51 protein-coding genes, 4 tRNA genes and 1 riboswitch (1 of these 56 running past the window's edge) are annotated in these 57671 nt (G+C 41.1%); of the genes, 38 read left to right on the forward strand and 17 right to left on the reverse strand.

Annotation, left to right across the window (positions count from 1 at the left end; all coding sequences use genetic code 11):
- Positions 1–260: 260 nt before the first annotated feature.
- The 7 genes from gyrA to dnaA all read right to left on the reverse strand — a co-directional run bounded on the left by gyrA (position 261) and on the right by dnaA (position 9392).
- Entirely contained in the window at positions 261–2783 is a 2523-nt protein-coding gene (gene gyrA, locus ACFPA1_RS23585; protein ID WP_213147826.1) for a DNA gyrase subunit A, read from the reverse strand.
- Between the two features lie 191 nt (positions 2784–2974).
- The gene (gene gyrB / locus ACFPA1_RS23590; protein ID WP_213147827.1) at positions 2975–4897 is read right to left on the reverse strand and encodes a DNA topoisomerase (ATP-hydrolyzing) subunit B; all 1923 of its coding nucleotides are present in this window, start codon (positions 4895–4897) and stop codon (positions 2975–2977) included.
- Positions 4898–4963: 66 nt separating this feature from the next.
- Positions 4964–5212, reverse strand: a complete 249-nt coding sequence (gene remB, locus ACFPA1_RS23595; RefSeq protein WP_213116948.1) for an extracellular matrix regulator RemB — start codon at positions 5210–5212, stop codon at positions 4964–4966.
- Between the two features lie 8 nt (positions 5213–5220).
- Positions 5221–6339, reverse strand: coding sequence for a DNA replication/repair protein RecF (gene recF, locus ACFPA1_RS23600; RefSeq protein ID WP_213147828.1), 1119 nt, complete (start codon positions 6337–6339; stop codon positions 5221–5223).
- Positions 6340–6358: 19 nt separating this feature from the next.
- Positions 6359–6574 (reverse strand): S4 domain-containing protein YaaA, encoded by a 216-nt coding sequence (gene yaaA / locus ACFPA1_RS23605; protein ID WP_378586290.1) that lies wholly within the window; start codon positions 6572–6574, stop codon positions 6359–6361.
- Between the two features lie 150 nt (positions 6575–6724).
- Positions 6725–7861 (reverse strand): DNA polymerase III subunit beta, encoded by a 1137-nt coding sequence (gene dnaN, locus ACFPA1_RS23610; RefSeq protein WP_213147830.1) that lies wholly within the window; start codon positions 7859–7861, stop codon positions 6725–6727.
- Positions 7862–8045: 184 nt separating this feature from the next.
- Complete coding sequence (gene dnaA, locus ACFPA1_RS23615) at positions 8046–9392, reverse strand: chromosomal replication initiator protein DnaA (protein WP_213147831.1); 1347 nt, start codon at positions 9390–9392, stop codon at positions 8046–8048.
- A 669-nt stretch (positions 9393–10061) separates the two neighbouring features.
- Here dnaA and rpmH point away from each other — a divergent pair.
- The 11 genes from rpmH (at position 10062) to ACFPA1_RS23670 (ending at position 20661) form a co-directional block, all read left to right on the forward strand.
- Positions 10062–10196 (forward strand): 50S ribosomal protein L34, encoded by a 135-nt coding sequence (rpmH, locus tag ACFPA1_RS23620; protein WP_066059809.1) that lies wholly within the window; start codon positions 10062–10064, stop codon positions 10194–10196.
- Between the two features lie 327 nt (positions 10197–10523).
- A complete protein-coding gene (rnpA, locus tag ACFPA1_RS23625) occupies positions 10524–10871 on the forward strand; it encodes a ribonuclease P protein component (protein ID WP_213116953.1) in 348 nt (115 codons plus the stop codon).
- Between the two features lie 159 nt (positions 10872–11030).
- A complete protein-coding gene (spoIIIJ, locus tag ACFPA1_RS23630) occupies positions 11031–11804 on the forward strand; it encodes a YidC family membrane integrase SpoIIIJ (protein WP_213147832.1) in 774 nt (257 codons plus the stop codon).
- Entirely contained in the window at positions 11801–12427 is a 627-nt protein-coding gene (jag, locus tag ACFPA1_RS23635; protein WP_378586297.1) for an RNA-binding cell elongation regulator Jag/EloR, read from the forward strand. Before spoIIIJ ends, jag begins: the two co-directional genes overlap by 4 nt.
- 301 nt (positions 12428–12728) lie before the next feature.
- Positions 12729–14114 carry a tRNA uridine-5-carboxymethylaminomethyl(34) synthesis GTPase MnmE gene (gene mnmE / locus ACFPA1_RS23640; RefSeq protein WP_378586300.1) on the forward strand — a complete coding sequence of 462 codons (1386 nt, stop codon included), beginning with the start codon at positions 12729–12731 and terminating at the stop codon, positions 14112–14114.
- Positions 14115–14371: 257 nt separating this feature from the next.
- Positions 14372–16261: a tRNA uridine-5-carboxymethylaminomethyl(34) synthesis enzyme MnmG gene (mnmG, locus tag ACFPA1_RS23645; protein ID WP_213147835.1), complete on the forward strand. Its 1890-nt coding sequence runs from the start codon at positions 14372–14374 to the stop codon at positions 16259–16261.
- A 21-nt stretch (positions 16262–16282) separates the two neighbouring features.
- The gene (gene rsmG, locus ACFPA1_RS23650; RefSeq protein ID WP_213147836.1) at positions 16283–16999 is read left to right on the forward strand and encodes a 16S rRNA (guanine(527)-N(7))-methyltransferase RsmG; all 717 of its coding nucleotides are present in this window, start codon (positions 16283–16285) and stop codon (positions 16997–16999) included.
- 138 nt (positions 17000–17137) lie between these two features.
- Positions 17138–18001, forward strand: a complete 864-nt coding sequence (noc, locus tag ACFPA1_RS23655; RefSeq protein WP_378586305.1) for a nucleoid occlusion protein — start codon at positions 17138–17140, stop codon at positions 17999–18001.
- Between the two features lie 272 nt (positions 18002–18273).
- The gene (locus ACFPA1_RS23660) at positions 18274–19035 is read left to right on the forward strand and encodes a ParA family protein (RefSeq protein WP_213116960.1); all 762 of its coding nucleotides are present in this window, start codon (positions 18274–18276) and stop codon (positions 19033–19035) included.
- Positions 19028–19879 (forward strand): ParB/RepB/Spo0J family partition protein, encoded by an 852-nt coding sequence (locus ACFPA1_RS23665; RefSeq protein ID WP_378586309.1) that lies wholly within the window; start codon positions 19028–19030, stop codon positions 19877–19879. Before ACFPA1_RS23660 ends, ACFPA1_RS23665 begins: the two co-directional genes overlap by 8 nt.
- A gap of 68 nt (positions 19880–19947) precedes the next feature.
- Positions 19948–20661: a DUF554 domain-containing protein gene (locus tag ACFPA1_RS23670; RefSeq protein ID WP_378586312.1), complete on the forward strand. Its 714-nt coding sequence runs from the start codon at positions 19948–19950 to the stop codon at positions 20659–20661.
- A 127-nt stretch (positions 20662–20788) separates the two neighbouring features.
- On the opposite strand, the gene yyaC is transcribed toward ACFPA1_RS23670, so the two are convergent.
- Positions 20789–21403, reverse strand: coding sequence for a spore protease YyaC (gene yyaC, locus ACFPA1_RS23675; protein ID WP_213147840.1), 615 nt, complete (start codon positions 21401–21403; stop codon positions 20789–20791).
- A 168-nt stretch (positions 21404–21571) separates the two neighbouring features.
- Between yyaC and ACFPA1_RS23680 the strand changes: the two genes are divergently transcribed.
- From ACFPA1_RS23680 to ACFPA1_RS23690, 3 genes are all read left to right on the forward strand, one after another.
- Positions 21572–22444, forward strand: coding sequence for a mechanosensitive ion channel family protein (locus ACFPA1_RS23680; RefSeq protein ID WP_378586316.1), 873 nt, complete (start codon positions 21572–21574; stop codon positions 22442–22444).
- A 15-nt stretch (positions 22445–22459) separates the two neighbouring features.
- On the forward strand, positions 22460–22657 hold the full coding sequence (locus ACFPA1_RS23685) for a DUF951 domain-containing protein (RefSeq protein ID WP_213147842.1): 198 nt from the start codon (positions 22460–22462) through the stop codon (positions 22655–22657).
- 86 nt (positions 22658–22743) lie between these two features.
- Entirely contained in the window at positions 22744–24750 is a 2007-nt protein-coding gene (locus tag ACFPA1_RS23690; protein WP_378586319.1) for a molybdopterin-dependent oxidoreductase, read from the forward strand.
- Positions 24751–24800: 50 nt separating this feature from the next.
- Here the strand turns inward: ACFPA1_RS23690 and ACFPA1_RS23695 are convergent, their stop codons facing one another.
- Entirely contained in the window at positions 24801–27080 is a 2280-nt protein-coding gene (locus ACFPA1_RS23695; protein ID WP_378586322.1) for an SH3 domain-containing protein, read from the reverse strand.
- 299 nt (positions 27081–27379) lie between these two features.
- Here ACFPA1_RS23695 and ychF point away from each other — a divergent pair, with 299 nt between their 5' ends.
- The 22 genes from ychF (at position 27380) to rlmH (ending at position 46686) form a co-directional block, all read left to right on the forward strand.
- Positions 27380–28480 carry a redox-regulated ATPase YchF gene (ychF, locus tag ACFPA1_RS23700; RefSeq protein WP_213147845.1) on the forward strand — a complete coding sequence of 367 codons (1101 nt, stop codon included), beginning with the start codon at positions 27380–27382 and terminating at the stop codon, positions 28478–28480.
- A gap of 173 nt (positions 28481–28653) precedes the next feature.
- Positions 28654–28941, forward strand: a complete 288-nt coding sequence (gene rpsF, locus ACFPA1_RS23705; protein ID WP_213147846.1) for a 30S ribosomal protein S6 — start codon at positions 28654–28656, stop codon at positions 28939–28941.
- 69 nt (positions 28942–29010) lie between these two features.
- On the forward strand, positions 29011–29526 hold the full coding sequence (ssb, locus tag ACFPA1_RS23710) for a single-stranded DNA-binding protein (RefSeq protein ID WP_213147847.1): 516 nt from the start codon (positions 29011–29013) through the stop codon (positions 29524–29526).
- A gap of 52 nt (positions 29527–29578) precedes the next feature.
- Positions 29579–29818: a 30S ribosomal protein S18 gene (gene rpsR, locus ACFPA1_RS23715; RefSeq protein ID WP_173062335.1), complete on the forward strand. Its 240-nt coding sequence runs from the start codon at positions 29579–29581 to the stop codon at positions 29816–29818.
- 199 nt (positions 29819–30017) lie between these two features.
- A complete protein-coding gene (locus ACFPA1_RS23720; protein ID WP_378586329.1) occupies positions 30018–30962 on the forward strand; it encodes a YybS family protein in 945 nt (314 codons plus the stop codon).
- A gap of 25 nt (positions 30963–30987) precedes the next feature.
- A complete protein-coding gene (locus ACFPA1_RS23725; RefSeq protein ID WP_213147849.1) occupies positions 30988–32961 on the forward strand; it encodes a DHH family phosphoesterase in 1974 nt (657 codons plus the stop codon).
- Positions 32958–33407 (forward strand): 50S ribosomal protein L9, encoded by a 450-nt coding sequence (gene rplI / locus ACFPA1_RS23730; RefSeq protein WP_213147850.1) that lies wholly within the window; start codon positions 32958–32960, stop codon positions 33405–33407. The genes ACFPA1_RS23725 and rplI overlap by 4 nt, the downstream gene beginning before the upstream one ends.
- A gap of 172 nt (positions 33408–33579) precedes the next feature.
- Entirely contained in the window at positions 33580–34932 is a 1353-nt protein-coding gene (gene dnaB, locus ACFPA1_RS23735; protein ID WP_213147851.1) for a replicative DNA helicase, read from the forward strand.
- Positions 34933–35131: 199 nt separating this feature from the next.
- The gene (locus tag ACFPA1_RS23740; protein ID WP_213147852.1) at positions 35132–36424 is read left to right on the forward strand and encodes an adenylosuccinate synthase; all 1293 of its coding nucleotides are present in this window, start codon (positions 35132–35134) and stop codon (positions 36422–36424) included.
- Between the two features lie 134 nt (positions 36425–36558).
- Positions 36559–36634: transfer RNA gene (locus ACFPA1_RS23745), tRNA-Lys, on the forward strand.
- Positions 36635–36646: 12 nt separating this feature from the next.
- Positions 36647–36718: transfer RNA gene (locus ACFPA1_RS23750), tRNA-Glu, on the forward strand.
- Positions 36719–36786: 68 nt separating this feature from the next.
- Positions 36787–36863, forward strand: a tRNA-Asp gene (locus ACFPA1_RS23755).
- A gap of 13 nt (positions 36864–36876) precedes the next feature.
- Positions 36877–36949: transfer RNA gene (locus tag ACFPA1_RS23760), tRNA-Phe, on the forward strand.
- 357 nt (positions 36950–37306) lie between these two features.
- Entirely contained in the window at positions 37307–38761 is a 1455-nt protein-coding gene (locus ACFPA1_RS23765) for a peptidoglycan DD-metalloendopeptidase family protein (RefSeq protein ID WP_241114111.1), read from the forward strand.
- 177 nt (positions 38762–38938) lie between these two features.
- Positions 38939–39649 (forward strand): response regulator YycF, encoded by a 711-nt coding sequence (yycF, locus tag ACFPA1_RS23770; protein WP_213116976.1) that lies wholly within the window; start codon positions 38939–38941, stop codon positions 39647–39649.
- Between the two features lie 6 nt (positions 39650–39655).
- Complete coding sequence (walK, locus tag ACFPA1_RS23775) at positions 39656–41485, forward strand: cell wall metabolism sensor histidine kinase WalK (protein ID WP_213147853.1); 1830 nt, start codon at positions 39656–39658, stop codon at positions 41483–41485.
- Positions 41482–42804, forward strand: a complete 1323-nt coding sequence (locus tag ACFPA1_RS23780) for a YycH family regulatory protein (RefSeq protein WP_213147854.1) — start codon at positions 41482–41484, stop codon at positions 42802–42804. The genes walK and ACFPA1_RS23780 overlap by 4 nt, the downstream gene beginning before the upstream one ends.
- Positions 42791–43588 (forward strand): two-component system regulatory protein YycI, encoded by a 798-nt coding sequence (locus ACFPA1_RS23785; RefSeq protein ID WP_213147855.1) that lies wholly within the window; start codon positions 42791–42793, stop codon positions 43586–43588. The genes ACFPA1_RS23780 and ACFPA1_RS23785 overlap by 14 nt, the downstream gene beginning before the upstream one ends.
- A gap of 5 nt (positions 43589–43593) precedes the next feature.
- Entirely contained in the window at positions 43594–44391 is a 798-nt protein-coding gene (locus ACFPA1_RS23790; RefSeq protein WP_213147856.1) for an MBL fold metallo-hydrolase, read from the forward strand.
- Positions 44392–44571: 180 nt separating this feature from the next.
- Positions 44572–45807: a S1C family serine protease gene (locus tag ACFPA1_RS23795; RefSeq protein ID WP_378586341.1), complete on the forward strand. Its 1236-nt coding sequence runs from the start codon at positions 44572–44574 to the stop codon at positions 45805–45807.
- A gap of 139 nt (positions 45808–45946) precedes the next feature.
- The gene (locus ACFPA1_RS23800; RefSeq protein WP_213116982.1) at positions 45947–46105 is read left to right on the forward strand and encodes a CxxH/CxxC protein; all 159 of its coding nucleotides are present in this window, start codon (positions 45947–45949) and stop codon (positions 46103–46105) included.
- Between the two features lie 101 nt (positions 46106–46206).
- Positions 46207–46686: a 23S rRNA (pseudouridine(1915)-N(3))-methyltransferase RlmH gene (rlmH, locus tag ACFPA1_RS23805; protein WP_378586345.1), complete on the forward strand. Its 480-nt coding sequence runs from the start codon at positions 46207–46209 to the stop codon at positions 46684–46686.
- A gap of 99 nt (positions 46687–46785) precedes the next feature.
- On the opposite strand, the gene ACFPA1_RS23810 is transcribed toward rlmH, so the two are convergent.
- The 3 genes from ACFPA1_RS23810 to ACFPA1_RS23820 all read right to left on the reverse strand — a co-directional run bounded on the left by ACFPA1_RS23810 (position 46786) and on the right by ACFPA1_RS23820 (position 49076).
- Positions 46786–46944: a hypothetical protein gene (locus tag ACFPA1_RS23810; protein WP_213147859.1), complete on the reverse strand. Its 159-nt coding sequence runs from the start codon at positions 46942–46944 to the stop codon at positions 46786–46788.
- A gap of 353 nt (positions 46945–47297) precedes the next feature.
- The gene (locus ACFPA1_RS23815; protein WP_378586349.1) at positions 47298–48005 is read right to left on the reverse strand and encodes an ABC transporter ATP-binding protein; all 708 of its coding nucleotides are present in this window, start codon (positions 48003–48005) and stop codon (positions 47298–47300) included.
- Between the two features lie 3 nt (positions 48006–48008).
- Positions 48009–49076, reverse strand: a complete 1068-nt coding sequence (locus tag ACFPA1_RS23820) for an ABC transporter permease (protein ID WP_378586352.1) — start codon at positions 49074–49076, stop codon at positions 48009–48011.
- Between the two features lie 260 nt (positions 49077–49336).
- Here ACFPA1_RS23820 and ACFPA1_RS23825 point away from each other — a divergent pair, with 260 nt between their 5' ends.
- Entirely contained in the window at positions 49337–50236 is a 900-nt protein-coding gene (locus tag ACFPA1_RS23825; RefSeq protein WP_378586354.1) for a MerR family transcriptional regulator, read from the forward strand.
- A 74-nt stretch (positions 50237–50310) separates the two neighbouring features.
- On the opposite strand, the gene ACFPA1_RS23830 is transcribed toward ACFPA1_RS23825, so the two are convergent.
- The 4 genes from ACFPA1_RS23830 to pruA form a co-directional block, all read right to left on the reverse strand.
- Positions 50311–50823, reverse strand: coding sequence for a hemerythrin domain-containing protein (locus ACFPA1_RS23830; RefSeq protein ID WP_213147863.1), 513 nt, complete (start codon positions 50821–50823; stop codon positions 50311–50313).
- A gap of 200 nt (positions 50824–51023) precedes the next feature.
- Positions 51024–52568: a glycine betaine uptake BCCT transporter gene (locus ACFPA1_RS23835; protein WP_378586358.1), complete on the reverse strand. Its 1545-nt coding sequence runs from the start codon at positions 52566–52568 to the stop codon at positions 51024–51026.
- 50 nt (positions 52569–52618) lie between these two features.
- Positions 52619–53284, reverse strand: a complete 666-nt coding sequence (locus tag ACFPA1_RS23840; protein ID WP_378586361.1) for a hypothetical protein — start codon at positions 53282–53284, stop codon at positions 52619–52621.
- Between the two features lie 372 nt (positions 53285–53656).
- Positions 53657–55288, reverse strand: coding sequence for an L-glutamate gamma-semialdehyde dehydrogenase (pruA, locus tag ACFPA1_RS23845; RefSeq protein WP_213147866.1), 1632 nt, complete (start codon positions 55286–55288; stop codon positions 53657–53659).
- 298 nt (positions 55289–55586) lie between these two features.
- Positions 55587–55665, forward strand: a riboswitch (glycine riboswitch).
- A gap of 129 nt (positions 55666–55794) precedes the next feature.
- On the opposite strand from pruA, the gene ACFPA1_RS23850 reads away from it, so the two are divergent.
- On the forward strand, positions 55795–57159 hold the full coding sequence (locus tag ACFPA1_RS23850; RefSeq protein ID WP_378586364.1) for an amino acid permease: 1365 nt from the start codon (positions 55795–55797) through the stop codon (positions 57157–57159).
- A gap of 74 nt (positions 57160–57233) precedes the next feature.
- On the opposite strand, the gene ACFPA1_RS23855 is transcribed toward ACFPA1_RS23850, so the two are convergent.
- Positions 57234–57671, reverse strand: the 3' end of a protein-coding gene (locus ACFPA1_RS23855; RefSeq protein WP_378586366.1) for a phosphoglycerate dehydrogenase. 762 nt of this gene lie beyond the right edge of the window; only the last 438 of its 1200 coding nucleotides appear in the window; its start codon lies beyond the right edge, outside the window; its stop codon occupies positions 57234–57236.

Below are 57671 nucleotides of genomic sequence, written 5' to 3' on the forward strand. Positions count from 1 at the left end.
ATAAAGTTGAGTTGATTAGCTCAAAAATGTTACGTTGGCTTCGTTTCAAATGAAACGAATATTATTGTTTGTTGACGTTTTTGCTTGTTTAGTTTTCAAAGGTCAATTTCTCTATCGCTCAGAAGCGACTTTATAAATATACCACCGGTCCAAGTTAAAGTCAACAAGTTTTAATCATTTTTTTACTATATAAATATAATAAATTCAAAAGTACTGTTAAATATAGCAAACGGAGCACCTATTACAGTGCTCCGTTTATGTTATTCTTCATCAGAATTGATATTCACATCTGAGTTTTCACCTGATGCGTCTTCTTCTGTTTCCTCTGTATTATCATTTTCCTGGACTTCTTCTTTTTCTACTTTAGCTACAGTTGCCACATATTCATTCTTTTCATCGCCAAGGCTGATTAGTTTTACACCCTGTGTATTCCGGCCCATTTTGGAAATGCCGGCTACATCGATACGAATCAAGACCCCGCCTGTTGTAATCAGCATCAAGTCCTCTTCGCCGGTTACCGCTCTCATCGAGACAAGCTCACCGTTCTTATCTGTAATATGGCACGTCTTAATACCTTTCCCGCCGCGGCCTTGAATGCGGTACTCAGAAGCAGCAGTCCGCTTCCCGTAGCCATTTTTCGTTACGATCAGCACTTCATTATCTTCCTCAAGCACTTCCATGCCGACAACCTCATCATCACTGTCCAAGGTAATGCCTTTTACCCCTGTAGCGGTGCGGCCCATCGAACGGACATCTGTTTCTGGGAAGCGGATCAGCATACCTTTTTTTGTACCGATAATAATATGCTTGCTGCCATCAGTCATACGGGCAGAGATAAGCTCATCGCCCTCACGCAGACTTATGGCGATAAGTCCATTATTCCGGATATGGGCAAACGATGACAGCGGTGACCGCTTGGAGACACCTTCTTTTGTGGTAAAGAACAGGAACCAATCGTCCACAAATTCTTCAACAGGGATAATTGCGTTTACCCATTCACCTTTTTCAATACCCAGCAGATTGATAATCGGAATGCCTTTCGCCGTGCGGCCGTACTCCGGAATTTCGTAACCTTTGGAACGATAGACCTTCCCCTTATTCGTAAAGAAAAGAATCGTATCATGGGTTGAAGTCGTGATCAAATGCTCGACAAAATCATCCTCATTGGTGCCCATACCTTGGATTCCGCGGCCGCCGCGTTTTTGTGCGCGGTACGTGGAGACAGGGAGACGCTTAATATAACCGTTATGGGTTAATGAGATGACGATGTTTTCGCGTGGAATCAAATCCTCATCCTCAATGTTTTCAATTCCGCCTGCTGCGATCTCAGTGCGGCGTTTATCATTGAAACGTTCTTTTATTTCAAGAAGTTCTTCGCGGATAATTTCAAGGACCTTTTCCTCGTCCGCTAAAATGGCTTTTAACTCTGCAATGAGTTTTACAAGCTCCTGATATTCATCTTCAATCTTTTCTCTTTCCAAGCCTGTTAAACGCTGCAAGCGCATATCAAGGATGGCCTGGGCTTGTTTTTCTGAAAGATTAAATTGGGTCATTAACCCTTCACGGGCGATATCTGTCGTTTGCGAGTTGCGGATTAACGTAATGATAGCGTCAATATGGTCAAGTGCGATCCGCAGACCTTCTAAAATATGTGCCCTTGCTTCGGCCTTACGCAATTCAAATGCAGTACGGCGGCGAATGACTACCTTTTGATGCTCTAAATAATAGACTAAACATTGCTTTAGGCTTAGCACCTTTGGCTGTCCATTCACAAGTGCTAGGGTGTTAATTCCAAAGCTGGTTTGCAGGGCCGTCTGCTTGTATAAATTATTCAGCAGAACATTGGCGTTGGCATCCTTACGAACTTCAATGACAATCCGCATTCCGCGGCGGTCTGATTCATCGCGCAAGTCAGTGATGCCATCAATCTTTTTATCACGGACCAACTCTGCTATTTTTTCAATCAGTTTTGCCTTATTTACCTGGTAGGGAAGCTCATTAACAATAATGACCTCTTTACCATTAGACTTCTGCTCAATTTCCACTTTAGCCCTTATTGTAATGGAGCCCCGTCCGGTTTCATAAGCCTTGCGGATGCCGCTGCGGCCTAAGATGATCCCTCCAGTAGGGAAATCAGGCCCCGGGATGATCTCCATCAGCTCCTGAGTGGTAATGTCAGGGTCATGGCTGACAGCCAAGACCGCATCGATCGTCTCACCAAGCTGATGAGGCGGGATGTTGGTTGCCATCCCAACGGCAATTCCGGTTGTACCGTTCACTAATAGGTTAGGGAACCGCGCTGGCAAGACAACCGGTTCTCTTTCCTCACCATCATAGTTATCTTGATAATCAATCGTGTCTTTGTTAATATCTCTTAATAATTCCATTGAGATTTTCGACATTCTTGATTCAGTGTAACGCATCGCCGCAGCTGCATCACCGTCAACTGACCCGAAGTTCCCGTGGCCATCGACAAGCATGTAGCGATAGTTGAAATCCTGCGCCATCCGGACCATTGTTTCATAAACGGCGGAGTCACCATGCGGGTGATACTTACCAATAACATCCCCGACAATACGGGCTGACTTTTTATATGGTTTGTCCGCATGAATTCCTAGATCGTGCATAGCATAAAGAATACGGCGGTGAACCGGCTTCAGGCCATCACGAACATCCGGAAGGGCACGTGAAACGATAACACTCATTGCATAGTCAAGAAACGAAGATTTCATTTCTTGGCTAATATTAATTTCTTTTACCTGAGAATTTGGTGTTTCAGCCATAATTGGTACCTCCTATTAGGGTGTCACCTAAAATAAAAAAGGAGGATAGTGGACACCTCTACCCTTTTTCCCTTTTTTTAGCTAATAGGAAATTATAAATTTCCACAAATTATAATTTCCTAACGCATAAATACAACTACATCTCTATCTTCGTCCTATCGGACTCGCCAATCGGCGAGTTTTCATTTATGTTATATATCTAAGTTTTTCACGTATTGAGCGTTTTCTTCGATAAAGTTCCGGCGTGGTTCAACCTTTTCCCCCATCAGCATATCGAAGGTGTCATCCGCTTCGATCGCATCTTCAAGACTTACCTGAAGCATCGTTCTCGAACCTGGATCCATGGTTGTTTCCCATAACTGTTCAGGATTCATTTCTCCCAAACCTTTATAGCGCTGAATATTAGGCTTAGGCTGGCTTGGCAGCTCGGCAAAAACCTTGTCAAGTTCCTTGTCATTATAGGCATATTCTATACGTTTCCCCTGCTGCACTTTGTAAAGAGGGGGCTGGGCGATATATACATAACCCGCTTCAATAATTTTCCTCATATAGCGGTAAAAGAAGGTCAGCAGCAGCGTACGAATATGGGCGCCATCGACGTCCGCATCTGTCATGATGATGACTTTATGATAGCGGGCTTTTCCAATATCAAAATCCTCACCAATCCCAGTGCCAATGGCTGTAATCATTGCCCGGACTTCATTATTGGAAAGAATCCGATCAAGACGAGCCTTTTCAACGTTCAGAATCTTACCGCGAAGCGGCAGGATTGCTTGGAAATGACGGTCGCGTCCTTGTTTCGCCGATCCACCCGCTGAGTCACCCTCAACGATATACAATTCGCTTTCCGATGGGTCTTTAGAAGAGCAGTCCGCCAATTTCCCGGGTAAACTAGATACTTCTAGTGCACTCTTGCGGCGGGTCAATTCCCTTGCCTTTTTGGCAGCGAGCCTTGCTCTTGCCGCCATTAGACCTTTATCGACAATCTTTTTAGCAACCATCGGATTTTCTAACAAGAACTTTTCAAAATGCTGAGCAAAAACGGTATCTGTTATCGCCCTGACTTCAGAATTTCCGAGTTTCGTTTTCGTTTGCCCCTCAAATTGCGGGTCCGGATGCTTAATCGAAACAATCGCTGTCAGGCCTTCGCGAACATCCTCACCGGAAAGGTTTGCATCGCTTTCTTTAATCAGATTGTTTTTCCTAGCATAATCGTTAATAACCCTCGTTAATGCCGTTTTAAAACCAGATTCGTGGGTTCCGCCTTCGTACGTATGAATATTATTAGCGAATGAGTAGATGTTATCTGTATAGCCTTCATTGTATTGCAGGGCAACCTCAACGCTGATTCCATCCTTTTCACCCTCCATGTAGATAGGCTCTTCAAGAATGACCTCTTTTGTCCGGTTTAAATGCTCCACATAGGATTTAATTCCGCCCTCATAATGATACTCATTGCGTTTATTTTCGACACGCTTATCTTCTATGGTGATTTTGATTCCTCGGTTAAGGAATGCAAGTTCACGAAGGCGTGTTGCCAGAATGTCAAATTCATACTCAAGTGTTTCTGTAAAAATTTCTCCGTCCGGCCTAAAATGGGTGATGGTTCCGGTTTTGTCGGTTGTTCCGACCACCTTTAGTTCAGAAGCGACATTGCCGCGTTCAAATTTTATTTCGTGAATTTTGCCGTCGCGATGTACATAGACTTCAAGCTCAGTAGATAGGGCATTAACAACCGATGCACCAACACCGTGCAGTCCGCCTGAAACCTTATAACCTCCGCCGCCAAACTTTCCTCCGGCATGGAGAACTGTCATAATGACCTCAACGGCAGGTCTGCCCATTTTTTCTTGGATGTCGACTGGAATACCGCGCCCGTTATCCGTTACCGTAATGCTGTTATCTTCTTCAATCGTGACATTGATTTCGTCACAGTAACCTGCAAGTGCCTCGTCAATACTATTATCAACGATTTCCCAAACAAGATGGTGAAGCCCTTTGCCGCTTGTTGAACCGATGTACATACCCGGTCTTTTCCTTACAGCCTCTAGGCCCTCCAACACTTGTATCTGATTGGCATCATATGCCTGCTCCTGAACTGCTTTTTGATCCATTGTCACTTGATTCACCTGCACTTTCTGCCAAATAAATCCTTATTTTTTTGAAAAATTATTATACTATTAAAATTCTTGTAAATGCATTTGGCTGGAACGTCTTTTTAACGTTCCGGAGGCTATCGGGGACAAATACACTTTGTCAAATGTAATCACAACTGATTTAAAAGGATTTTTTGAGAGGTTGATGACCTTATCCTGATGCCGCTGCAGGAATTCCCCAGCCAACTCAGAATTTTTCACACTATCTTTGTCCAATATGGAGATAATATCCTTTGCCCTAATATTGAGATCTTCCCCGATATGAATATACATGTTCCACCTCAATCTACTTTCTGAATAATACCGGACGAAACCTGGAAGGTTGAGGCTTCCTTTAATGTCTGGTGGTCTATGCCATCAACACTGGTTGTGGTAACAAAGGTTTGAACTTTACCCTGAATGGTATTTAATAAATGCGATTGCCGATAATCATCTAATTCCGACAACACATCATCCAACAGTAAAATAGGATACTCACCAATTTCCGCCTGAATTAATTCAATTTCAGCGAGCTTTACCGACAGTGCAGTCGTCCGCTGCTGTCCTTGTGATCCGAACGTTTGCACATCTCTTCCGTTTACGAAAAACAATAAATCGTCCCGATGTGGGCCAAATAGGGTAGTACCGCGTTCGATTTCTTTTGTCTTCACCTTTCCGAACTTTTCTTCAAAGCATGTTACCATTTTCGACAACTCTTGTTCTTCTAATACCTCTACGGAAGGTTTATAGTTGATTTCAAGTGTTTCCAGGCCTCTTGATATCCCTTTATGAATCGGACCAGCCCATTTTGCAAGCAAGTGAAGGAATTCAAATCTCTTCGCAATAATCTTTACAGCAACTTGAATAAACTGCTCTGTTAAGATCTCGAGCATTGTTTGGTCCGTTTGTTTTTTTATCTGAAGCATTTTCAGATAATGATTGCGCTGTTGAAGTATTTTTTGATATTGGCTCATATCATGTAAGTAAATAGGGGATATCTGGCCAATTTCCATATCAATAAATCGCCTGCGCACCTGCGGACTTCCTTTTACCAAATTAAGATCCTCAGGAGCAAACATGACAACATTCATATTCCCGACATACTGGCTTAACTTCTGCTGCTCAATATGATTAAGTCGTGCTTTTTTTCCCTTTTTTGAAATAACTAATTGTAAAGGCAATGAGCTGTACTGTTTTTGAACCCTACCCTCTATTTTAGCATACTCCTCGTCCCAGCGAATAAGTTCTTTATCATTAGAGGTCCGGTGGGACTTAGCCATGGCCAAAACATAAATGGATTCCATCACATTGGTTTTGCCTTGAGCATTTTCACCTAATATGACATTTACTTTATTTTCAAATTCAATAAATAACTCTTCATAATTGCGATAGTTTTTTAACGATAATGCTTCAATATACATAAGACTTCTCGTCCTTTAGCTATTCGGTAATCACAAATTCTCCAATACCAGGAATTTGGACTTTGTCACCGGCGCGAAGTTTCCTTCCTCTTCTTTGATCCTGTTCGCCATTTATAAACACTTCATGCTCACTTAAGAACCACTTGGACATTCCGCCAGTAGAAATAACATCGGCAATCTGCAAGAACTGTCCCAATGTTATAAATTCCGCTTCGAGCTTTATTTTTTCAGGCATCCGCATCACCTTATTCTTAAAAAGTCTCAATACTTTATTTTACTAAAAAAACGGAACAGTTACAAAGGAAACCAAAAATAAACTTATGTTTGTCAAAAAGAAGGCCGCCAGTGGAAAAAAGGCGGCCTATGAATAATAGCTTATATATGTTTAGTACGTTCTTACCGGCAAGATAAGCTGTAAAATCGTTTCATCATGAAGCGGGCGGATCAGGAATGGACGCATCGCCCCAGTAAAGCTCACTCTAATGTCCGTTCCTTCAAGAGCCTTCAACGCATCCATCATGTATTTAGCACTGAAAGAAATTTTTAAATCTTCTCCCTCAATCGATTCACTTTGGATTTCTTCGACAACCTTCCCGATTTCTGGGGTATTGGAGGAGATTTCAATGATTCCTCCCTCAATGGTAGAAAGCTTAACCACATTATTTCTGCCTTCGCGTGCTAAAAGGGAAGCACGATCAATAGCATGTAAAAATTCCTTTGTGTTGACAGTGACATCCGTTTTGCTTTCATTCGGAATCAATCTTGATGTATCAGGATAGTTTCCTTCCAACAATCTTGAGAAAAATAAAAGGTGCTTTGCTTTAAACAAAATTTGATTCTCGGTAATGACAATATCAATTTGCTCATTCGAGTCATCAATAATTTTGCTAAGTTCATTCAGGCTTTTTCCTGGAATGACAACGTTGTAGCTATCACTCGTCTCCATTTCTACTTTAGCTTTGCGGAGTGCAAGGCGATGGCTATCTGTTGCAATACAGGTTAATTCGCCATTCTCAATTCGCCAGTTTACACCTGTCAAGATTGGCCGTGTTTCAGATGTGGACACCGCAAAATGAGTTTGTCTGATCATTGCCTTCAATAGGTCAGTGGCAATATGGAATTTATTATTTTCTTCAATCTGTGGCAGGTGTGGATATTCCTCTGCATCCAAACCAATCAGGTTAAATTCTGATTTACCGGAACGAATAACGGTTTGCAGGTGGTTTAATACCTCAATTTCGACAGAATCTGTTGGCAGCTTTTTCACGATTTCGCTAAAGAACTTCGCCTGCAAAACAATGGAGCCTGTTTGTTTAATTTCGACAATCTCATCGCCGGCGTCTTCTTTAGGAATAAAGGATTCAATGGAAATATCAGAATCACTTCCAGTTAAGGTTACTCCCTCGTCCGTTGTGGTGATTTTAATCCCCGTTAAGATTGGAATGGTTGTTCTCGATGTGACAGCCTTCATTACATCCTGGACACTTTGAACTAAGCGGTCGCGTTGGATTATAAATTTCATGTTTAAATCCTCCGTTTTAGGAATATTTTTTAATGCAATTACATATAATATTTTATTAAAAAAATTAGTAGAAGTACTAGTAGGGCTTGTTAACATGTGGATAACTAACTTTTTCAAAGGAAAGACAGCCTATCCACATGTGGACAGACTGTGTATACATTCTCGTAAGTTATTCACAATAGGTCTAAATTTTCAACAGGTCATTTAGTTCTTTAATTTGCCGTTGCAGTTGAGAATCAGTTAGCAGCAGCTTTGAAATTTTTTCATGAGCATGAATAACAGTGGTGTGGTCACGGCCGCCGAATTCTTCTCCTATTTTCGGCAAAGAATAATCGGTTAATTCACGAGATAAGTACATGGCAATCTGCCTAGGAAAGGCAATTGACTTTGTCCGCTTTTTCGCCTTAAAGTCTTCAAGCTTAATGCTAAAATGTTCGCCAACAATCTTTTGAATATCATGAATGGTAATTACCTTTGGCTTAGAGGAAGGAATAATATCCTTCAATGCCTCCGCTGCCAGATCAGCATTGATATCCTTATTGATTAACGAAGAATAAGCGACAACTCGGATCAGTGCCCCTTCAAGCTCACGAATGTTGGAATCAATTTGATTCGCAATATACAGCATCACTTCATTAGGAATATCGAGGCCCTCTGCCTTCGCTTTCTTTCGCAAAATGGCAATTCTCGTTTCCAAATCTGGAGGGGTGATATCTGTGATTAAGCCCCACTCAAAGCGTGAACGCAAGCGGTCCTCCAAGGTTGGAATTTCTCTTGGCGGCCGGTCACTGGAAATGACGATTTGTTTACTTTCTTCATGAAGGCTGTTAAAGGTATGGAAAAATTCCTCCTGGGTTGATTCTTTTCCAGCCAAAAACTGAATATCATCTATAAGGAGGACATCCACGTTTCGATATTTATTGCGGAAATTCTCAGCCTTGTTGTCACGAATCGAGTTAATAAATTCATTTGTAAATTTTTCTGATGATAAATAAACTACTTTAGCTGAAGGATTATGGTCTAAAACATAATGGCCGATCGCATGCATTAAGTGCGTTTTTCCTAATCCGACGCCTCCGTAAATAAATAAGGGATTGTATGCTTTGGCCGGGGCTTCCGCAACGGCAAGCGAAGCAGCATGGGCAAAGCGGTTTCCGGATCCAATTACAAAAGTATCAAATGTATATTTTGAATTTAAAATATTGGAAGGAAAATCGTTATGCTCATCATCCTTTTTCGCCTTTTTTGGCGGTGTCGGGATTTCAAGCTCCTCTTCCTTCTGATTTTGCGGAATGATAAACTTTACAGCTAATTCTTCCCCTGTAATATCGTAAAGAATTCCAGAAATCAACTGAGAATAGCGTTCCTCCAGCCAATCGCGGGCAAACTCATTTGGCGCTGTGATGACAAGCAAATCGCCCTGAAGGGAATGAGCCTTTGTTGATTTTAGCCAAGTATCAAAGCTTGGTTTGCTGATTTTTTTCTCTATATTGGCAAGGGCCGCATGCCAAAGATCCGCAATATTTTCCACTAGTTTCCCTCCTTTTTAATTAAATACTCCGATGACGTTAAACTCCTAAGAAACGTTATCTATTTGAATTATTCATCTCTCATTCGGTGCAATATTTGGTATGAAAATTTTTTTCATCCGTGAGTACAACCTATTAATTTATTAAAATATGAACAGTGCTTGTGGAAAACATATAATAAGGAAATAATGTGGAGTTTCGACAATATCCACCTCTTGTGGACAAGTTTTTACAGAACCGTTGAATAAACTATCCACATGTTATCCACAGTTTGTGGATAAAGATTAAGGGTGACAAAGTTATTCAGAGTGAAAACACAAATATAATAACAAATAATATCAAGGTTTGCAATGGTTTTTCGAGATTTATCCACAACCCTGGCAGACTGTGTATGAAAATTGTCCACAGGTTGATAATTTGTGAAAATCCTGTCAATATCTTGTGTGGATAGTCCGAAATTTGTCGATTTTTTATCCACAGAGGATTGAGAGAAGCCTTCAGGCTATTTTTTATCTAAACGGGCAAAATAATTCTTACCGAACCGAATCAAAGGGATCTGGGAAAAGGTAACAATATTAGGACAGTAGTTGACAATTTAAAGTTAACATCTTTATAATAAGTAAGACTGTCGTTTTAAATTTATAGGCTTATCCTCTGGGAGGTGTAATATAATGAAAAGAACGTATCAACCAAATAAGCGTAAGCACAGCAAAGTTCACGGTTTCCGCAGCCGCATGAGTTCAGCAAACGGACGTAAAGTTCTTGCTCGCCGTCGCCGTAAAGGAAGAAAAGTATTATCAGCTTAGACCACTGAAACGTCTCAGTGGTCTTTTTTTAAATCACTTTATAAATGGAAACTCGCCGATTGGCAAGTCCGCTAGGACGGTTCATGAGGCGTAGTTGAATTTATACTTTCTTATTAGCTAAAAAAACGCTTTTTGATTCAGAACAACGTTGATTGGAGCGGAAGGCGCGAAGACTCCTGCGGGAGTTATGGGATAGGGGAGACCCCAAGGTGCAAACCGACAAGGAGGGCTCCCTGACAACCCTACCCTCGAACTGCTTGCGCCTGGAGCGGAAATCAACAGACCTGTTTAACAGGGCCTTTAGAATAAGGAGGACTGTTCGATTTTATGAAAAAGGAGCTCCGAATTAAAAAGAATCAGGACTTTCAAGTGGTTTTTCAAAAGGGTCGTTCTTTTGCCAACCGGCAATTTGTTGTCTATTCATTAGAAAAAGAAGGACAGAGCCATTTTCGAATTGGATTGTCTGTCAGCAAAAAGCTAGGCAATGCCGTAACAAGAAATCAAATTAAAAGATATGTCAGGCAAGCAATTTTCGAGCTGAAAGAACAATTAACGCCAGGAAATGATTATGTGATTATCGCCAGGAAGCCTGCCAGCGAAATGGACTTTTTTGAGATCAAAAGCAGTCTAACCCATGTATTAAAAGTTGGTAAGGTTTTAAGAAAAAATGATTAGGTGATAATTGTTAAGGAACTAGCCAAATTCAGCACAAATTGAACACACATAACCTGTAAAAAAATGATAAAATATCCTTTGAAACATAGCATCGGGGGAAATACATAAAAAAGAGGACAAGCAATTATCTATTATAAAGGAACAAGGAGGAAAAACTGGTTGAACAAACGAATATTATTGTTATTCGGACTGCTTTCTGTATTCCTGCTGCTGACTGGCTGCAGTGAATTCAATAAACCGATTACAGAAGAGAGCACAGGTTTTTGGAATGAATATATTGTTTATCCATTATCATGGCTGATTAAAGAAATGGCTTATTTACTTGGTGGAAACTTTGGATTATCGATTATCGTTGTTACTATTCTAATCCGCCTGGTGATCCTGCCGCTGATGATTAAACAGACAAAAAGCTCAAAAGCAATGCAGGCTTTGCAGCCGGAAATGAAAAAGCTTCGTGAGAAATACAGTTCAAAAGATGCAAAAACACAGCAAAAGCTCCAGCAGGAGACGATGGCTCTTTTCCAAAAACATGGGGTTAACCCAATGGCGGGCTGTTTTCCGTTAATCGTTCAAATGCCGATTTTAATTGGGTTTTATCATGCGATTTCGAGAACAAGAGAAATTGCTCAGGATAGCTTCCTTTGGTTTGACCTTGGTGAAAAGGATCCATATTATATCCTGCCAATCGTTGCGGGGATCACTACATTTATTCAGCAAAAAATCATGATGGCGGGTCAGGAGCAGAATCCGCAAATGGCGATGATGCTTTGGATGATGCCAATTATGATTGTAATTTTTGCTTTCAACTTCCCAGCAGCTCTTTCCTTGTATTGGGTTGTCGGAAATATTTTCATGATTGTGCAAACCTATTTTATTAAAGGACCGGATTTAAAGGCGCAGACATCCGGTAATGCGGGAGGAGCAAAAAAGTGAAACAGGTAACTGCTACAGGACAAACCGTCGAAGAAGCAGTAGAATCAGCTTTAGCTCAATTAAAGACTTCAAAGGACCGCACTGAAATAAACATCATTGATGAAGGTAAGAAAGGGATTTTTGGCATTTTCGGATCACGGCCGGCGGTAGTAAAGGTGACCGTAATCCATGACCCGATTGAAGAAGCTAAGAAATTTCTGATGCAAGTCGGCGAACAAATGGGTGCACCTGTAAGTATTGATGTGAAGCGCGATGGTAAGCAGGTGCTGTTTGTTATGACAGGCGAGAAAATTGCGCTGCTTATTGGGAAGCGGGGACAAACACTCAACTCTCTTCAATATTTGACGCAATTAGTGATAAACCGCCATTCGGAGCAATACTTTACCGTGATTCTGGATGCTGAGGATTATCGAAACAGACGAAATGAAACACTCATCCAGCTGGCCAACCGCCTGGCGCAAAAAGCCGTTCAAACAGGAAAAGACGTCGCTCTTGAACCAATGCCATCCTACGAGCGTAAAGTTATTCATACTGCCTTATCCGAAAATAAACGGGTCAAAACCTCTTCCGATGGAACAGAACCCCATCGCCATATTGTAATTTCACCAGTGAGAACAAGATAACATCCTGCCAAAAGGCAGGGTGTTTTTTTATTATGAAAAGAAAAATATAAAACCCTTGGAGCGGAAATCAACAGCCTTTTTGGCAGTTTTTTTAAAAAAATCGCTGTGAATAACTTTTTCTTTGTGAAAATGTGTTTTATTGTTATTCACATGTGGATAAGTTAAAATAATACAAGGTATTATCAAGTGTGGATAATTCCAGCCAGTTAACTGCAAAGGCTGGCTTTTTTGTGGTATTCTATTATTTTGTATCGAAATCGAAACTTTATATAAATATTGTAATGCTTGCGAGGTGAAAAAAATGGAGTTTGATACAATTGCGGCCATATCGACACCGATAGGGGAGGGAGCCATTGCGATTGTACGATTGAGCGGAAATGAAGCCATTCCAATTGCAGATAAGCTATTTAGAAGTGTCAGCGGAAAGAAATTGGCGGAAATGTCCTCCCATACAATTCATTATGGTCATATCATTGATCCGAAAAGCGGCCAAGTGGCTGAAGAGGTTATGATCTCCTTGATGAAGGGCCCGAAGACTTTTACAAAAGAGGATGTAGTGGAAATTAACTGTCACGGTGGACTCGTCTCCGTCAATCGGGTGCTGCAGCTTGTCTTAAATAGCGGCGCAAGACTTGCCGAGCCAGGGGAATTTACGAAACGTGCTTTTCTAAATGGACGGATTGATTTATCACAGGCGGAAGCAGTCATTGATTTAATCCGGGCAAAAACTGACCGGGCGATGAATGTCGCCTTAGGACAAATGGAAGGTCGTCTTTCCAAGCTGATTCGCAGGTTAAGACAGGAGATTCTTGAAATTCTTGCCCACATTGAAGTGAATATTGACTACCCGGAATATGATGACGTAGAAGAGATGACACATACAATGCTTTTGCCGAAGGCTCATTATGTAAGGGAAGAATTAAATAAACTGTTGCAAACCTCCCAGCAGGGAAAGATTTTACGTGAAGGGTTGTCGACAGTAATTGTCGGCCGGCCTAATGTTGGAAAATCCTCTTTATTGAATAGTCTTGTTCAGGAGAATAAAGCGATTGTCACAGATATTCCAGGGACAACACGGGACGTTATCGAAGAGTATGTAAATGTCCGCGGTGTGCCGCTAAGGTTATTGGATACAGCTGGTATCAGGGAAACGGAAGATATCGTTGAACGGATCGGCGTCGAGCGTTCCCGCCAGGTTTTAAAAGAGGCGGACCTTATATTGCTGGTGTTAAACTATTCCGATCAACTGACAAAAGAGGATGAAAATCTTTTTGAAGCAGTTAACGGAATGGATGTAATTGTGATTGTCAACAAAACTGACCTGCCACAACAAATTGATATGAACCGGGTTAAGGAATTGGCAAAAGACCATAGGATTGTCACGACATCTCTATTGGAAGACCGCGGCGTTGATGAACTGGAGGAAGCAATCGCTGCTTTATTCTTTGCCGGTTCAATTGAAGCGAAGGATGCCACTTACGTTTCTAACACTCGCCATATTGCGCTGTTGAATCAAAGTTCACGGGCCATAGAGGAAGCGATTGAAGGTGTGGAAATTGGGACGCCTATCGATATTGTGCAAATTGATTTAACAAGAACATGGGAGCTGCTCGGGGAAATTATCGGTGACAGCGTCCATGAAAGTCTAATTGACCAGTTATTTTCGCAGTTCTGCTTAGGAAAGTAAGACCGCAGTGCGGCGATGCGGCCTGCCAGGGGTAAGATGAGGCTTCAGCTATCATTGTTTATAGCGGTTTGGCGGATAAAATAGTGAACTCGGCGGATATCCATTGAAGTTTGGCGGATTAAAACTAAAATTCGGCGGATATACGATGGAATTCCGCGGATATTTAACAGTATTTGGCGGATATAAAAACGTCGATTAATATGGATATACAATATAGAGTAATTTTTCCGTTTGAAAAACGGAAAAGGAGGAAAACCATGCAATACGAAGCAGGAAATTACGACGTCATTGTCGTTGGGGCCGGTCACGCCGGTTGTGAGGCGGGCCTCGCGGCGGCAAGACTGGGTGCGAAAACCTTAATGATTACCATCAATCTGGATATGGTGGCATTCATGCCATGTAACCCTTCAGTCGGAGGGCCGGCAAAAGGTATCGTGGTCCGGGAAATTGATGCACTTGGCGGGGAAATGGCCAAAAATATCGATAAAACCCTTATTCAAATCAGAATGCTGAACACAGGTAAAGGTCCAGCCGTCCGTGCACTTAGGGCCCAGGCCGATAAATTTGCCTACCAGCATGAAATGAAAAAGACCTTGGAAGAGGAAACCAACTTAACGTTAATTCAAGGTATGGTTGAGCAATTGATTGTCGAAGACGGAATTTGCACAGGTGTAGTTACCAAAACGGGTGCAGTATACCGTTCGAAAACCGTTGTTATTACAACAGGGACATTCCTTCGCGGTGAGATTATCATTGGCGAATTAAAATATTCCAGCGGCCCGAACAACCAGCAGCCATCCATCAAGCTGTCAGAGCATTTAGAACAGCTTGGCTTTGAGCTGGTCCGCTTTAAAACAGGAACACCACCAAGGGTAAACAGTAACACCATTGATTACAGCAAAACGGAGATTCAGCCTGGCGATGAAGAGCCGAGGGCATTCTCTTATGAAACAACAAAATACATTACCGATCAGCTTCCATGCTGGTTAACCTATACAAATGATCAAACACATTCCATCATTGACCAAAACCTTCATCGTTCACCGATGTTCTCAGGGATGATCAAAGGAACAGGTCCGCGTTATTGCCCATCCATCGAGGATAAAGTGGTTCGCTTTAATGACAAGCCGCGCCATCAAATTTTCCTGGAGCCGGAAGGAAGAAATACAAAGGAAGTGTATGTCCAGGGATTATCGACAAGTCTTCCTGAAGATGTACAGCAGCAAATCATTAAAACCGTCCCAGGACTTGAAAACGCCCAAATGATGCGGGCTGGTTACGCAATTGAGTACGATGCCATCGTTCCAACACAGCTGTGGCCGACTTTAGAGACAAAAGTGGTTAAAAATCTTTATACTGCCGGGCAAATTAATGGAACATCAGGCTATGAGGAAGCAGCAGGACAAGGTTTAATGGCGGGAATTAATGCCGGCTTAAATGCACTTGGCCGCGAAGAGCTTGTACTAAGCAGATCCGAAGCATATATTGGTGTACTGATTGATGATTTAATTACAAAGGGTACGAATGAACCATACCGCCTGTTAACTTCACGGGCAGAATATCGCCTCTTACTTCGTCATGATAATGCCGATTTGAGATTAACCGAAATAGGGCACAAAATTGGCATGATTCGCGATGAACGGTATCAAGCATTTTTAGCTAAAAAGGCAGCTGTTGAAGCGGAAAAGGAAAGATTGCGTTCTGTTATTTTAAAACCTTCTGCGGAAGTCCAAGAATTAATCAGAAACACAGGCGGCAGCGAATTAAAAGATGGAATCAGAGCCTCCGATTTATTGAAAAGACCGGAAATGACGTATGAACTGCTTGAGACATTGACGAAGTCAGAAGTTCCTATAGATGATGAAGTCAAGGAACAGGTGGAAATCCAAATTAAGTACGAAGGCTATATTGAAAAATCATTGCAGCAGGTTGAGCGGTTAAAGAAAATGGAAGATAAGAAGATACCAGAAAATATCGACTACGATGCCATTAGTGGGTTAGCAACAGAAGCAAAGCAAAAGCTGAAGAAAATCAGGCCGTTAACACTCGCTCAGGCTTCCAGAATTTCAGGGGTAAATCCGGCGGATATTTCTATTTTGCTTGTTTATTTGGAACAAGGACGGATTGCCAGAATCGCCAATGAATAATGGAGTGAGGAAGGAACTTTTATGAATATCGAACAATTCGAAACAAGTTTAAAGGAAAAAGGAATTGCCCTAAACAGCACCCAGCTTGGCCAGTTTGAAAAGTATTATGAAACGCTGGTTGAGTGGAATGAAAAAATGAACTTAACGGCAATAACGGAAAAAAGCGAAGTCTATTTAAAGCATTTTTATGATTCCATTTCAGCAGCGTTTTATTTCGACTTTACCAAACCATTTCGCCTTTGTGATGTTGGGGCAGGCGCTGGATTTCCGAGCATTCCGTTAAAAATTGCCTTTCCTCATATTGATGTAACGATTGTTGACTCGCTAAATAAGCGGATCACATTTTTAAATCACCTAGCAGCTACATTAAATTTAGAAAAGGTTCAATTCGTCCATGACCGTGCGGAAACGTTTGGTGTCAATCCAAACTATCGGGAAAGCTTTGATGTGGTGACAGCGAGAGCGGTTGCCAGAATGTCTGTGTTAAGTGAGCTTTGCCTTCCGCTTGTCAAAGTCGGCGGTCACTTCCTGGCATTAAAAGCAGTTAATGCGGAGGAAGAATTAAAAACGGGCCAAAAGGCAATTGCAGCACTTGGCGGCAAACTCATCAACTCTCATACCTTTAACCTGCCGATTGAGGAATTCGACAGAACGATCATCATCATTAAAAAAGAAAAACAAACGCCCAAAAAATACCCGCGTAAGCCGGGTGTTCCTGGAAAAACCCCAATTGAATAGGTGAATTTGAAAGTTCGGATGGGATTGGATATTTCTTAGGGCTGACAATTTTGCGATAAAAATGATATCCTAGGCAGGAAGAATATATCGACATAGAGAATAAGTAAAAGGGAGTTTTTCGTAAAGGTGGTGTCGGGGATGAAAAATTCATTTACACGCTTTTTTGGCTTTGCTGATAAGGGAGAACAAACTGTTGAGCTTGAAGAAGAGCTGAATATAGAGAGAAACGAAGAAATTAAGAAAATACCGATAGACCAAATTGTTCCTAACCGATTTCAGCCGCGAACAGTTTTTGATGAAGAGAAAATTGAGGAATTATCCAGAACCATTCATACACATGGTATTATACAGCCAATTGTTGTAAGAGAGTTTGCTTCAGGCCAATATGAAATTATCGCTGGGGAACGCCGCTGGCGGGCGATGAAGAAATTAGGTTGGGATGAAGCTCCGGCTATTGTAAAAAATTTAAACGATTCGCAAACCGCTTCCGTTGCTCTTATTGAAAACCTTCAGCGGGAAGAGCTATCGCCGATTGAAGAGGCGATTGCTTATAGCAAGCTGCTTGAGCTTCACAACCTCACACAGGAGGCTTTGGCTCAACGCCTTGGCAAGGGGCAGTCAACCGTTGCCAACAAGCTGCGTCTTCTTAAATTATCTCAGCCTATTCAGGATGCTTTATTAAATAAGACGATTACCGAGCGCCATGCCCGCGCCCTTATTCCGCTTAAGGATCCAGAAAAGCAAGTGGCTTTGCTTACAGAAATAATCGAGAGAAACTTGAACGTTAAACAGACGGAAGACCGGGTATTCAAACTGCTAGAGGAAAAAAATGAAAAGCCGAAAGCAAAGCGGAAGGCTTTCAGCAAAGATATGCGAATTGCTGTCAATACCATCCGCCAATCGTTATCAATGGTTTCTGACAGCGGAATTAACCTGAATTCTGAAGAAGAGGAATTTGAGGATTTCTATCAATTTACAATTCGCATTCCCAAGAAAAAATAATATAAACTAAAATGGTAAGAACCAGACAATTTTTTGTTTGGTTCTTTTTGTTTTTACAATAATCCCCAGTAACCCCGGTAATATCCAGTTAAGGGAAAAATATGTATTCGCCCTGGCTGTATTATTTTTTGAAAAAAAACAAAATCTGCCGAATTTCATGATAAAATAAAGGAATGGACTTTCCATATCATTTGGTGGATAATGTCAAAATAAGGGCATTTTAATAGAATATGAGATTTAAATTTTGGGAGAATTAAAGGGTAGGTGACATCGTGGGTAAAATCCTTGCAATCGCGAATCAGAAAGGCGGAGTCGGTAAAACGACTACTTCTGTCAACCTGGGCGCCTGCTTAGCACATATAGGAAAACGGGTCTTATTAGTAGATATTGACCCTCAAGGAAATGCAACTAGCGGAATTGGTATTGAAAAAGCAGAAGTCGACCAGTGTATATACGATGTTTTAGTAGATGATGTGGAAGCGAAGGAAGTCATTAAGCCGACAGCCGTGGAAAATTTATACGCTATCCCGGCCACGATCCAGCTGGCAGGGGCTGAAATTGAGTTGGTGCCGACCATTTCCAGAGAGGTTCGTTTAAAACGAGCTTTGGAAGAGGTGAAAGATCAATTTGATTATGTAATCATCGATTGTCCGCCATCATTAGGTTTATTGACGATTAATGCTTTAACAGCATCTGATGCCGTGCTAATCCCTGTACAGTGTGAATATTATGCCTTGGAGGGATTAAGTCAATTATTGAACACGGTAAGGCTGGTGCAAAAGCACTTGAATCAAGATCTAAAAATCGAAGGCGTATTATTAACAATGCTAGATGCAAGAACTAATCTTGGGATCCAGGTCATTGAGGAAGTGAAGAAGTACTTCCAGGATAAAGTGTATAAAACCATTATTCCAAGAAACGTTCGTCTAAGTGAGGCTCCAAGCCATGGGGAACCAATCATTAATTATGATGCCAGGTCCCGGGGCGCTGAAGTATATTTAGATTTAGCAAAGGAAGTGGTCTCGCATGGCTAAAGGCTTAGGAAAAGGCCTGAATGCATTTTTTACAATGGAAGCTGGCAAAGAGGAGACAATCCAAGAAATTAAACTAAAGGATTTACGTCCAAACCCCTACCAGCCTCGCAAGCATTTCCAACCAGAAGCCATTGAAGAATTGAAAGCTTCCATTTTAGAACATGGAATCCTGCAGCCGATTATTGTAAGAAAAAGTATAAAGGGCTTTGAAATTGTTGTAGGGGAACGCAGGTTTAGGGCTGCAAAAGAAGCAAAGCTTGAAACCGTCCCAGCTGTAGTGCGAGAGCTTTCTGAGCAGCAAATGATGGAATTAGCCGTCCTTGAAAACCTTCAGCGGGAGGATTTAAATCCAATTGAAGAAGGACAAGCCTACAACAACCTGATGGATAAGCTGAAATTGACCCAGGAAGAAGTAGCCAAACGTCTTGGAAAAAGCCGGCCGCATGTAGCTAACCATATCCGTCTATTGTCCCTGCCAGCAAACATTCAAGCGTTGATTTCTGAAGGGAAAATAACGATGGGACATGGCCGTGCCTTGCTTGGTCTTCGCCAAAAGGCAAAGCTTTCGGCAGTAGTCGAAAAGGTGGTTAAGGAATCATTAAACGTAAGGCAGCTTGAAAAACTAATTCAGCAGCTAAATGAAAATGTTCCACGTGAAACAAAAAATCCGGATAAGAAAAAGGATGTCTTTATTAAAGAACGGGAGCATTCATTAAGGGAACGGTTTGGAACATCAGTGCACATTAAACAAAACAAGAATAAAGGGAAAATTGAAATTGAATTTTTCTCCCAGGACGATTTGGAACGAATTCTATCGCTTTTGGGACCGGATGATACAGATTAAGCCATCTTCGGGATGGTTTATTTTTTTAGAGATCCCTTTTCATAATAGAGAAAAAAGGTGAGGACAGCATGTTTTTGTTAGGCACACTAGTAAATGGATTGTTAATTGTTGTTGGTACCCTTCTGGGTAAGTTGTTAAACCGCATTCCGGAAAGCATGAAAACAACCGTCATGTATGCAATTGGCTTATCGGTCATGGTTTTAGGCTTACAGATGGGTTTAAAAAGTGAAAATTTCCTAATTGTGATTATCAGTCTTGTTGTAGGGGCGGTGTTTGGCGAGCTTCTAAAGCTTGAAGAAAAATTAAATGACCTTGGCGGCTGGCTGGAAAATAAGGTTGGTTCAAACGGAAAGGGCAGTATTGCTGAAGGCTTTGTCACAGCTACGTTAATTTTTGTAATTGGCGCCATGGCCATTATCGGGGCACTTGACAGCGGGATCCGCGGCGACCATGATGTTCTTTATACAAAGGCCTTAATCGACGGTTTTACCGCCTTAATCTTAACTACGACATTGGGAATAGGCGTTATTTTTTCTGCTATTCCAGTCGTGCTGTATCAAGGATTGATTGCGCTATTCGCCACTCAAATCGACAGGTTTGTCCCGAAGGCCTTGATGGACCAGTTTATTGTTGAAATGACTGCAGTCGGCGGTATCATGATTTTTGCTATCGGATTAAATCTTACAGGCATAACCAAAATCAAAGTCGCCAACCTCCTCCCTGCGATACTGGTGACCGGAGTGATTGTGACGATTTTATATAACTACCATCAATATTTATAAAGAAAAGTCGCAGATTGGCTAGCCCCTAAGGGCGGTTCATGAGGCGTAGTTGCACTTATGCGTTAAGAAAGTTTATACTTTCTTATTAGCTAAAATAAAAAGAGCAATGGAAAATGATCCGTTGCTCTTAATTTGTTTTCTCTTCCTCTATCCATTCCAGGTTCGTCCAGCTTTGTTTATTGTACAGCAGGCCAGCCTGGTAAATTCCATTTGCAATGGTTTTGGCCATTTTCATAACTAAATTTAGACGGGTATTTTGCAATACATAAAACTCCATAAACCCGCTGACATTCACAATTCCGGTTATATGAAGCTCGCCAACCGGCGGCAGTTCCTTATTCACCCCTGCCCCTGGTTTAACAGGACCTTGACCCACCTGAATGGCACCAACATTTTTATTGCGGCCAAGGCAGGCATCTATACCGATAATATAGGGGTCTGAATGTAAGGTTTTTATTTCCTCCAGTCTATCTGCTAAATTAACAGCATGAACTGGCTCATCTAAAGTTCCATACACATAAAAGGATTCGAGCTTCTTCTCCTCCAATAACGTCCCAACAAGTGGCCCTAATGAATCTCCTGTTGAGCGGTCAGTACCAATGCAAACAAAAACAATGGGACGGCTTGTTACTGACGGAATATGTTGAAGCAGTTCATCAGCTAAACTTTCATCGGCATGCAGGTCATCATGCATGAACTGCGTCTTAGCCTTCCTATCAAACATGAAAGCTTTCAGATTCATTAAGTCCACTCCCTAAATCTTTTCGCTCATCTGCCTTAACAGTATACGGAAAATTTAGAGAAACTATACATATCCAAACAGAAAAAGAAAAATTCAGATGGCTATTAACTCTTTTGAAAAATTGTTAAAATAGTAATGGCAGTTGTTAGCTTAAAGGAAGGTGTCTTAATGAGTATTACAGAAAAAGGATTAAAAAAAATCATTGCCAAATTGCAAAATGAAGATACATGGCTGACCTTTGGTGAAGGCATTCTTAAAATCATTGCTATTATTATTGTGGCACAATTATTAATTCGGTTTGGAAAAGTAATGATTCATAATATCTTTAAAATTAGAAACATCTCCCCGCTAAGAACAAATGTCCGGCGCGAAGAAACATTGTCCAAGCTTCTGGATAATATTCTATCTTATGTGGTTTATTTTATTGCTTTCCTAACGATTCTTTCGGTTATGAACATTGATGTCAAGGCTCTGCTTGCAGGTGCAGGAATTGTTGGTTTAGCGGTAGGGTTTGGTGCGCAAAGTTTAGTAAAAGATGTTATTACCGGCTTCTTTATTATTTTTGAAGATCAGTTTTCGGTAGGAGATCATGTGAGGATTGGCCAGTTTGAAGGAAATGTCGAAACAATTGGATTAAGGACAACAAAAATTAAAAGTTGGACAGGCGAAGTTCATATTATCCCTAATGGAAGCATTTTAGAAGTAACGAACTTCTCAATAAATAATAGTGTCGCTGTTGTAGATATTGCCATTCCTTATAAAGAGGATATAGAAAAGGCACAGCGGGTCATTGAAGGTCTCTTGGAAACAATGCCGGAAAGGTATGGTGAATTAGTGAAGCGCCCAGAACTTCTTGGCGTACAAAATCTTGGCCCAGCAGAAGTCACCTTACGGATTGTTGCTGAAACACAACCGATGCAACACGCGGCACTTGCCAGGAACATGCGGAAAGATATTAAGCTGGAATTAGACCAGAATGGAATTGATATTTCCTATCCACGTGTTGTGATGCTATCAAAGGATCCAGTAACTGGAGTTTAAAGGATGGTGATAGAAATGGAAGAAAAAGAATATGGGATTAATGATATTGTTGAGATGAAGAAGCAGCACCCATGCGGAACCAATCGCTGGAAAATCATTCGGATGGGAATGGATATCCGGATTAAGTGCGAAGGCTGCGGGCATAGTGTTCTCATCCCAAGAAGGGAATTTTCCCGGAAAATGAAGAAGATTCTTGTGAAGCATGAAGGATAATATTTCATGCTTCTTTTTTTTATTAACGTGTATTATCCTTAATATTAAAGTTGAAATAGTAGATTCACAGTTTGGGGGTGGGGAAATTGGCTCAAACAGTTGTCAAGGCTGCGTGTCCATTGAACTGCTGGGATAGCTGCGGTTTAAAGGTTACGTTGGAAAATGACCGAGTGGTAAAGGTGGAAGGAGATCCTGACCATCCGATCACAAAGGGGAAGATTTGCGGCCGAGGCCGGCTGCTTGAAACAAGAACGAATTCACCAGAAAGGCTCTTGCACCCTTTAAAAAAGATAAATGGAAAATTTGAGCAGATTTCTTGGGGGCAGGCCCTGGATGAAATAGCAGCTAAATTACACGATATAAAGGAACGTTTTGGAACAACGGCTGTGCTTCACAGCCATGACTACGCTAATAACGGCATTTTGAAAAATCTCGACCAGCGCTTTTTTAATTGTTATGGCGGCGTTACCGAACTTTATGGTTCCCTGTGCTGGGGCTCTGGAATCGAAGCGCAGAAATGGGATTTCGGCAATGCCTGGAGCCATGAACCAAATGATATTATTAACAGTAAAAATATCATTATATGGGGGAGAAATGCTGCCCGGACTAATATGCATTTTTACGAAAAGCTTTTGGAAGTGAAAAAGCAGGGCGCCAAGCTATATGTGATTGACCCGCTCTTTAACGCAACAGGAAAAATTGCTGATAAACATATAACGATAAAACCGGGAATGGACGGTATATTAGCCGCTGGAATTATCAAGGAAATGCTTCGTTTAGGCCTGGAAGACCGAAGTTTTATCGAGGACTTTACGTTTGGCTTTGCTGATTTAATGAAACTTCTTGATGGAGTCTCTATAGAAACCATCAGTGAAATGACGGAAGTTTCCCGAGAAAACATAACAGAGCTAGCATATCTTTATGCTGATAAACCTACAGCTACTTTTATGGGTCTTGGCCTGCAGCGGTACCAAAATGGCGGCAATACGATTCGCTTGATTGACGCCCTTGCTGCAGTAAGCGGGAATATCGGAATTCCAGGCGGCGGTGCCAACTATGCCAATCTTCAAGTTGGACAAAGCTTTGATTTTACAGAATTAACCTTGTCAAGCCGCAGGCAAAAGCACCGCTTATTTTCAATCATGAAACAGGCAGAAGGAATTTTGTCGGCTGTGAACCCAGAGATTAAAATGATTTTCGTTACATGCGGGAATCCGTTGACCCAAGTCCCTGATTCAACCGTAGTGACAAAGGCATTTTCATCTGTTGAAACGCTTGTTGTGATGGAGCAATATATGACCGACACGGCCAAGCTTGCTGACTATATTCTTCCTGTAACAACCGTCTTTGAAGAAGAAGATTTCTACTATTCATCGATGTACCATCATTATGTCAATTACGGACCAAAACTAGTTGAGGCCCCAGGGGAGGCCAAACCGGATTTATGGATATGGGCGCGGTTAGCTGACCGGCTTGGGTTTGGTGAGGATTTTGATTTATCAAGGGATGAATGGCTGAAGCTGACTTTAAAAACATTAGCAGGCAAAGGATTTACGCTGGAAAGGTTAAAAGAACAGCATGCGTTAGAGTTACCCGTACAGAAAATTCCTTGGCAGGACCGGAAGTTTCAAACACCGTCGGGAAAATTCGAATTTACCTCTCAGACAGGGAAACAAAAAGGGGCTGGCGGTTTGCTGAAGCTGGCCGTACCGGATGAGTCTAAATGGTCTAATCCAAGCTTGGCAGGAAAATTCCCTTACAGTCTGCTAACGATTCACCCACTGCGGTCAAACCACTCACAGAACTATCATTTATTGGGTGGAAAAATTAAATTGAAAGTGGAAGTAGCGCAAAATATCGCTGACGCTCATGGCTTGCAACCCGATGATTATGTAAGGGTTTGGAATGACCGTGGTGAAGTAAAGGGTTATGTGTCCATTTTGGTAACGGCCCATCCGAATACGATTAATATCGATGAAGGAATTTGGAAAGAATTTGGCGGGTCTGTTAATAACCTAACCTCCAGCAGAGAGTCTGACAATGGGCTCGGAAGTACTTTATACGATTGTCTAGTTGCAATTGAAAAAATATAATCACCAAAGAGGGGCTCCCATAAAAAGATGGCAGCCCCTTTTTGCAATAATTATTTATACTCTGGAATCTCCAGAATGAGTTTATATGAGTCTAGTAAACTATATAAGTTATGAATCTGGAAAACTTGCTTTGCCGCCCAGCCAATATCAGAAGCATACTGATGTGTTGCGGCCCCCTTTGCCGCAGCAGAACCTGGATTCCACCTCATTTTATAAAGAGTATCCTGACCTGCATTAATATAGCCGTTGGCAATAAATTGGGCACCGCCAATAATGGCAGCCTCAGGTGTAAACCATCCGGCATTAAAGGCAAATTGGGCGCCGCTTTCTAAAGCGGTATTATCGTAAGCACCAATTCCATACATATTGTAAACTGTTTTCCCATTAACCTCTACGCCGGTAGCTAACTTGGATGTGCCGTTACTTGTTTCTAATAGGGCGTGGGAAATTAAATAAATTTCATTGATTCCGTATGTTTGGCCAGCTTGTATAAAGGATGATGCCGTTCCTTGCAAAATCCCTTTTCCGGAAAGGATTCTTTGGTTTACCTCATCCGCATTAAGATTGGCTGTTGCCGAAAGTTTTAAAAATTGCAGGGAATCAACCGTCGTACTTAGGAAATTCTTTGGATTCACATAATAGGTGACGTCTTCTGGACTCGCATTTACCCATGTTTTATTGTAGGCGATTTGGTACCAGTCATATCCGTCTGTCCCTTTTACGGTACCAAGTATTTGAAGCTGCTCCTGTGCCTTCACCTGACCGATTGTCCAATAGTCTGTGCCGGCGCCGCCCCGTACATTCCAAACGGCACCATTTACGGTTCCACTTGCAGGTCCGTTTAACGTTATGGCATCAGAACGGAGGAAGGCTGAATATTTCTTATCTGTCTGCGGACTCACGCCCATTTCTAGCTTTACCATGTCAGTCAGACTGATATTATAGTTTTCGTAAACCTTATCAATGTTGCTGTTGGTTACATTTGGATTAAATGGTTCTGATGCAGATAAGTACTGTGCACTTACATAACCGGTTTGTCCATTTGCTGTAACCTTTGCCCAGCCGTTTTCTTCAGAGTTGACGGTTACAATCGTGCCTCTAGCAAGCTTTGTCAAGACAGCACCTGTTGTTGAAGCCTCGGCACGCATATTTAAGCTAGAGCCATAGACGACACTTACATATTTCTCCACTACTGCATTATCTTCTTCTGCTGGATTGTTTTCTGGAGCGGGCTCCGTACCACCGGCAGCCGGTTTTGTTTCCGATAAAAACTGCGGATCGACATAGCCTGTTTGTCCATATGCTTCAATCTTTGCCCAGCCATTTTCTTCTGATAAAACTGTCACCGTTGTTCCGCGGGCCAGCTTAACCAATACCGAAGCATCTGCCGCGGCACCTTTTCGCATATTTAAGGAGGAGTCATAGCCGACGTTTACATACTTGGTTACAGATACGGGTTCTTCCTTTTTGACTTCAGTATTTGTGTTTGCTTTTGCGGAAGCCAGATATTCAGCGCTGACATAACCCTCCTGGCCATTTACGTTAATCTTTGCCCAGCCATTTGCTTCAGAATAGACAGTTACTTCTGTTTCATTTGTCAGTTTTGTAATAACAGCAGAACCAGTGGAAGGGCTTTTTCGCACATTCAATTTGGAACGGGAATCGATATTCACATATTTCGTTACTGCCGGTTGTAGAGCCGGTGCTGTAACGCTGCTGCTTGCTGAAGGCTTGTCTGCCAAATAGGCTGAACTGACAAAGCCAGTTTTTCCATTTACCTCAATTTTAGCCCAGCCGTTTGTTACGGAAATAAATTTCACCTCTGTGCCCTTAGCGAGTTTTGCCATAATGGGGGCACTTGTTGATGCACTATTTCTCATATTAAGTGAGCCGCTGACTACATTCACATATTTTAATGTTGTTGCTGTTGTTGGCGGTACAGCAGAGGCAGCTGGATTTTGATTTGATAAAAATTTTGAGCTGACATATCCGCTTTTTCCGCTTGCTGCGACTCTTGCCCAGCCGTTCACTTCGGAATAAACTGTTACAGCCGTTCCTTTTGGTAAAGCGGCAAGTACAGCTGAACTTGTCGAAGCACTTTTTCGCAAATTAAGTAAGCCGCTATCAACATTTACATACTTTGTAATGGCTGATTGGACATTGCTTGTTTGTGTCGAATTGGATTCAGCAAAGACGGCTTCTTCGAAGGCAGCCGCTGACAGAACCGCAAAACAAAACGTCGGCAATATGGCCTTTTTTACAACACTAGGTTGGGGACAGGAATTTTTGTACTTTTCTACTCTGCTTGGTAATAACTCTTGTTTTTCCATTTCTCCTCCCTATAACTCATAAATATGTATTTTTTTCCTAACGTTAAGGAAAAAGTAATAGATTTATATTAAATTTTACCATATTTGCTAATTTAGTAGAGAAATTTAAGGGAAATTGTTGCAATAAAACGGTGTTTTTTTCTAATCTTCTAAGATTATGAGGTTTTATGTCGTGTAATTTAGTCAGGAAAGGTCCATTCTTGTCTTTTTATAAACAAATGCCTATAATGGTGAAAGGCTTGTAATTTTTAGGACGAATAAAATTGAAATAGATATTTTATCTTGAGGAGTGAACGTAAATGGCTTTAACAGCGGGTATTGTGGGGCTTCCAAACGTGGGCAAGTCCACATTATTTAATGCAATTACCCAGGCGGGAGCGGAATCGGCAAACTATCCCTTCTGCACAATTGACCCTAACGTTGGGATTGTAGAGGTACCGGATTATCGTTTGCAAAAATTAACGGAGCTTGTTCAGCCGAAAAAGACAGTTCCGACAGCGTTTGAATTTACCGATATTGCCGGGATTGTTAAAGGCGCCAGCAAGGGGGAAGGGTTAGGGAACAAATTCCTTTCTCACATTCGTGAAGTGGATGCAATCTGCCAAGTGGTACGTTGCTTTGCCGACGAAAATATTACCCATGTATCCGGTAAGGTTGACCCGATTTCTGATATCGAGACCATCAACTTGGAATTAATTCTTGCTGATATGGAATCGGTGGAAAAACGTATCGGCCGTGCAGAAAAATTGGCCAAGCAAAAGGATAAAGATTCTGCAGCAGAGTTTGAAGTGCTAGCAATGCTCCGCGACGCTTTTGAATCAGAAAAACCTGCAAGGTCCGTTGAATTTACAGAAGAGCAATTAAAAGTAGTAAAACACCTCCATCTTCTGACTATTAAACCAGTCCTTTACGTGGCAAACGTCAGTGAAGATGATGTTGCTGACCCGTCCGGAAATGAATATGTTCAAAAGGTCCGGGAATATGCGGCTAAAGAAAATGCTGAAGTAATTGTTGTCTGTGCTAAAATTGAAGAGGAAATCGCCGAACTTGAAGGCGAAGAAAAGCAAATGTTCCTCGAGGAACTTGGAATTGAAGAATCCGGGCTTGATCAATTAATCCGAGCTGCTTACAATTTGCTTGGTTTAGCTACGTATTTTACTGCCGGTGTGCAGGAGGTCCGCGCCTGGACCTTTAGAAAAGGAATGAAGGCTCCTCAGTGTGCGGGGGTCATCCACTCTGATTTTGAGCGTGGCTTTATCCGTGCAGAAACAGTTTCATTTGATGACCTAGTGACTGCTGGTAGTTATAATGCCGCTAAAGAAGCAGGCAAAGTCCGTTTGGAAGGTAAAGAATACGAAGTAAAAGACGGAGACGTCATGCACTTCCGATTTAACGTATAATTTATTGAGGCTGACAGGTGTCAGCCTTTCATCATTTTTAATGAAGATTATGGCATTCGAGTGAAGGGAATTGCAATTCGTGTCGCTCTGTGCTATAATTTCAACTTGTGAGTAATGAATAATTGCTCCTTGCCCATATTCGGGCCGTTTTAGACCAAAAGGAGGTGACTGTGATGAACAAGTACGAAATCATGTACATCATCCGTCCAAACATTGAAGATGAAGCAAAAAAAGCTCTTGTAGAGCGTTTCAACAACATTCTTCTTGAAAATGGCGCGGAAGCTGCTGAATCGAAGGATTGGGGTAAACGCCGTCTTGCTTACGAAATCAATGATTTCCGTGACGGATACTACCAAATCGTTAAGACAACATCTTCGTCTGCTGCAGTTCAAGAATTTGCACGTCTTGCAAAGATCAACGAAGATATCATTCGTCATATCGTAATTAAAGAAGAAGAATAAGATATATATAAATTTCTGGTAAAAAATGTTTCACGTGGAACATTTCCGGGAGAAAAGGAGTTGATTCTGATGATGAATCGTGTCGTTCTTGTTGGCCGTTTAACTAAAGATCCTGACCTTCGCTATACACCAAGCGGCGTTGCAGTTGCTACCTTTACTTTAGCTGTAAATCGGGCATTTTCGAATCAGCAGGGGGAACGCGAAGCAGATTTTATTAACTGTGTCGTATGGCGAAAGCCGGCAGAAAATGTGGCGAACTTCTTAAAAAAGGGAAGTTTAGCAGGTGTTGACGGCCGGATTCAAACCCGCAACTATGAAGGACAAGATGGCAAACGCGTATATGTTACAGAGATTGTAGCAGAAAGTGTTCAGTTCTTAGAACCGAAAGGCGCATCAGGCGGCGGTGGCGGCGGAAGAGGCAACGATTTCTACGGTGCACCTCCAATGGAACCGCAAGGAAATCCATTTGGCGGCGGCAATCAGAATCAACGACAAAATTCTAACCAAGGTTTTACAAAAGTAAATGATGATCCATTTGCAGGAAGCGGTCAAATCGACATTTCTGACGATGATTTACCATTCTAATGTAGCCTTAATAGATCGGATTAATTTTTAAAAAGTGAAGGAGGGAATTTCCATGGCAGGAGGACGCAAAGGCGGACGCGCAAAACGCCGTAAAGTTTGTTACTTTACAGCAAACGGTATCACTAACATCGATTACAAAGATGTAGATTTACTAAAAAAATTCATCTCTGAACGCGGTAAGATTTTACCACGTCGTGTGACTGGTACTAGCGCTAAATACCAACGCAAATTGACTGTTGCGATCAAACGTGCACGTCAAATGGCTTTATTACCATTCGTTGCAGGTGAATAATAAAGCTGCATAAAAGACAGCCAAGGCGAGAGCCCTGGCTGTCTTTTTATTAGCTAATAGGAAGTATAAATTCAATTACCCCTCATGAACCGTCCTATCGGACTCGCCAATCGGCGAGTTTTCATTTACAAAAAATTTGAATAGCCTGCTATATCTAGCTAAAATTAAGAAGTAGAAGGTTTAGTTTCGAGGTGAAGAAGTGAAAAATGTTCGTAAGTTAACAGAAGGCGCCATGCTTTTAGCGGCCTTTACAGTTTTATTTCTAATATCGATGTATTTACCATTTGTCGGAATGGTTTCAAGTTTATTTTTAGCCGTTCCCTTTATTTTGTTTGCGGCTAAAAATGAAGGAAAATGGACTATTGTATTTGTTGTTGCCTCTATACTTCTTTCCATTATTGTCGGGTCGTTTCTCTCCATTCCATTAGCCTTGTCATTTGGAACAACAGGAGCAGTAATGGGGTACTTAATTCAAAAGAAAAAAGAGCGAATGACAATTTTCATTGCCAGTTCATTTGTATTTTTGATTAATATCATTGGGATGTATGCCGTTAGTATTGTCTTTTTTAACATGGACATCATCAATGAAATGATTACTACCATGAAGGATTCCATTAAAATGTCAACCGACATGTTGAAGAATTTAGGTCAGGAAAAACAAACAGAAAATACAGTAAAACAATTTACTAGAGGATTAGAAATGGTTAGAACCTTGATTCCAACACTGTTTGTATTAACCTCGTTTATTCTGACATTGATGATTCAACTGGTATCCTATCCAATCGTAAAAAGGTTTGGAGTTGAGGTTAAAAAGTGGAAGCCGTTTAAAGACCTCATCCTGCCGAGAAGTTTGCTGTGGTATCTTCTGATTACCCTGTTTGCAAATATGGTGCTAAACCCTCAGGAAGGGACATATCTATTTGCTGTATTATTAAATCTTACATATGTACTGCAATTCTTGATGATTTTTCAAGGCTATACCTTTATGTTTTATTATCTTGATGCGAAAGGAATCTCTAAATCAGTAGCAGTTATCCTGGCTGTTTTCTCCTTCATTATTCCGATTTTTCTTTATATTATAGGGATATTAGGTATAATTGATTTAGGCTTTGATTTACGGAAAAAGTTTAAAAAAGAGTCATGACTACTGTGATTGGGAGCTGAAAACTTTGCCTGCATTTTTAGAAAAACGATCGATACGTTATCCTTTTTATGGGTTAATCGGCGTTACAGTGGTACTGCTCATTGTCCTGCTATTATACAATTGGATATTAAGCTTGGCTGGGTTCTTCGCCATGTTTATCCCTCTTTACTATATGTTTGTGGTTGATCGGCGCCAGCGAAAGGAAATGGAAGAGTATATTGCAACCCTCTCTTACCGAGTTAAAAAGGTTGGCGAGGAAGCGCTGCTCGAGCTGCCAATCGGGATTATGCTGATCAATGAAGAATATACGATCGAGTGGGCAAACCCTTATTTATCCTCATGTTTCGATGAGGATACCTTGCTAGGCAAGTCGCTTTACGATGTCGCTGACAGCCTGATTCCATTGATAAAACAGGAGGCCAAAACAGAAGTTATCACCCTTCATGATAAGAAATTCCGTGTCATTCATAAACCTGAAGAACGGCTCTTGTACTTTTTTGATGTAACTGAACAAGCTGAGATTGAAAAGTTATATCAGAATGAACGAACGGCTATTGCCATCATCTTCTTAGATAATTATGACGACCTGACACAAGGTATGGACGATCAAATGCGCGGGAGTCTTAATAATTTGGTTACCTCTATTTTAAATAAATGGGCAAACGATAATGGGATTTTTCTAAAAAGAATATCGTCAGAACGGTTTATTGCTGTTTTCAATGAGGAAATTCTTCACAGCCTTGAAAAGGGGAAATTTTCAATTTTAGACGAAGTAAGGGAAATGACCTCAAAGCAAAATACCTCTTTCACCCTAAGTATTGGTGTTGGAACAGGTGTATCTTCGCTGCCGGAATTGGGATTGTTAGCACAATCGAGCCTTGATTTAGCATTAGGCCGCGGCGGTGATCAGGTGGCGATTAAACTTCCAAACGGCAAGGTGAAATTTTTCGGCGGAAAAACAAATCCAATTGAAAAGCGTACTCGCGTGAGGGCACGGGTTATCTCCCACGCATTAAGAGATTTGATTATAGCCAGTGACAAGGTCATTATTATGGGACATAAAAATCCGGATATGGATTCCATTGGTTCAAGCATTGGAATTTATAAAGTGGCGCAACTCAATCAAAAGGATGCTTATATTGTTGTCAACATGCAGGAAATGGAGAGTGGCGTTAAACGGATGATGGAGGAAATCCGCCATCAGGAGAAGTTATATTCCCGCTTTATAGGGCCTGAAGAGGCCTTAGAAATTGCCACTGATAAAACACTGCTTGTTGTGGTCGATACCCACAAACCTTCCCTTGTTATGGAGGAGCGGCTGCTCAATAGAATCGATAATGTCGTAGTTATCGACCATCACCGCCGCGGTGAGGATTTTATCGCCAACCCATTGCTCGTTTATATGGAGCCGTATGCCTCTTCTACTTCAGAGCTTGTAACGGAATTTTTGGAATATCAGCCAAAACGAGGTAAAATTGAAGTAATTGAAGCAACAGCGCTGTTGGCGGGAATTATTGTCGATACCAAAAGTTTTTCGCTAAGGACGGGATCAAGGACATTTGATGCTGCATCCTACCTGCGGGCTCACGGGGCTGACACGATCCTTGTGCAAAAGTTTCTGAAAGAAGACGTTGCTACATACATCAAAAGGTCGAAGCTCATTGAATCCGTCTATTTCTATCATGAGGGAATTGCCATTGCTAAGGGCACAGAGCAGGATTTCAATGACCAAGTGATTATCGCCCAAGCAGCAGACACGCTTCTAACGATGAATGGGGTGACGGCCTCATTCGTTATTTCGAAAAGAAATGAGGAACTGATTGGAATTAGCGCTCGTTCACTAGGAAACATAAATGTACAGGTCATTATGGAAGGGATGAAAGGCGGCGGCCACTTGACAAATGCAGCCACCCAACTGACGGGACTTACCATTGAACAAGCAGAGGACCAGTTGAAGCAAGTAATTGAGGATTATTTAGAAGGGAGTACAAAGGAATGAAAGTAATTTTTCTTAAAGATGTAAAAGGAAAAGGAAAAAAGGGTGAAATTAAAAATGTGGCGGACGGTTATGCCCATAACTTTTTAATTAAGCAGGGGCTTGCTGTTGAAGCAAACTCCGCTAACGTCAGCACGATGGATGCGCAAAAGAAAAAGCAGGAAAAGGAAGCGGCTGAAGAGCTTGCTGAAGCAAAAAAGCTCAAAGAAACATTAGATAAGATTACAGTTGAGCTGACAGCAAAGGCTGGTGAGGGCGGACGTCTATTTGGTTCGATTACCTCAAAACAAATCGCTGAGGAACTGCAAAAGAAGCACGGCATTAAAATCGACAAACGGAAAATGGAGCTCGATGATGCGATCAGGACATTAGGACATACGAAGGTTCCAGTTAAGCTCCATCATGACGTAATAGCCACCTTGACCGTTCACGTGAAGGAAGGAAAATAAAAGACAGCCTGTTGAGAATAAAATTTGCCAGTTCAAATTTAGATGAATCATGATAAAATAAAAAAGCAAGCTTAGAGACGTGATCGGTTTATCTGGTCACTTTTTTCTTTTTAAGATATGATTATTTTTATAAGTTTAATAATCACTCTCTAGTTAGGAGGGGTTTTAATAGATGAATGATTTGTTTGCTGACCGCATGCCTCCACAAAATATAGAGGCAGAACAGGCGGTATTAGGTGCAATTTTTTTAGAGCCTTCTTCTTTAACGATGGCTTCGGAAATCTTAATTCCAGAGGATTTCTATCGAGCCGCCCACCAAAAAGTCTTCAATGTGATGCTGAAGCTGAATGACGAAGGTAAAGCAGTTGACTTGGTAACTGTTACTGAGGAACTGGCTGCAGCTAAATTAATCGAGGATATAGGCGGTGTCAGCTATTTAAGTGAACTAGCAGGCGCTGTGCCGACGGCTGCCAATATTGAATATTATGCGAGAATCGTAGAAGAGAAATCCCTTCTTAGAAGATTGATCCGCACGGCGACTAATATCGCCACAGATGGTTATACTCGGGAAGATGAAGTCGAATCGCTTTTAAGCGAAGCTGAAAAAAGCATCATGGAAGTAGCCCAGCGAAAGAATGCCGGAGCCTTCCATGACATTAAAGATGTCCTTGTTCGGACGTATGACAATATAGAGGAAATGCATAAACGTGTTGGGGAGATTACCGGCCTTGAGACGGGATTTGTTGAACTTGACAAGATGACAGCAGGGTTTCAGCGCAATGATTTAATTATTGTCGGTGCTCGTCCTTCTGTTGGTAAAACAGCCTTTGCCTTAAATATTGCGCAAAATGTTGCGAAAAAAACGGGCGAAAATATTGCCATCTTTAGTCTAGAGATGGGTGCTGAGCAGCTGGTCATGCGTCTTTTATGCGCCGAAGGGAACATTGATGCCCAAAGGCTTCGTACTGGGTCGCTGACAGAGGAAGACTGGGGTAAGTTGACGATGGCAATGGGCAGTTTGTCAAACACAGGAATCTATATTGATGATACCCCTGGGGTAAGAGTAGGTGATATTCGTTCCAAATGCCGCCGTTTAAAGCAAGAGCACGGCTTGGGAATGATTTTAATTGACTATTTGCAGCTTATTCTAGGAAGCGGCCGCTCTGGTGAAAACCGCCAACAGGAAGTATCGGAGATTTCCCGCTCCCTTAAGCAATTAGCCCGTGAGCTGCAAGTACCTGTTATTGCCTTATCGCAGCTATCCCGTGGTGTGGAGCAGCGTCAGGATAAGCGGCCGATGATGTCAGATATCCGTGAATCTGGGTCAATCGAGCAGGATGCTGATATTGTTGCCTTTCTTTACCGTGATGATTACTATGATAAGGAATCGGAAAACAAAAATATTATCGAAATTATCATTGCTAAGCAACGTAATGGCCCGACGGGTACGGTTTCGCTGGCATTCGTGAAAGAATATAATAAATTCGTAAATCTGGAGACAAGATATGAATCTCCAGGGGCGTAATGGGGCCTGATTCCCGCTGCTTTAAGGTTGTACTGCAGCGGGGTCAGACCCCTTTTTTGTAGATTTTTAGTTTACGAACATATTTTACTATTTTAATATAAATCGTTCGTGTTTAATTGACTTTTTTCATAAAAAATTGATAAACTATGTAAGGGAATTAATTAATTTAATGAAAGCTAAAAATTCGGAGGTGCCTTACATGTCATCAGTAGTGGTTGTTGGTACGCAATGGGGAGACGAAGGAAAAGGGAAAATCACTGATTTCCTTTCAGAAAATGCAGAAGTAATTGCCCGTTATCAAGGGGGAAATAATGCAGGCCATACCATCAAGTTTAATGGCGAGACCTATAAGCTGCATTTGATTCCTTCAGGGATTTTCTATAAGGAAAAAATTTGTGTCATCGGAAATGGCATGGTCGTCGATCCAAAGGCACTTATTCAAGAACTTGCTTATTTACATGAAAAAGGAATTACAACCGATAACCTGCGCATCAGTAATCGTGCCCATGTCATCCTTCCTTATCATATAAAATTGGATGAAGTGGAAGAGGATCGCAAAGGCGCTAATAAAATTGGTACAACTAAAAAGGGTATTGGTCCAGCATATATGGATAAGGCAGCCCGGAACGGGATTCGCATTGCTGATTTGCTTGACCGTGAAATTTTTGAAGAAAAATTAGTTCGCAATCTAGAGGAAAAAAACCGTTTATTTGAACGCATTTATGAAACAAGCGGCTTCAAAGTCGAAGATATTCTTGATGAATACTATGAGTACGGCCAGCAGGTCAAGAAATATGTCTGTGATACATCCGTCGTTCTAAATGATGCTTTGGATGAAGGCCGTCGTGTATTGTTCGAAGGCGCCCAGGGTGTCATGCTTGATATCGACCAAGGAACCTATCCATTTGTTACGTCTTCAAACCCGGTTGCCGGTGGTGTAACGATTGGTTCGGGTGTAGGCCCAACTAAGATCACTCATGTTGTTGGTGTATGTAAAGCGTATACTTCCCGTGTTGGTGATGGTCCATTCCCAACTGAGTTACATGATGAAATCGGCCACCAAATCCGCGAAGTTGGCCGTGAATATGGTACAACAACAGGACGTCCACGCCGTGTTGGCTGGTTTGACAGTGTTGTGGTCCGCCATGCTCGCCGTGTTAGCGGCTTGACAGATCTTTCGCTGAATTCCATTGATGTTCTTACCGGAATTGAGAAATTAAAAATTTGTACAGCTTATCAATATAATGGCGAAGTCATTACAGAATATCCTGCCAACCTAAAGATTCTTTCTCAATGTCAACCAATTTACGAAGAATTGCCAGGCTGGACAGAAGATATTACCGGCTGCAAATCCTTAGATGAACTGCCTGAAAACGCCCGTCACTATGTAGCACGCGTTTCCCAATTAACAGGCATTCCATTATCGACCTTCTCAGTCGGACCTGACCGCACCCAAACCAACGTTGTGAGCAATCCTTGGAGACAGGTTTAGAAAGCAATAAAAGCCCTCTTTTCAGGGGGCTTTGCTTTTTTTAAAAGTTTTTTTAGAAAAACTATTGCCTATTATACACTATCATGATATTATAAAAAACGTCGCCAAGAGATGGCGGAAATACATTAATTAACGAGCCATTAGCTCAGTCGGTAGAGCATCTGACTTTTAATCAGAGGGTCGAAGGTTCGAGTCCTTCATGGCTCACCATTCTTTATGAATGGCCCCTTGGTCAAGCGGTTAAGACACCGCCCTTTCACGGCGGTAACACGGGTTCGAATCCCGTAGGGGTCATCGGCATTAGTCGGCCGGCAAATGACTGGCAAGGACGGTCTCCTTGCTGGCTGACCATATTATAAATCGGTCTGGTAGTTCAGTTGGTTAGAATGCCTGCCTGTCACGCAGGAGGTCGCGGGTTCGAGTCCCGTCCAGACCGCCACTTAATTTAGAATGGCTCAGTAGCTCAGTCGGTAGAGCAAAGGACTGAAAATCCTTGTGTCGGCGGTTCGATTCCGTCCTGAGCCATCCCAAAAAGAAGTTCACACACATTGTGGACTTCTTTTTTTATTATATTTGTTACATAAATGTAATAAATGGACCTATTTTTTACAAAACGCATAGAAATTTGTCTTATTTTGTAAAATTATCCCGATATTGGACAAACCCTTGATATAATAGGGATTTCCGCCTATTACCCGCACAAAAAAACAGGAAAAAATGACCGACATATTTCAAAAGACGTAGGATAATGTCAGTAATTATACAATTGTGTTACATTATGGAGACTATTAATCTCTTCTCTATAAAACTATGGTAAAGTAAGAGAGGCTAAAATTCTGGGAAACCCTTTCATTGCGTTTTACCGTGGTTTAGGAGGAAATAATGTTTTCTTTAAATAAAAAAAATAATTCTAAAAAACTTTTATTAATAAAAACAACCATAGCATCAGCAGTAGCGGCATCCGTTATTGCATTTAGCAGCGGACCGGTGGCCATGGCTACTTCATCAAAATTAACGACTGTTTATCATGTTTATCTCAATGGTACATACATAGGTAATGTAACGGATAAAGCAATTGTCGATAAAATTGTTGCAGAGAAATTGGATTCCATGAAGGAATCCATCAAAGATCTTAACATAAAGCTTGGCGAACAGGTTCAATATGTACCTGAACAAGTTTTCAGCGCCAATGCAAACAATCAAGAAACTCTTCAAAACTTAAGAAATACCTTCCAAGTTCAAGCAGAAGCGGCTGCCATTGTGATCGATGGAGCACCTGTTGTTTATTTGGAAAATAAGAGTGCGGCAGAAGACGTAATCAAGAATCTTAAATTGCAGTATGTTACTGAACAGCAGCTGCAAGATCTTGAAGCGCTTAAGTCGGCTGACCCTAGTACATTACCCGCTTTAAATCAAAATGAAACACGTATTTTAAATGTAAGTCTTTCAAAAAATGTATCTGTGGAAACGAAAAATGTAGAGCTGCAAAAAATCGTAACTCCTGCTGAGGCTGTTACCCTTTTACAAAAAGGTACTTTAGAAGAAAAGAAGTACGCTGTGCAAGATGGCGATGCACTTGAATCAATTGCCCATCAAAATGGATTGACAGTTCCAGAACTACTAACCTTGAATCCAGGATTAACAGCAGATTCATTAATAAAAATCGGCCAGGAAATCAATATTACGGCCTTAAAGCCATACGTGGATGTAATCGTTGAAAAAGAAGTGAACCAAAACGAAACCATTCCATTTGAAACGCAAATCGAAGAAGACGCAAATCTTCCTAAGGGTGAAAAGAAAGTACAACAAGAGGGGCAAAACGGGTCTCGCTCAGTAACCTACCATATTTCAGAACAAAATGGTGTTGCTGCCCAAAAGAGCATTACTAGTGAGCAAATCCTGCAGCAACCTGTAAATAATATTATCATTAAAGGAACAAAAGCCATTCCTTCCCGTGGCGAAGGCACACTTGCTTGGCCGACTGTTGGCGGGTATGTATCCAGTGAAATGGGCTTCCGCTGGGGCAAAAAGCATAAAGGAATCGATATTGCCAGACCAAGCAATTTAACAATCAAAGCAGCAGATAATGGCGTAGTTGTTTCAGCAGGCTGGGACAGCGGCGGATATGGAAATAAAGTCATCATTGACCACCAAAATGGAATGCGTACCCTCTATGGACATATGTCCTCCATTAATGTCAAAGCCGGCCAGACAGTTTCCAAAGGAACAGGCATTGGTGTTATGGGAGCAACCGGAGATGCAACTGGTGTCCACCTCCATTTCGAAGTATACAAAAATGGCGGCTTGGTAAACCCACTTTCTTATCTAAGCAGATAACAGTCTCTAGTTTTAACTAGAGGCTTTTTCTTTTGGAAACCCTAGTAGTTAACTGGAAGAAGTCTTCCAAATACTTGTTATAGATGAATTTCAAGCGAAACAATGGTAAAGTAAAATGGAGTAGTTATGACTTTAAAAAGAAAAAAATAGACAATAAAAACAAAAAGGAGCAATGGTATGGAAAAGAAAATTCTCGTTGTTGATGATGAAAAACCGATTGCTGATATCCTTCAATTTAACCTGAAAAAGGAAGGATATGATGTCTATTGCGCCTATGATGGAAACCAAGCACTTCAATTAGTTGAAGAAATCCAACCAGATTTAATCCTGTTAGATATTATGCTTCCGCAAAGAGATGGAATGGAGGTTTGCCGCGAAGTACGAAAAAAGTACGAAATGCCAATTATCATGCTGACAGCCAAGGATTCAGAAATTGATAAAGTCCTGGGACTTGAGCTTGGTGCTGATGATTACGTGACGAAGCCGTTCAGTACTAGAGAGTTAATCGCGCGTGTGAAGGCGAATTTGCGCCGCCATCAGCAAATCATTGCACAGCCTGATGCGGAAAATGAAACGAATGAAATAGTCGTGGGCGCTCTTGTCATCCATCCGGATGCCTATGTCGTGTCTAAACGAGGGGAAACCATTGAGCTTACCCATCGTGAATTTGAATTGCTTTATTACTTGGCACAGCATATTGGGCAGGTTATGACACGTGAGCATTTACTACAAACGGTCTGGGGCTATGATTATTATGGCGATGTTCGGACAGTCGATGTTACGGTACGCCGCCTTCGTGAAAAAATTGAAGATAGTCCGAGTCATCCTGCCTGGATTGTGACGCGCCGCGGGGTAGGTTATTACTTACGGAATCCTGAACAGGAGTAGTGACTGGTGAAAAAAGTAGGCTTCTTTCGCTCGATACACGTTAAATTTGTGATTATCTATGTGCTCCTCCTTTTAGTTGCGATGCAGATTATCGGTGTTTATTTTGTCCGGCAGCTGGAGGAAACATTGAGGACAAATTTCCAAACGGCCTTAAAAGAGCGTGTGAATTTACTAGGATATAATATCCGCGAGGAAATAGAGAAACAAAGAACTTCGGAAGACCCGACGCTTGAGGAAGATATCAATAAAATCCTTAGGGATTTTGATAATGCCGGGGATATCTCAGAGGTGCGGGTGATTGAAAACAGGTCACTAAAGATTCTCGGAACCTCTGATTCAGACAATCAAGGGGTAGTGGGCCAAAGAACAACTGAACTTCGCATTAAACAATCAATGGTTTTGGAAGAAGACCAAAGTGCCCTGTTAATTGATAAGAAGACGGGAAACCGGATCTGGGTCCTTTCTACTCCGATTAAATCCGGCAAGAAGGTCATCGGGGCCATTTATCTTGTCGCAAAAATTGAGAGTGTTTTTGAACAAATGAAAACTATTAATAAAATTTTTGCTACAGGGACAGCCATTGCCATGTCAATCACAGCTGTATTAGGGATCTTGTTAGCCCAGACCATTACAAGGCCGATTGCCGATATGAAAAAGCAGGCATTGGCAATGGCCAAAGGGAACTTTTCTCGTAAGGTTAAGGTGTATGGGTACGATGAAATCGGAACGCTGGCGATCACCTTTAACAATTTAACGAAGAAGCTGCAGGAAGCCCAGGCGATGACGGAAGGAGAACGTAGAAAACTATCCTCCGTCCTCTCCTATATGACCGATGGCGTTATTGCTACGGATAGAAAAGGCCGGGTCATCCTTATAAATGAACCGGCAGCGGAAATGCTGGATGTTTCACGTGAAACAGTGCTCTCCCAGCCGATTGTGTCTTTATTAGATTTGGATGACACCAATACCTTCGAAGATTTGTTAGAGGAGAATGATTCGCTCATTCTGGATTATAGTACAAAGCAGGAAAGATACATCCTTAGGGCCAATTTTTCCGTTATCCAAAAAGAAACTGGCTTTGTAAACGGATTGATTTGCGTTCTGCATGATATTACGGAGCAAGAAAAAATTGAATTCGAAAGACGGGAGTTTGTGGCCAATGTTTCCCATGAGCTGAGGACCCCGTTAACAACAATGAGAAGCTACCTGGAGGCACTAGCAGATGGGGCATGGCGTGACGAGGAAATTGCCCCGAACTTTCTGGAAGTGACAAGCAAGGAAACGGAACGAATGATTCGCCTTGTCAATGACCTGTTGACATTGTCAAAAATGGACAGCACTGATTACCGAATGACAATGGAATGGGTAAACTTTGTTGATTTCTATGACCGAATTATTGACCGTTTTGAAATGGCAAAGGAGCAAAACGTAACATTTAAAAGAATTCTCCCTAAGCATGGCATCTTCGTTGAAATGGATGAAGATAAAATGACTCAGGTCTTATACAACGTCATTTCCAATGCTCTGAAGTATTCTCCTGAAGGTGGACAGGTGACCTTCACTATACAAGAAAAAAATGAGACCATTATTGTCAGCGTTTCAGACCAAGGAATGGGAATTCCCAAAGAGAGTATCGGAAAAATATTTGACCGTTTTTATCGAGTCGATAAAGCAAGAACGCGGAAAATGGGCGGAACAGGTTTGGGACTGGCCATTGCTAAAGAAATTGTCAGTGCTCATGGCGGAAATATCTGGGCATCTAGTAAGGAAGGGAAAGGAACTACCATTTCATTTTCCTTGCCATATGAAAGTGCTGAAGAGGATGAATGGTCATGAAATATGAAAATATAAAATCCATTATCTTAACAATATTGGTTTTCATCAGTATTTTTTTAACCTGGAATCTTTGGACATACCAGCCTAACTTCGACACGATGGAAAATGACAGCTATGTGGCAGAAGTCTCGGTGAGTGAAAAGCAAGAACTGCAGAAAATCGTTCGTCCTGACCGAATTTTGTTTCATATTAGAAATGATCATTATGGGACCAATAATCCGGATGAAATCGACAACGTAATTAAGGAAATTAGCAAATGGTCCATCTTTGATATAAAAAACTATACCGACAATGTTGAAAACATAAATGACCTTATTCACAGTCCCGGAAACGCAGAATTAATCTTTCCAGGTGAGGTCCCAATCGCTTTATATCGTGGTGTCTTAAACATTGAGGGGAAAAAGGTTCCTTCCTTTAATTTTAATAGGATGATTATCAATGTGGAGAATTCCAGTAATGAGAATGGAATTGTCTATTTTGTTTCGTCGGAAAACCAACAGGTTTATATCAGTCATATTTCACCGGCCAATTTAACTGCATTTAACCGGGACGTTTTCAAAAATGCACCTCGCTTACCGCGATATTTTGCGTATAAACCCTCAGCTAATAAAACGATCTTTTTACCGGAAGGCGAAACAGATATGAAAACGTATAAGTATTTGCCTGTTACGCTTAATTCGGAAAAGTTTAAAGAAGCCTTGTTCCGGGACCCAAGCAATGTGCAGAAGAACCCGATTCGTGCGGGGGAGGAATATACGAGCGACTCAAGTAAAATGACAGTCAGTGATGATACGAATATACTTTCATACGTCAATCCGACAGCAGATGATGACTTTGTCGATAATTCCTATGACTTGGTGAAGCGCAGTATTGATTTAATCAACGAACATGGCGGTTGGACGGATTCCTATCATTATGTTTCAAAAAATGAATACAGTGCCACTGTAGTTTTTCGACTTTATACCGGTGATGGCTATCCAGTTTTTAGTGAACGGGGCATTTCTGAGATTACAGAGGTATGGGGCCGAAATGAACTTACTAAATATATACGGCCCAACATTTCCTTGGAGCTGCCGCTGACAACCGAAATGAAAACGGTGAAACGGGCTTCCGGTCATGATGTGTTAAATTTCTTGGAGAATAAAAGGAATTTTAAGTCAGAGCTTCTCGAGGAGTTAGTATTAGGGTATCGAATGGATCGAGATTCGGAGGAAAACCAGTTAATCCTTTTAGAGCCTGCCTGGTTCTATCGCTACGATAAACAATGGGGAGAGCTTACGATGGATGACCTAGGGGGGCCGGCACATGGATTGGAGTAAAATCAAGACAATTTTCATCATTACATTCTTAATCCTGGATGTATATCTGTTATTTCAATTTATGAAAATCCGTGATGCCAATAAATATGAATTCGTAACTGAAACTACTTTTGAAGAGAAACTAAAGGCTGACGAAATTAAATACGAAGAACTGCCGACAGCGAAAATAAAGTCGCAGTACTTAAGTGCAAAACCGAAGGTTTTTACAAAAAGTGATACGGCAAAGCTGAAAGGGCAGTCCGTTACCCTAAAGGACCCTGGTACCACCCTTCAAGCGGAATTTGAAAAGCCGTTTGCATTAAGCAATAAGTTCGAACCTGCCGAATTGGCCTCCTTTTTAAAGGACAATATTTTGTACGGAGACCAGTATCAATTTGGGGAGAAAAATGAGAAAAAGAGTACGATCACCTATTTTCAACAATATGAAAGTTTTCCATTATACAAAAATATTAATGGGATGATTACCTTTACGTATAATTCTGAAAATCAAATAGTCTCTTATCAGCAGACTTATCTTGAGGGCTTTGAAAAGATGGCGGCGAAGGAAGAAATACTCACGCCGTTAAAAGCGATTGAAACGTTGCACCAAAAGGGAGACATCAAACCAAAAAGCAAGATTACCAAGGTGGAGCTTGGCTACTCAACACGTATCCAATTAGCAGCCTCCCAGGTGTTGGCGCCAACCTGGCACTTTGTGGTCAATGATAAGGAAAATTTATTTGTGAATGCTTTTGAAGGGCAAATTATCCAATTCAAAAGCGATGAAAAAACTAATGTGGAGTGAAATGTATGTCTTTACGTTATAGCATTCTTACAAGCGGCAGTACAGGCAACGCCCTATATGTAGAGGCTGAAGAGCACTCCTTTCTAGTCGATGCAGGCTTAAGCGGAAAGCAAATGGAGGCACTGTTTCAGCAAATCGACCGGGATATCAGCAAGCTTTCTGCCATTTTTGTAACCCACGAGCACAGTGATCATATCAAAGGGATTGGCGTTTTAGCGCGTAAATATAAGCTGCCAGTCTATGCAAATGAAAAAACCTGGCGGGCCATGGATGGTTTAGTAGGTGCAATCCCAACTGAGCAGAAGTTTGTGTTTGATATGGAATCGGTAAAAAGCTTTGGTTCGGTTCAAATTGAATCTTTTGGGGTCTCCCACGATGCGGCTGAGCCAATGTTTTATATTTTCCATCATTCCGGCGGCAAAAAACTCGTGCAAATTACTGATACCGGTTATGTAAGCGATCGGATGAAGGGCATAATCAAAGATGCCGATGTATATATTTTTGAATCCAATCATGATGTGCAAATGCTGCGGATGGGCAGATATCCTTGGAACATTAAACGAAGAATCTTAAGTGATGTCGGCCATGTTTCCAATGAAGATGCAGCACTTGCAATGAGTGAGGTCGTTGGTGACCGGACTAAACGAATTTATCTCGCGCATTTAAGCTTAGATAACAATATGAAGGATTTAGCGAGAATGTCAGTGTCACAGACATTGGAAAGCCGCGGCTTAATAGTCGGCGAACAATTTGACCTGTATGACACAGACCCAAAAATACCGACCGTGCTAACCGCAGTATAGAGAGGTTGCTTTCACTTTGAAGGCTCCTCTCTTTTTTTAGTATGAAAAAAGTATGAACAAAAGATGAAGTTTCATGGAATATTATGCAAATTCTTAGTAAATACCTTGTATTGGAGTATAATTGTTTATATAAGCCAAAATAAACGTTAGCAATGGTTCTGTAGAGAGGAATGGTGTAAATTGGGCTATTATGATGATCATTCTCCAAATCGCTATCGGGAGCAAAAAGGAAATAAAAGTGGAATTTTTATTTCCAGCCTGGTTGGAGCCGTTTTGGGAGCTATTTTGGTGATTGTCTCCATCCCTGCTCTTGCCAACCGCGGTGTACTTCCATACAAAGTAGAGCCACAGCAGAGTACTGTGACAGAAATAGATAATACATCTAAGCAAAATGTTGTACATAAACAAATATCGTACGATGTTAACACCAATATCACCAATGCTATCGATAAAACAGCTGATGCTGTTGTTGGAATTAATAACATTCAGTCATCAGGATTCTGGGATAACGGAGAAAATAATACAGAGGATCCGGCAGGAACCGGATCAGGGGTGATTTATAAGGCTGCTGGCAGCAGGGCTTTTGTGGTAACAAACCACCACGTCGTTGAGGGGGCTACAAAGCTCGAGGTTAGTCTCTCGGATGGTACAAAGATACCGGCCAAGCTATTAGGAAGCGATATTTGGACAGACTTGGCCGTGCTTGAAGTGGATGCTGGAAAGATTAAAAAGGTTGCGGAATTCGGTGATTCTGACAGCTTAAAGATGGGTGAACCGGTTATTGCCATCGGCAACCCGCTTGGTCCTACCTTCTCTGGTTCAGTCACACAGGGAATTATATCCGGATTGAAGCGGACGATTCCGGTTGATATCAATCAGGATGGCATCATCGATTGGCAATCAGAAGTATTGCAAACCGATGCTGCCATCAATCCAGGAAACAGCGGCGGTGCTTTAATTAATATGGCCGGACAGGTAATCGGTATTAATTCGATGAAAATTTCCCAGGAGGCCGTTGAAGGAATCGGCTTATCGATTCCGATAAATTCAGCTAAGCCGGTTATTAACGATTTAGAACAATTCGGCAGCGTCAAGCGGCCATATATGGGTGTAGATCTAAAATCGGTTGATGAAATTCCTGCCTATTACCAGCAGGAAGCATTAAAATTGCCACGCGATGTGACGCATGGGGTAGCGATTCGCCAGGTAGTTCCAGGTTCACCAGCGGCAGTTGCCGGTCTGCAGGAATTGGATGTCATAGTTGAAATGGACGGACAGAAAATCAACGATGTCATTGATTTAAGGAAGCATTTATATCAGGTAAAGAAAATCGGTGAGCAGATGGCGATTAAATTCTATCGGGACGGCAGGCTCAAAGAAGTAACGATGACATTGGCTAGCGATAAAACTCAATAATGCTGTTGATTTAGGGAAGTGATAAATTCACTTCTCTTTTTCTTTTTGCTATGATAAATGAGGATTTTAGCTTGTTTTGAACACGTTGGTTTGGTAAAAGCTATAGATGATTGAATATTGTTCGGGATGGTGTAATAAAATGATTTATTGTTGTGAGGAACATGTGAGTGAGGCAATGGATACGATTTTGGAGGAATATGAAACCTATCCTATTTTAAATAAATTAGATGTGGATAATTTATCAACAACCTGTGAATATTGTCGAAAACAGGCTGTATATATTGTGGGGAACAAATGATTCCATACAAGATGTGGATAAAAAATGTGAATATGTGGATAACTTCTGTGGATAAGTTGTTTGTAAACTGTTTGTAATCAAATGTTAAAGGGTTGTGAATTGTGAATATCTCTATTATTACGGTTGGTAAACTGAAAGAAAAGTATTTGAAGCAGGGAATTGAGGAGTATTTAAAAAGATTAACGGCCTATGCAAAGGTTGAATTAATCGAGGTTGCTGATGAAAAGGCTCCTGAAGAATTAAGTGAGTTGGAAATGCTGCAGGTGAAGCAAAAAGAAGGCGAACGGATTTTGGGGAAAATTAGTCAGGATACATATATGATTGCGCTGGCGATTCAAGGGAAAATGCAATCATCGGAAGAGCTGGCGGATACTCTGGATAAACTTGCGACTTATGGAAAAAGTAAGTTAGCTTTCGTAATTGGCGGATCATTGGGGTTAAGTGATGAGGTGATAAAAAGATCGAACGAGCAGCTGTCTTTTTCACGGATGACCTTTCCCCACCAGTTGATGAGGTTGATATTGGTTGAACAGATTTATCGGGCGTTTCGAATTAACCGGGGGGAACCTTATCATAAGTAAATGAGGCCTTGGATATTGGTAGCTAAGATATCACGAAAAAGCCAATGTTAAACCATTGGCCTTTTCGTGATATGTTTACCCAATGAACCAGCCTTAATCTTAAGCTGATTCCTGCTGAAAACAAGGATCATTGAAGTATACAACTTCAGAAAGAACGTTATAGCCCTTCATTTTTTTGAGAGTCTCTCTTGCTTCTTGTTCTGTTTTAAATTCAAACATAGAAATATTTGAATCTAAATAACGAGTTATAATCCACATAAAAATTCCTCTCCTTATTTTTAAGTTATTTCTGTCCTGCAGACAGAGACTTCTATAAATATGCTCCGTTAAGTTAAACCTTGCTTTCATAAGGTTTTAATCAAAGGCTTAAGGAAGTAATTATCAATTGCTACAGACCAATCATAAGGCAATAATGAAAATAAATAAAATGCAAAAAATATATAATATGTTATAAAAAAATTTTATATGTTGTATTTGGCGGTAAATAGTGGATTATCGTGATTGGGTAATACTGAGGTCTTCTTGGGGTAACCTACTGGATTTATAGGTGCACTCGGATTAGGTCATATTCTCAAAGGAAAGGCTTGGTAAAAACCAAGCCTTTGTCAGTCTTATAGTTGTGCCTTTTTGTTCATTTTGGAGGACTCCTCTGAAACTGCTGAAAGGACACCATCCGTCATTCGGTAGACTTTGTCGCAATAGCCGACAAGCCGAATATCGTGCGTTACTACGATGGTTGTCGTTTGTTTCCGCTTTGTGACTTTTTTAAGTAGCTCCATGACTTCATAGGCACGGTCTGAGTCAAGGGAGGCTGTCGGCTCGTCAGCTAAAATAATTGAAGGGTTGCTGTACAGAGCCTTAGCGATGGCTACACGCTGGCGTTCCCCGCCGGATAAATCGGATGGATATTTCATTAGTAAGTCACTAATTCCCAACTCTTCGTACAGTTGATTCCGCTCCATTTTTGACATATTTCCCTTTTTCACTTTGTCTAATAGTTTCAATTGATTGGCCACAGAGAGGAATGGGACTAGGTTCGACGCTTGTAACACAAATCCGATTTCCTTGAGTCGGATTTGGGAGCGTGCTTTTTCATTCAACGTGGATAGATTTTGGCCATTGATGACTACATCCCCTGAGGTTGGGGTTAATAAACCCCCGACAATCGTGAGAAAGGTACTTTTTCCAGATCCCGACGGGCCAATAATAGCAATCAGCTCGCCCCTGTTGGCAAGAAAATCTGTTTCCTTTAAGGCTTCCACTTTGTTATGGCCGTTTCCAAAACTCTTCTTTACTTGATGTAACTCCAACACTGCCATAATTTATCCTCCTATCGCTTTCAGTGGGTCAATTCGTACAATCGTCAAGACCGAGAAGACAGCACCAGCAGTGGCAACAACCATTAGAATGAAGCCATAGAAGACCATCAAGGCCAGGTCAAATGAAACAGGAACCGCTGCCGGTAAAAAGGCTCCTGAAATGAGTGTGAAGGCAAACCCTGCCGCAGTTCCAATGAACGCTAAAATAAAGGTTTGGGCTATAACAGACCAAGATAAATAAGAGCTGGAAATACCCTGCGCCTTCATGACCCCAAACATACTAATCTTCTGCACGGTCAAGACATACAAGAAAATGGCGACAATGACGGAAGAAATAGCAAAGAGGAAGTAAATCATGAAATTTAAGGTGAGTTTTTGTTCAGTGTAACCCGGTAAATTTTGAATGAATGATTCGATTTCAATAGAATTCAGATCATCATTTTGGGTAAGATTTGAAATAGAAGCATCCTGAACAACAATTCCGTTAATTTGATCTTTTTTCTGACCGGCTGCTTCACCGAACTTGACTTGGTGGAAGGTTGTAAGATTCGCATATAGAACAGGTGCAGCATTAAATCGGGCATGGTCTGTAAATCCAACAATTGTTAATTGTTGATCACTGGAGGATAGGGATAATGTATCACCTAATTTGAATCCCTTGTCTTTGAGTGAACCGTCAGCAATCACTTCATTTGCTTTTTTAAAAGCTCTGCCTTCCTTCACATTTGGCATTAGAAATTCATCTTTGTTAATACCAAAGAGAGAGATATTTTGCTTGTTATCCCCGTTGCTGGCAATTGCATTTAGCTGACCGATTACGGCCGTTTTTTTCGCCTTAATGTCGTTTAGCTGGTCGATTGACATGAATGATTGGTACAAGCTTTTATCTGATTCCTCGGTAAGGATAATTGCTGTCGCTTTCCATTTATCAACCGCCTCCCTATTTAGACTAGCGAGACCAGTTGCAAGTCCAGAGAGAAAAAAGACAAGATAGGAAACGAGCATTAAAATCCCTGTAATCAAAGTGAAGCGAAGTTTATTTTTTTTAATTTCCTGCCAGGCTAAAAACACACCGTCACTCCCTTTCTCATTGAAAGTATTAAATTCCAGTTTTACTTTATTATTAACGGAGATACCATTTTTGTCAAATGTTTGTATAATAAAGTACACGAATCATTATACAAATGTTCCGAGGTTTTATAATGACTGAAGGAACTTTTTATTTTTAATCTTTGTATAACGTTTATGGGGTAACGTTGTACAAGGTGCGGATATTCGTTATACTAAGTATGGCTATAGGGGACGGATCAGGTATTAAGGGGATGAAATGGATGAATCAATCCAATGAAAAAGGATTATTTGCAATTCAACAAGTTGCAGATATGACCGGATTATCAAAACAAGTGATTAGAAAATGGGAAGAGCGTTATGGGGTTATTCAACCGAAGCGATTGGAGAATGGCTATCGAATATATAGCCAACAGGATGTCAAAACGCTTTTAAAAATCAAACTACTTTCGGAACAAGGCTACTCGCTAAAACAAGCCGCCATGCTTGCAAAAGAGATTGCTGAAGATCCAGTACCGATAGAAAAGGAGAATTCCCCTCATTATGAGCAATGGAATGAGTATGTCCTTCAGCTGCTGGAAAAAGGCAGGCACTGTGATGAAATAGAATTAAATTTCATCTTAAAACAAGCGCTTCATCATGTAGGGCTAGAGCGTTTTCTAACCACGATTGTGGTACCTTTTTTAAAAGAGGTAGGAAGAAAGTGGGAGAGTCATGAGTGGGATGAATATCAGGAATCTGTATCGAGTCTAGTAGTACGAGATTTCTTGGTACAAATTCGACGAAACTATCAATATCGGGAAAATGCTCCATTCGTCCTCGGCGCATGTTTGCCATTTGAACAACATGAAGTACCACTGCATCTGATCCTATTGCGTTTCATGATGAAGGGATGGAAAACCCAGTTATTCGGTGCTTCTCCTGCACCAGGTGCGATTGAATCATTGGTTTGCAAGTTAAAGCCGGATGTCGTTCTGTTGTCCGCTACAACCGCGATACCATTTGAAACAGATCCTCAACTGCTGCAGAGATTGGATCAATTTGCTGAAAAGCAAACCGACATTGCCTTTTACCTCGGCGGTCAAGGGGCAGTCACTTATCTCTCAGACTATAAACCACGGGCGATTCATGTGACAAATTCCATTGATGACATATTAAAATAAAACACTTTTTATTACCATGAAAAGGTAAAATCAAAGGCCCTATCCAAATTAAAACTGGATAGGGCCATGTTTGGTCAAAAGCCACTCTGGAGCAGTCGTTCAAGTTCCTCTTTCTCGCCAACCGACAGTATATTCTCTGCCAACGGAAACAGCATTTTTTCTTCTTTAGCAAAGTGTTGTGTTAAGGTAGCAAGTGCTTGGACAGCGTAAACTGTAATCGATTGCGCATCGTCTTCATTAATATCCAAGCCAGTCAGGCCGGCTTCAGTTAGAAAATCCTTTAGATGCTGCTCTGCCTTATCATGTTCATATTCCATCGTTTCGATTGTTCTGTCATTCTCCCCGAGGCGGCGGGTCATCATAGGGAACAATCCTTCCTCTTCACGTTTGGAATGTTCCATCAGATTATCGTGGAAAGACAAAACCCGCTCGTACAATTTCGCAAATAGATGTACCACAGCAGAACCTGAATTGAATTCTATCTCTTCAGAAATCTCAGAGATAAGGTCCATATCTACTCGAAGCGATACATGCTCGTCCTTTAATTGTTGCAGCGGGGCACTTAATACAACTTTCGAAGCCTCCATCGCCAAATCCCTCCTCATCCTTCCTTCACCATGCATCTGAGAATCTTATAAATCCATGATGGCTTCAGTCACTCTCATTACCTCTTCTTAAAGCATACGCTAAAAGTGCTGATAATTTTGTGATATTTATCATGAAAAATCAATAGGGGGGAGTTCGGTCTGAAGGAGTCTTTTGCCGAACAAATTTGCTTATTATTTAATCAATTATTTTCGTTCTTTAGGCTATAGTGCTGTGCGCTTCTTTTATTGCCTCGTTGCATTTCAGCTTCCTTTTTTAAGCCTGTCAGCAAGGAGTAGCACATGGCGAGCATGATTATGGCAAATGGAAGTGCAGCTGCAATGGAAGCAGTTTGCAAAACCTCCAAACCGCCCGCGAGCAGCAGAACAGCAGCTAAAGCAGATTGGATGACACCCCATGTCATTTTTATTTTGTTAGAAGGATTAAACGTTCCACCTTCACTAAGCATCCCCAATACAAAGGTCGCGGTATCGGCAACAGTTATATAATAAATAGCTACTACCGCGAAACCCAAAATGCTTAACAAGGAACTTAATGGTAGGTGGTCGAAGAAAATAAATATGGACAAGGACACATTTTTGGCGATATGTTTTGCCAAATCATGGTTTCCAGAATGTTGAACAAGCTCAAGTGCTGAACCGCCAAAAACGGACATCCAAAGACAGGTTCCAAGTGTCGGAACAATCAAAACGCCAATAACAAATTCCCTTATCGTCCTCCCTCTGGACACCCGGGCGATAAACATGCCGACAAATGGCGCCCAGGCTATCCACCAAGCCCAGTAAAACAAGGTCCACGAAGCAATCCATTTCTCACCTTTTCCAAAAGGACTTAACCGTAAACTCATATGTATAAAGTCACTTAAATACAGGCCTGTTGTATTAAAAAAGACTTTAATAACGGTTAGGGCTGGACCGACAAACATAATCAGCACAAGGATTGCCACTGAAAAGATGATGGCTGCATTGGATAAGTATTTAATTCCTCTTTCCAAGCCTGTATTAATGGAAATAATAAAAAGGACTGTTGCGACCACAATGACAATCAACTGGATAAATAATGTATTAGGAATGCCAAATATGTCATGCATACCTGCAGTAACCTGCATCGCCCCAAGCCCCAAGGAGGTTGCAATCCCAAAGACTGTTGCAAAGATGGACAGGATATCAATCGTTTTGCCAATCGGGCCGTAAATCTTGTCGCCCAAAATGGGATGGAACGCTGAACTGATCGCTGCAGGGAGCCTTTTATTATATTGAAAAAAAGCAAGGGCTAACCCAATAACAGTGTAGATGGCCCATGGGTGCAGGCCCCAATGGAAAAATGTATATTTCATTGCGGTATTGGCTGCGTCAATCGTATAACCTTTTCCGTACGGAGGGGCGGTGTAGTGAGTTACTGGTTCAGCGACGCTCCAGTACACAATCCCGACACCCATACCCGCACCGAACAGCATTGCCAGCCAAGAAGCGGTAGAGAAATCAGGCTTATCAGTTCTCCTTCCCAGCCGGATATTCCCATACTTTGAAAACAACAAGTAGATAGAAAAAAAGACAAAGAATAGAGTTGCACCGAGATAAACCCAACCCAGGTAATCAATCGAGCCATTATAAACGGCATTGGTAACTTTGGTAAGATTATCTGTAAAAAAAACTCCCCAGATAATAAAAATGAGGGTCAGCAATAAAGAGATAATAAATACACTATTTTCTTTAAACTTTTCCATGGAAACCTCCTGGCAATTGATGAATACTTATTTAAATAGATTTAGCTCTGTCAGTTATTAAAAGGGTTGTATTGATATTCCCACTTGTCTGTATTCATCAACTCTTCATGCGGCACCTCTAACCCACCGCCAAGATAAATGGTTTGCCCTTTAATCGCAGTCACCATAGCCTCTATTAATACATCATTATCCTTCTTTTTATAAATGTCTCCCAACTGTGCTGATAGCTCCCCATATGGATGAACAATTTGCGGGAGGGCGTCATCAAAGTCTTCTTCAAGATTTGCAATGTCTTTATAATCGATAGGATGACTGTCGGGAGCACGGCCAGGTACCATCAATAAATATTCGTTATGTTTGATACCATCCAAATCACTTGTAATGACCCCTTTGTTATCAACAGTTTCAACCACTTCAATTTCATTTAAAGAATAATGATCCAGGGTATCGGGGGCGGGATTATTAATTAAAATATAGTCTCCAGCTTGAGGTCTTTGATTGTTCCGGAGTGTGTATACTTTATGATCAAAAATAAAACTGTCATTTTCCTTCGGTATATATCTCTCCACACTCGCTGCATTGGTTATATGCTGTGTTAAATCTCTTAGCTTTATAAGATGAACGGAGAATTTATACATTGGTTTTACACCATATACCTTGTGTAGCTCATTGTTAAAATACACAAATTGCCCTTTTCTTACTTGATACAGTTTCACAGCTAAATCTCCCTTCAATTGTAGGTAGTATAAGATTCATAAAAACACGGAACTTGGAAACAGCGTTTTCTTCTTTAGGATGGCTTTTTTTAGAAAAAACTATTATCTATGTAAAATAGAAAAGGCTGAAAAATACAGATATAAACTGTATTTTTCAGCCTTTAATCGAATGTTTCTTTAATATGTTTCATTGGAAGTCATGGTAATAGTAAAAGGTATCGAATCCTAGATTGAAAACAATTGTTTGTTCGGTGAGAAAAAGTATTTTATTTTAAATGGTTAATAATGGGGAGTATAAAGGCATTGGTGCCGGCTAGAAAAATAAAAAAGAAGTTGAAACGTTTGGTTTCAACCTCTTTTTTACATTATTTATTATTCTGCATCCATAAATGGATAAGCAACCTCTGCAGTTGGTGCAAAGTTTTCTTTGATGACACGAGGACTTGTCCAACGAATCATGTTAAATACAGAACCTGCTTTATCGTTTGTACCAGATCCACGAGAACCGCCAAATGGCTGTTGATTAATCATCGCACCAGTTGGTTTATCATTGATATAGAAGTTTCCAGCTGCGCCGGATAAGCGGTTTTCTAAGTGAAGAATGGCCCCGCGATCTTGGGCAAAGATCGAACCTGTTAAGGCATACATAGAAGCTGTATCAACTGCATGTAATGTTTCTTCTAATTGATCATTTTCATATACATAGATGGTTAAGACTGGTCCAAAGATTTCTTCCACCATTGTTTTGAAGTTTGGATTTGTAGTCACAATAATGGTCGGTTGAACGAAATATCCAACAGAATCATCATAAGTACCGCCAGCAATAATTTCTGCTTCTTCAGAAGCTGCTGCGTAATCGATATAGCTTGTAATTGAATCAAAAGCCGCTTTATCAATAACTGCACCCATGAAGTTTCTAAAATCGCGGACATCCCCAACTTTAAGCTTTGCCGTCTCTGCCACTAAACCGGCTTTCACTTCTTCCCACAAACTTGCTGGGATGTAGGCACGAGAAGCGGCTGAACATTTTTGACCTTGGTATTCAAAAGCGCCACGAACTAGGTTCGCTACAACTTTGTCTGCTTGTGCCGTCTCGTGAGCAAATACGAAGTCCTTACCACCTGTTTCCCCAATTAAACGAGGATAAGATTTATAGTTTGCAATGTTTTCTCCGACTGTTTTCCAAATCGTTTGAAACGTACTTGTGGATCCAGTGAAATGGAATCCAGACATACGTGGGTCTGTTAATACAACTTCTGATACTTGTGAACCACGAGAAGGTACAAAATTGATGACGCCTTTTGGTAATCCTGCTTCTTCTAAAATACGCATAAAGTAGTAGTTTGCTAGAATAGAAGTTGTTGCTGGTTTCCAAACGACTACGTTCCCCATCATCGCAGGAGCTGCTGGCAGGTTTCCGCCAATGGCAGTGAAGTTAAATGGAGAAATCGCCAATACAAACCCGTCTAATGGACGGTAATCTGTACGATTCCATACATTCTTCATGCTGCTTGGCTGAATTTGATAAACCTGATTTGCATAATCAACGCCAAAACGTAAGAAGTCTATTAATTCTTGGGCTGAATCAATTTCAGCTTGAACAGCTGTTTTGGACTGTCCTAACATGGTCGCAGCATTCATGACATCACGGTATGGACCAGAGATTAAATCAGCAGCTTTTAAGAAAATAGCGGCGCGGTGTTCCCAGGCCATATTTGCCCATGCTTCTTTGGCAGCCATCGCCGCTTCAACAGCATCACGCAGCTCTTTTTCTCCGGCTTGCGAATAGTTTGCTAAAACATGTTGATGATCATGTGGCATAACTACTTGCTTCACTGTATCTGTCTTTATATTTTCGCCATTAATAATCACAGGGATATCGATTACGATACCAGATTGGCGTGTTAATTCTGCTTTTAATGTTTCCCGTTCTTTTGTACCTGGAGCATAAGTATTGCCAGGTTCATTTGCAGGTGTTGGGATTTTGAAAATTCCGTTACTCATTCTTTCACGTTCCTTCCCGTTTATATATTCTGTTCCTTTATAGACAAAGCTACTTATTTCGACAATTATTATAACATACTTTTTCTGTTCTTTGGCTTTCTATTACAACTTAATGAAAGCGAATTCAAATTCTTATCTCTGGGGTTTAAATTAATTCCAGAGATTCAATAAAATATAAAAGAGTCAGTTATTGTTGACAAAGTAATTTAATACTACTAAAATTAAAAATTATTCAACAATATTATCTGAAAAACTTAATAATTAGCAAGCTATGATTGCTATGGATCACACTATAGCAGGAGCAGCTTCTGGAGAGACCGCGGATTCCGCGGCGCCGAAGGGTTCACAATCTCAGGCAAAAGGACAGAAGAGTACTGAATATATATTTGTCATGCTGACAATTGTCAGCTTAATAAGTATTATTTGTTATTCTTATGACCGTGAGATTGGAGGACATCCAATCTCTTTTTTTATTGGGTTTTTTAAACTTTAAGGGGGAGTCAAGGTTGGCACAGCAAGAATTAAAGAGGAATTTAGCAAATCGGCACGTTCAACTTATCGCAATTGGCGGCACCATTGGTACCGGATTATTCCTGGGGTCGGGTAAAGCCATCCAACTGGCTGGCCCATCTATCATCTTTGCTTATTTGATCGTAGGTATTGCCTGTTTCTTTGTGATGAGGGCGCTGGGGGAACTCCTGCTGTCTAAGGCGGGCTATCAGTCTTTTACTGACATTGCCGAAGATTATCTTGGACCGCGAGCCGCGTTTGTAACGGGATGGACCTATTGGTTTTGCTGGATTATGACTGCTATGGCTGATGTGATTGCTGTTGGTGTATATGTACGATATTGGTTTGATATCCCACAGTGGATACCTGCAATTGTCTGTTTGGTCGTCTTATTGGGCCTCAATCTATTAACGGTAAAGCTTTTTGGAGAATTGGAGTTCTGGTTTGCTCTAATAAAGGTCATTACCATTCTCGCCTTAATCGGAATTGGGGTCATTTTACTAGTGATGGGATTCAAGACAGATGCAGGGGCAGTCTCTATTAAAAATCTTTGGGAACATGGCGGCCTTTTTCCAAATGGAATAACAGGCTTCTTGCTTTCATTCCAAATGGTCGTTTTTGCATTCGTTGGTGTGGAATTAGTGGGTGTATCGGCAGCGGAAACAGCCAATCCGGAAAAAAATATCCCATCGGCCATTAATAAAATTCCTTTACGGATTTTATTTTTCTACGTTGGCGCATTGATCGTTCTTCTATGTATTAATCCATGGACGGAACTGAATGCAGCTGAAAGTCCGTTTGTCAAAACGTTTAGTTTAGTCGGGATTCCGATTGCCGCAGGAATTATTAATTTTGTCGTTCTAACTTCAGCCGCTTCTGCTTGTAACAGTGGGATGTTTTCAACAAGCCGGATTTTATATAATTTAAGCAGTAATAGCCAGGGACCAACCAATTTTGCGAGACTGAATAAAAATCATGTGCCAAGTAATGCGTTATTGATTTCGACTCTTGTCCTGACAGGGGGAGCGCTCCTTAGCAAACTTATTCCGGAGCAGGCTTTTGGAATTGTGACAACAATTAGTGCCATTTGTTTTATTTGGGTTTGGGGCGTCATTCTGATTTGTCATGTAAGGTATAAGAAAACTCGTCCGGACTTACAGGCAAAATCAAAATTTAAAGCACCATTTACACCATTTGTTAATTATGCGGTCCTAACCTTGTTTGCAGCGATTCTCATCATCATGCTTTTCGCCGACGCTACCCGTCCGGCCCTATTGTTGACACCACTATGGTTTATTCTATTATTTGCTTTGTATTCTTATAGAAGGAAAAATGAGAAAAAATTAAAATTATCAGCATAGAATCAAATTGGGTAAAAGAAATGGAGCCGGTATTGAAACCAGGCTCCATTTTCATGTAACTTAATTTTTCCTAATTAAATAATCCGAACTGTCACCATTCCAGGAATTTGTTTTACTTTTTCCTCTAATCCTGGAATAACATCACCGTTTACTTTATTATCAATGTCAATAATTGTATAGGCATAATCCCCGCGGCTTCTGTTGACCATATCAGCAATGTTTAAATGATAGCTGGATACTGCAGATGTAATCTGTCCAACCATATTTGGAACATTCTGATGGAATGCCGCCACGCGCCGCTTACCAGTATAAGGCAGGCTGGTATTTGGGAAATTCACTGAGTTTTTGATATTTCCTGTTTCTAAAAATTCCTTCACCTGACGAGCTGCCATGATTGCACAATTTTCCTCTGATTCATTTGTGGAGGCGCCTAGGTGCGGAATTGGAACGGTATTTTTCATTTTGAGCACATGTTCATTTGGAAAATCGGTAATATACTTTCCAACTTTTCC

Source organism: Neobacillus sp. GCM10023253 (assembly GCF_042653105.1).
In the GTDB taxonomy this organism is placed as follows: domain Bacteria; phylum Bacillota; class Bacilli; order Bacillales; family Cytobacillaceae; genus Neobacillus; species Neobacillus citreus.

Coding starts and splice junctions, on each gene's coding strand:
- gyrA (WP_213147826.1), bottom strand. CDS start 2,783: ATGGCTGAAACACCAAATTCTCAGGTAAAAGAAATTAATATTAGCCAA.
- gyrB (WP_213147827.1), bottom strand. CDS start 4,897: ATGGATCAAAAAGCAGTTCAGGAGCAGGCATATGATGCCAATCAGATA.
- remB (WP_213116948.1), bottom strand. CDS start 5,212: ATGTATATTCATATCGGGGAAGATCTCAATATTAGGGCAAAGGATATT.
- recF (WP_213147828.1), bottom strand. CDS start 6,339: ATGTATATTGAAGCATTATCGTTAAAAAACTATCGCAATTATGAAGAG.
- yaaA (WP_378586290.1), bottom strand. CDS start 6,574: ATGCCTGAAAAAATAAAGCTCGAAGCGGAATTTATAACATTGGGACAG.
- dnaN (WP_213147830.1), bottom strand. CDS start 7,861: ATGAAATTTATAATCCAACGCGACCGCTTAGTTCAAAGTGTCCAGGAT.
- rpmH (WP_066059809.1), top strand. CDS start 10,062: ATGAAAAGAACGTATCAACCAAATAAGCGTAAGCACAGCAAAGTTCAC.
- rnpA (WP_213116953.1), top strand. CDS start 10,524: ATGAAAAAGGAGCTCCGAATTAAAAAGAATCAGGACTTTCAAGTGGTT.
- mnmE (WP_378586300.1), top strand. CDS start 12,729: ATGGAGTTTGATACAATTGCGGCCATATCGACACCGATAGGGGAGGGA.
- mnmG (WP_213147835.1), top strand. CDS start 14,372: ATGCAATACGAAGCAGGAAATTACGACGTCATTGTCGTTGGGGCCGGT.
- rsmG (WP_213147836.1), top strand. CDS start 16,283: ATGAATATCGAACAATTCGAAACAAGTTTAAAGGAAAAAGGAATTGCC.
- noc (WP_378586305.1), top strand. CDS start 17,138: ATGAAAAATTCATTTACACGCTTTTTTGGCTTTGCTGATAAGGGAGAA.
- ACFPA1_RS23665 (WP_378586309.1), top strand. CDS start 19,028: ATGGCTAAAGGCTTAGGAAAAGGCCTGAATGCATTTTTTACAATGGAA.
- ACFPA1_RS23670 (WP_378586312.1), top strand. CDS start 19,948: ATGTTTTTGTTAGGCACACTAGTAAATGGATTGTTAATTGTTGTTGGT.
- yyaC (WP_213147840.1), bottom strand. CDS start 21,403: ATGAATCTGAAAGCTTTCATGTTTGATAGGAAGGCTAAGACGCAGTTC.
- ACFPA1_RS23680 (WP_378586316.1), top strand. CDS start 21,572: ATGAGTATTACAGAAAAAGGATTAAAAAAAATCATTGCCAAATTGCAA.
- ACFPA1_RS23685 (WP_213147842.1), top strand. CDS start 22,460: ATGGAAGAAAAAGAATATGGGATTAATGATATTGTTGAGATGAAGAAG.
- ACFPA1_RS23695 (WP_378586322.1), bottom strand. CDS start 27,080: ATGGAAAAACAAGAGTTATTACCAAGCAGAGTAGAAAAGTACAAAAAT.
- ychF (WP_213147845.1), top strand. CDS start 27,380: ATGGCTTTAACAGCGGGTATTGTGGGGCTTCCAAACGTGGGCAAGTCC.
- rpsF (WP_213147846.1), top strand. CDS start 28,654: ATGAACAAGTACGAAATCATGTACATCATCCGTCCAAACATTGAAGAT.
- ssb (WP_213147847.1), top strand. CDS start 29,011: ATGATGAATCGTGTCGTTCTTGTTGGCCGTTTAACTAAAGATCCTGAC.
- rpsR (WP_173062335.1), top strand. CDS start 29,579: ATGGCAGGAGGACGCAAAGGCGGACGCGCAAAACGCCGTAAAGTTTGT.
- rplI (WP_213147850.1), top strand. CDS start 32,958: ATGAAAGTAATTTTTCTTAAAGATGTAAAAGGAAAAGGAAAAAAGGGT.
- dnaB (WP_213147851.1), top strand. CDS start 33,580: ATGAATGATTTGTTTGCTGACCGCATGCCTCCACAAAATATAGAGGCA.
- ACFPA1_RS23740 (WP_213147852.1), top strand. CDS start 35,132: ATGTCATCAGTAGTGGTTGTTGGTACGCAATGGGGAGACGAAGGAAAA.
- ACFPA1_RS23765 (WP_241114111.1), top strand. CDS start 37,307: ATGTTTTCTTTAAATAAAAAAAATAATTCTAAAAAACTTTTATTAATA.
- yycF (WP_213116976.1), top strand. CDS start 38,939: ATGGAAAAGAAAATTCTCGTTGTTGATGATGAAAAACCGATTGCTGAT.
- ACFPA1_RS23780 (WP_213147854.1), top strand. CDS start 41,482: ATGAAATATGAAAATATAAAATCCATTATCTTAACAATATTGGTTTTC.
- ACFPA1_RS23785 (WP_213147855.1), top strand. CDS start 42,791: ATGGATTGGAGTAAAATCAAGACAATTTTCATCATTACATTCTTAATC.
- ACFPA1_RS23790 (WP_213147856.1), top strand. CDS start 43,594: ATGTCTTTACGTTATAGCATTCTTACAAGCGGCAGTACAGGCAACGCC.
- ACFPA1_RS23800 (WP_213116982.1), top strand. CDS start 45,947: ATGATTTATTGTTGTGAGGAACATGTGAGTGAGGCAATGGATACGATT.
- ACFPA1_RS23810 (WP_213147859.1), bottom strand. CDS start 46,944: ATGTGGATTATAACTCGTTATTTAGATTCAAATATTTCTATGTTTGAA.
- ACFPA1_RS23815 (WP_378586349.1), bottom strand. CDS start 48,005: ATGGCAGTGTTGGAGTTACATCAAGTAAAGAAGAGTTTTGGAAACGGC.
- ACFPA1_RS23825 (WP_378586354.1), top strand. CDS start 49,337: ATGAATCAATCCAATGAAAAAGGATTATTTGCAATTCAACAAGTTGCA.
- ACFPA1_RS23830 (WP_213147863.1), bottom strand. CDS start 50,823: ATGGAGGCTTCGAAAGTTGTATTAAGTGCCCCGCTGCAACAATTAAAG.
- ACFPA1_RS23835 (WP_378586358.1), bottom strand. CDS start 52,568: ATGGAAAAGTTTAAAGAAAATAGTGTATTTATTATCTCTTTATTGCTG.
- pruA (WP_213147866.1), bottom strand. CDS start 55,288: ATGAGTAACGGAATTTTCAAAATCCCAACACCTGCAAATGAACCTGGC.